The sequence below is a fragment of the Mitsuaria sp. PDC51 genome (genome assembly GCF_900113225.1).
Lineage (GTDB): Bacteria > Pseudomonadota > Gammaproteobacteria > Burkholderiales > Burkholderiaceae_C > Roseateles.
In genome coordinates, this window is sequence record NZ_FOZE01000002.1 from 393,145 (window position 1) to 449,062 (window position 55,918).

Consider the following 55,918-nt stretch of genomic DNA (forward strand, 5'->3'; position numbering starts at 1 on the left):
GCGGATCTTCGCGGCCCGCATCTTGGTGCAGAGCTTGTCGCGCGCGCCGTTCGTGTTCTTGCGGTACTTGGACGCGTACTCGGCGTTGAACACGGGCTTGTTCTTGCTGGTGAAGACCGTGTAGCCGCCGCACTCGTCGTACTGGTTGCACTGCTCGTTGACCGCCATGTCGAAGTAGGGCTCGAGCTGCGCCAGCTGGTCGACGTCGTTCTTCAGCGCGATCGCCAGGCCGCGGCCGTGCGCCGCGTTGGCGAGGTACTTGTTGTAGTCGAGCTGCGTGGCCGCCGTCAGCGGGAAGCCGGTGCCGTTGGTGTAGCCGTCCACGTTGTCCGGCTCGACGCCGTCGCAGCCCTTGGACACGGCCAGGTCCAGCCGGCTCAGCATCACCGCGCGCACGGTGGCCGAGCGCGTGTCCAGCCACTTCTCGCCTTCCCAGCCGTCCAGCGCGTTGCCCATGTCGGCGGCGTTGAAGCGGTTGAAGTCGGAGCGCCAGTTCTCCGAGCTGCCGGCCGAGAAGTAGCACAACACCTTGCGGCCCTGCGCCTTCAACTGCGCGATCGTCTGCGCGGAGGTGTCGAACAGGTCGATGTCGTAGACGGCCACGTTGTAGCCGGTGTTGAGCGTGCCGCTCAGCTGCCACTGCCAGGTCGTCGCGACGCCGGGCTTCCACCACGACTGCGCCTGGGCACCAGTGGTGGCGGCGAGCGCGGCGGCGGCGGCGACGAGGCCGGTGGCCATCGAACGGATCAGCGATCGTTTCATGAGTTCTCCTGTGGGTCGGGCCGTGTGCCGGCCCGGGTGTTGTGGAACCCCCAACGTCCTCTCCGGGAAGCCGGCGTCAGAACTTGATGCTCGCGCCGATCGTGAACGCCCGGCCCCAGCGGTTGTAGCCCTGAGGCAGCGTGATGGAGCCGTTGCCCAGCGTGTACTCCTGCTTGGCGTCGGTCAGGTTGCGGCCCTCGATCGAGAGCTTCAGCCACTTGTTGAACTCGTAGGACGCCTGCGCGGTCACCCAGGTGATCGCCTTGGCGCGCTCGTTGAAGCCGGGGCCGATCACGTTGATCGCCGAGACGAAGTCGTCGGTGTGGTCGGCCGTCGCGCTCAGGCTCCACGGGCCCTTCTCGTACAGCAGGCTCAGCGAGGAGGTCGCCGGCGCGATGCCTTCGAGCGGCCGCTTCTCGCCGCCGACCCAGCTGTCCGAGCGGTTGCGCGTGTACTGCGCCCGCACGCCCAGGCCGTTGTCCCACAGGTGCTGGAAGCCGATCTCCATGCCGCGCACCTTGGCCTTGTCGCCGTTGATCGGCTTCATCACATTGAAGAGATGGCCCGGCACGCCGATGTCCACGCCGGTCTGCCAGCTGGTGGTGATCTGGTTCTTGATGTCCTTCTGGAACACCGCGAAGGTCAGCGCCGAGTTGCGGGCGTAGTACCACTCCAGCGAGGCGTCGTACTGCTTGGCGCTGTAGGGCTTGAGGTCGGCGTTGCCGCCGAAGACCTGGGTGAAGTCGCCCCAGGCCACGCTGGCCGTGGTGCTGGTGGGTGCGAGCTGCTCGACCGAGGGCCGCGCCATCGTCTTGGCCGCGCCCAGGCGCAGCTGCAGCTGGTCGGTGAAGTGCCAGACGAAGTTGGCCGACGGCAGGCCGAAGGTGTACGAGGCGTCCTGCCCGATCTGTGTCGGCGCGGCATAGACCGCGGTGTAGTTGAAGGGGCCGTTCTCGGTCAGGCTCTCGATCTTGGCGTCCCAGGCCCTGGCCGAGGTCTTGGTCTTGACCAGGCGCACGCCGATGTCCGCGTTCCAGCGCTCGCCGGAGAGGTCGGCCTCGATGAAGAAGGAAGTGGTCTTCTCGCGCACGCGGTAGCTCTGCAGCGGGTTCCACACCGGCGCGGCCAGGCTGAAGTCGTAGCTGCCGCCGTCGGGGCGCGGCTTGCCGTTGTAGGCCTGCAGCGCCGCGAGGTAGTTGGGCACGTCGAAGCCCAGGAAGCTGCGCGGGAAGCTGCCGCTGACGCCGTTCATGAAGTTTGGCGGGCTCAGGTGCTGGTCCAGCACGTTGCCGCCGAGCTGGCCGACGTTGATCGCGTTGGCGCCGGAGTAGTAGTTCTCGCCGCCGTTGATCGCGTTGTCGACCAGGTCGCGGTGCTTGTCGCGCCGGGTGCTCTGCACGCCGAACTGGATCTGGTCGACGTTGAAGCGGTCCACCGACCACGCGCCGTTCAGCGTCAGGCCGCGGATCTTGTCGTCGATGTTGTCGCCGCTCAGGCCCAGGTAGTGGGTGTTGAAGTCGCTGGCGCCGAACTGGCCGCCGGCCAGGCCGTTGATCAGGTCGCGGCCGTCGGCGAAGGTCGTGCTGATGCTGGGCACCTGCGAGCCGGTCAACTGCACCGTCGTCACATTGGGCTGGTTCATGCGCAGCACCGTGTAGGTGTCCTGCCCGCCCGAATGGCGCTTGGAGGTCGACTGGTACAGATCGCCGCTGAACTTCAGCGTCTCGGTCGCCTTCCACTCGGCGTTGACGCCGTACAGGGCGCTGTCGACGACGCGATGGGTGGTCAGGTTCAGCAGCTCCGGATTGAGCCGCTGCTCCGGGTCCGGGTTGTCCATCGTGAAGCCGGTGACAACCCCGTTGCGGATCTGCATGTTGGACCAGCGACCCGGCGCGAACAGCGTGTAGAAGGACTGCTGGTAGCCGACCTGCGGCGAGTCCAGCCGCGTCCTGATGCCGTCGATGGTGACCTTCAACTGCTCGCTGGGCCGCCACTCGACCTTGCCCGACAGCGCGGTGCGCTTCTTCTGCTCCTGGATGGTGCCGACGCGGAACTGGCCGGGGCCGATCAGGCCTTCCTCGTCGGGGTCGAGCACGCCGTTGCCGTTCGGGTCGATGTTGCCGCCCCAGGCATTGCCGGTCCAGTTGGCGGCCGGGTCGGCGATCGGGTTGCGGGTCCAGCCGCCGTCGTTGCCGGCGGTGTCGGTGCGGACCTTGCGGTCGGCGTAGACCAGACCGACCAGCACGCCCAGTTCCTTGCCGAAGGTGTTGCTGTAGGTGGCCGAGAGCTTGCCGCCGTTGAGCCTGGACATCAGGTTGCGGTCGCCCTCCACGCGCAGCAGGCCGTGCTGGCCGGGCTGGTCGAAGGGACTGGCGGAGCGCAGGTTGACCAGGCCGCCGATCGCGCCTTCCATCACCGAGGCCTGCGCCGACTTCACCACGTCGGCGCCGCTGATGATGTCCGACGGCAGCACGTCGAAGGCGAAATCGCGGCCCTCGCCATCGGTGGCCAGGATGCGGTTGTTGAAGGTCGTCAGCGTGTATTCCGGCCCCAGGCCGCGCACGCTGACCTTCTGGCCCTCGCCGCCGGCGGTCCGCGAGATCGACACGCCGGTGATGTGGCTCAGCGAGTCGGCCACGTTGTCGTCCGGGAAGCGGCCCAGCTCGGTCGCGCTGATGCTGTCCTGCACGCCCGAGGCACTGCGCTTGAGGTTGAGCGAGCGCTGCAGGCTGGCGCGGGTGCCGGTGACCTCGACGCGCTCGAGCGTCTGGTCGGCGTCCCTGGCCTTGGCGTCGGCCTTGGCTTCCGACGCCGCCGGCGCCGGTGGCTGCACCTGCGCCTGGGCCGCGCCCATGGCGGCCAGCGCGGCGATCGCCGCGGCGGCGGCGACGGGCCGCGGCGCGAATCGGGCGGTCAGGAGGGAGGACTGGGGAGCTCGCATCTCAGGGTTCCTTGTGTTGGCTGGCGGCTTGCGGCAAGTCTACGCAGTCTTTCGAATGATTTCGCATATCGTTTTTACCGACGTTTTGTCTTTCGCTTATCACTTTGACGAAAGAATTAGGACGGTCGAATCACCTTCAATCGTGCCACCACACCCCTCGCATCCACGGGTTTTCCCTCGAAATCAAGCCTTTCAGGCCTTGCTGACGCTTCTTCCGTTGTGTTTTCAATTTCGCTGCACTATTCTTTCGTTCGAAAGCTCAATCCTTCGAACGAGACGAAAGCGATTCATGCAACGACCCTGGCTGACCTACGCGCTGATCACCACCCTGTTCTGGGGCGCCTGGGGCGCGCTGACCGGCCTGTCCTCGGCGCGCGGCTTTCCGGACACGCTGGTCTACGTCGTGTGGGCGCTGACCATGGTCCCGCCGGCGCTGATCGTGCTGGCGCGCGCCGGCTGGCGGCTGCAGCGCGACCGGCGCGCGGTGGTGCAGGGTCTCACGGTGGGCTTGCTCGGCGCTGGCGGGCAGATGCTGCTGTTCCGCGCGGTGGAAAGCGGCCCGGCCTACCTGATCTTCCCGATCGTGTCGCTGTCGCCGGCGGTGACGATCGCGCTGTCCTTCGGGCTGCTGCGCGAGCGCACCGGCAAGCTCGGCGTGGCCGGCATCGTGCTGGCGCTGTGCGCGCTGCCGCTGTTCGACTTCCAGCCCGGCCAGCAAGGCCAGCCGCTGGGCGCCTGGTTCGCGCTGGCGCTGGTGGTGATGGCGGCCTGGGGCCTGCAGGCCTATTTCCTGAAGACCGCCAACAACGCCGCCAGCGCCGAGAGCGTCTTCTTCTACATGACCGTCAGCGCGCTGCTGTGCATCCCTGCCGCGCTGTGGATGACCGACTTCTCGCGTCCCATCCCCTGGGGCTGGGACGGCCCCGGCCTGGCGGCCGCCATCCAGGTGCTGAACGCGATCGGCGCGCTGACGCTGGTCTACGCCTTTCGCCACGGTCAGGCGCTGGTGGTCTCGCCGCTGGTCAACGCCGGCGCGCCGCTGCTGACGGCGCTGGCCTCGATGGCGATGAGCGGCAGCGCGCCCGGCGGCACCAAGCTCGCCGGCGTGGCGCTGGCGCTGCTCGCCGCGCTGCTGCTGGCGCTCCAACCCGAAGGCGAGGCCAAGGCCTGACCGCCGGGTCCCGGCCCCGCCACGCCCCAGCCACACCGCGTCCACACGCATTGCCCCCGGACAGGAAGGACCTCCCTTGAAGCTCATGCTCGATCTCGTGCGGCGCCACCGGCAGTCGGCGTCCGCCAGCGCGATCTCCGCCACGATCTCCACCTCGGCCGACGGCCCGGCCGTCGGCATCCCGTCGATGTGCTCGGCGCATCCGGTCGTGCTGGCGGCGACGCTGCGCGAGTGCGCCGCGCTCGGCCGGCCGGCGCTGATCGAGGCGACATCCAACCAGGTCAACCAGGACGGCGGCTACACCGGCATGACGCCGATCGACTTCCGCCGCTTCGTCGAATCGCTGGCCCGCATCGAGGGCCTGGCGCCGGAGCTGCTCGTGCTGGGCGGCGACCACCTCGGGCCCAACGCCTGGCGCCGATTGCCCGCGGCGCAGGCGATGGCCAAGGCCGAGGTGATGGTGGCGCAGTACGTCGCGGCGGGCTTCCGCAAGATCCACCTGGACTGCTCGATGTCCTGCGCCGACGACCCGGTGCCGCTGCCCGAGCCCGAGATCGCGGCCCGCGCGGTGCGGCTGTGCCTGGCGGCCGAGCAGGCCTGGCGCGAGGCGCCCGACCGCGGCGAGCCGCCGGTCTACGTCATCGGCACCGAGGTGCCGGTGCCGGGCGGCGCGCACGAGGACCTGGACGAACTGGCGGTGACCTCGCCCGAGGCGGCCGGCGCGACGCTGGCGCTGCACCGCGAGGCCTTCGCCGCGGCCGGCCTGGACGCGGCCTGGGCGCGGGTGATCGCGATGGTGGTGCAGCCGGGGGTCGAGTTCGACCACCACAAGGTCATCGACTACCGGCCGGAGAAGGCCCGCGCGCTGAGCGCCTTCATCGAATCGCAGCCGGGCCTGGTTTTCGAGGCGCACTCGACCGACTACCAGACGCCGCAGCGGCTGGCGCAACTGGCGCGCGACCACTTCGCGATCCTCAAGGTCGGGCCCGGCGCCACCTTCGCGCTGCGCGAGACGCTGTGGGCGCTGGCCGCCGTGGAGCACGAGTGGCTGGGCCGCGGCGGTCGCGACGCCAAAGAGGACGGCCTCATCGGCACGGTGCTCGGCGTGATGCGCGCCGAGCCCGAGCACTGGCGCCCCTACTACCAGGACCCCGCGCGCCTGCAGGTGGACCTGGCCTACAGCCTGAGCGACCGCATCCGCTACTACTGGGCGCATCCCAAGGTCCAGGCCGCCTGCGCGGCGCTGCTGGACCGGTTGGAGCACTCCCCGCCGCCGCTGACGCTGCTGAGCCAGTTCCTGCCACGCCAGTACGACGCGATCCGCGACGGCCGCCTGCGCAACCGTCCGGCGGAGCTGCTGCGCGATGGCGCGGCGCAGTCGCTGCGTCCCTACCTCGCCGCCTGCGCCGCCTGAGCGACGGGCGCCCTCCTCCAGAACCCGACCTGCCACGATGAGCCTGCTCCACTTCGCCCCCGCCGACCTCGATCGCCGCGGCGCGGCCCACACCGCCCGAGAGATCGCCCAGCAACCCGAGGTGTGGCGCGCCGTGCATGCGCTGGTGGCGTCCCGGCGCGAGGCGCTCGACGCCTTCCTGCAGCCGCTGCTGGCGCGGCCCGACCTGCGCATCGTGCTCACCGGCGCCGGCAGCTCGGCCTTCATCGGGCAATGCCTGGCCCCGGCGCTGCTGCAGCAGCTGGGCGCGCGGCCCGGCATCCGCGTCGAGGCGATCGCCACCACCGACATCGTCTCGAGCCCCGCCCAATGCCTGCAGCCCGGCGTGCCGACGCTGCTGGTGTCGTTCGCGCGCTCGGGCAACAGCCCCGAGAGCCTGGCCGCGGTCGACCTGACCGATGCCACGGTCGATGAATGCCACCACCTGGCCGTCACCTGCGCGGCCGAGGGCACGCTGGCGCGGCGGCTCGGCGCGCACCCGCGCGCCCAGGTGCTGCTGCTGCCGGACGAGACCCACGACCGCGCCTTCGCGATGACGTCCAGCTTCACCGGCATGCTGCTCGCCGCCGCCTGGGCCTTCGGGCTGCCGCTGCCCACGCCGCAGGCGCTGGGCGACGCGGCCACGCGGCTGCTGGCCAGCGAGGCGGATCGCCTGGTGGCGCTCAGCGAGCAGCCCTTCGAGCGCGTCGTCGTGCTGGGCAGCAACGGCCTCAAGGGCCTGGCCCACGAGGCGGCGCTGAAGATCCTGGAGCTGACCGACGGCCGGCTGGTGGCGCTGGCGGATTCGCCGCTGGGCTTCCGGCATGGGCCCAAGACGGTGCTGAACGAGCGCACGCTGGTGCTGATCCTGATGTCCAACGACAGCTACACCTGCCGCTACGACCAGGACCTGCTGCGCGAGCTGCGCCGCCAGGGCCGCGGCCGCGTCGTCGCGCTGAGCACGGCGGCGCTCAACGGCACCGACGCGCTGTCCGAGGACGACGTGCTGCTGGACCTGCCGGCCAACGTGCCCGACCTGGCGCTGGCGCCGGTGGCGCTGGTCTTCGGGCAGTGCCTGGCGCTGCTGGCCTCGCTCAAGCTGGGCATCACGCCGGACAATCCGAGCGCATCCGGCACCGTGACCCGCGTGGTCAGCGGCGTCACCATCCACCCGCATCCGCAGGGCTGACTCCCGATGAGCGCGATGACATCGACGATCGCCGACGACCACCAGCGCGCGGCTGACCGCGACGCGGTCTACCTCGGCATCGACGGCGGCGGCACGAAGACCAGCTTCCTGCTGCTGGCCGGCGACGGCCGTCTGCTGGCGCGGCATGTGTCGACGACCAGCTACTACCTGGAGATCGGTTTCGACGCGCTGCGCGCGCTGCTGCACGAGGGCATCGCCCAGACGCTGCGGCAGGCGGGACTGAGCCACGCATCGGTGCGCTCGGCCTTCGCCGGGCTGCCGGCGCATGGCGAGGACAGCGCGCTGCTGCCGGCCTTCGACGCGCTGCTCGCGGACCTGCCGCTCGCGCGGGTCGGCAACGACATGGTGTGCAGCTGGGCGGGCTCGCTCGGCGGACGCGACGGCATCAGCCTGGTCGCGGGCACCGGCTCCATTGCCTATGGCGAGTGGCGGGGCCGGGGCGCACGCAGCGGCGGCTGGGGCGAGGTCTTCGGCGACGAGGGCTCGGCCTACTGGCTGGCGCGCGAGGGCCTGGCGCTGTTCTCGCGCATGGCCGATGGGCGCGCGGCGCCCGGGCCCTTGCTCGCGCTGGTGCGACGGCATTTCGGACTGGCGCACGACCTCGATGTCTGCGCGGCGGTCAACGGCGCCGCGGCGCGCAGCCGTCTCGCACAGCTGGCGCGGCTGGTCTCGGCCGCGGCGGCCGAGGGCGATGCGCAGGCCGCGGCCCTGCTGGCACGCGCCGGGGAGGAACTGGCGCTGCTCGCGGCCGGCGTGGCGCGGCAGCTGGATCTCCCGGCTGATGCAGCGGTCGAGGTGTCGTACACCGGCGGCGTCTTCGAGGCCGGCGATGCGGTCACCGGCGCGCTGCGGGCGGCGATGGCGAAGTCGCTGCCGAATGCGGTGCTCGTGGCACCGAGGTTCGGGCCGGAGCTGGGCGCGGCGATGTATGCGGCGCGGTTGGCCGGGGCGCGGCTGGAGCCGGACACGCACGCCGTTGCCGCGCTGGCGCGCTGAGCGAGCGCCATCCGGCCGCCGCTTCGGCGCCCTCTCACTCACTGGCTTCCGAACGCAGCGACCTCGATATCATTCGAAAGTTCACGTCTTCCGGATCCTCATGTCCACCACCCGCGCCCCGAGTCCCACGTCCGCCGACAAGCGTGACGCCTCGCTGCTGATCGACGAGCGGCGCCAGCTGATCCGCGACCAGGTGCAGGCGCAGGGGCGGGTCACGGTGGAGGAACTGGCCGAGCGTTTCGGCATCTCGGTGGTCACCATCCGCAGCGACCTCAACGCGCTTGCCGCCGGCGGCGCGCTGCTGCGGACGCACGGCGGCGCGCTGGCGCATCGCGACACCGAGGAGGTGCCGATCAGCGTCAAGCAGAAGCTGCATCACGAGCAGAAGGTGCGCATCGCCATCGAGGCGGCGAAGCTGATCCGCGACGGCGAGACGGTGATGCTGGACTCGGGCTCGACCACCGAGGAGATCGCCAAGCAGATCCGCGGCCTGCGGCTGCAGTCGCTGAACGTGATCACGAATGCGCTGAACATCGCGATGCTGCTGGCGACGGTGCCTGGCGTGAACGTGATCATGCCGGGCGGGCTGCTGCGGCCGAACTCGTACTCGCTGTCGGGCCCGCAGGCGGTGACCGCGCTGCAGAGCCTGTACGCGGATCGCCTCTTCCTCGGCGTGGACAGCCTGGATCCGGAGATCGGCGTCATGACGCCGCACCTGCTGGAGGCGCAGCTGAACGCGCAGATGATGAAGATCGCGCGCCAGGTGGTCGCGGTCGCGGATGCGTCCAAGCTGATGAAGCGCAACCTGTCGGTGATCGCGCCCGTCGAGCAGCTCGACCTGCTGATCACCGACAAGGACGCCGACGAGGCCATCGTCAGCGAGCTGCGGCGCCGCGGCGTCGAGGTCGTGCTGGCCTGAACGGCCCGGCGTCGCGCGGCCCGCGGGCCCGATCAGCGCTTGAACTGCGCGCAGGGATCCTCGCGCGACGGCGCGGGCGCGCGCTCGACGCGGTCGTAGCCGCCGGCGGGCGCGGCGCTGCCGGGCTCGAGGTAGGCGACGGCGTCGATGTCCATCGACGGCACGCCGGCCGCCTGCAGGTAGACCGGCACCGCGAGGTCGCGTCGCACGTGGCCGTTGCCGGCGATCAGCACGACCCGCTTCGCGCCCGCCTCGCGGGCGTCGAGCATCGCCCGCGCCATCGCCGCATCGCGGGCCCGCTGGGCTTGCACCATGCCGGGCAGCATCGCCTCGGGCATCGCGCCGCAGTGGCCGTCCTGGATGTCCTGGCGCAGCGCGTCCTGCTGTGCGCTGTTCCATGCGGTGCGCTCGCGCAGCGCGAGCAGGTCGGCGGGCCAAGCCGCGTCGCCTTCACGGACGATGCGGCGGACCTGGTCGCGATCGATGTTGCCGCCGCGGACTTCGGCGCCGGACTGCAAGACGGCCTCGAACAGCGGCTGGTGCAGCGGCCAGCGCCAACTCTTGCGGTCGAGCTTCGCGGCATCGATGACGGCATTCACGTCGCCGGGCGCCGCCTGGCGCGCGCGCGCGACCGCCGCATCCTCGCTGCGCGAGAACTGCTCGAAGACGACGACCGTGCGCGGCTCCTGCGCGATCAGGCGGCGCAGCTGCTCGGCGCGGGCGCGGTGGTGCTCGGGGTTGTCGTGGAGCTCGCCGAGCAGGACGAACGGCGGTTCGGACCGGGCGGCCGGCACCGAGACGGTCGGCGCCGAGCGCAAGTCCACCGAGGCGACGGAGGCGGAGGCGGAGGCCGCCGAGCGTGCCGTGGCCGTGGCTGTCGTCGAAGACGCGCAGGCTGCGAGCAGCAGCGGGGCCAGCGCCAGCGCGGCGCTACGGAAGGCGATGTTCATGGTCGATCCTGGAAGACAGGGAAACGGGAACAGGCCTGCCGAGCGATAGCTGGGTCGGGCGGAGGGTCTGCGGCGGATTGTCGCCGCCGCGCGGGGCCGGACCGGCTCCCGCGTTCAGCGCATGGGTGCGTCGGTGCGCCGGCCCTTCAACGGATCGTCGTCACCGACCGCATCGCCTTCACCGCGCCCTCGCCCATCGCGGCGCCGAAGCGCTTGGCGATGCGTTCGGCGACGTTGTCGCGCGGCGTGTAGTCGACGACCTCCTCGGCCTTCACCACCTCGCGGGCGACGTAATCCAGGTTGCCGGTGCCGTCGGCCAGACCCAGCTTGATCGCCTGCTCGCCGTTCCAGAACAGGCCCGAGAACATCTCCGGCGTTTCCTTCAGGCGCGCGCCGCGGCCCTCGCGCACGACGGCGATGAACTGCTGGTGGATCTGGTCCAGCATCGCCTGCGCATAGGCCTGCTGCTTGGGCGTGACCGGCGAGAACGGATCCAGCATCCCCTTGTTCTCGCCCGCGGTCATCAGGCGGCGCTCGACGCCGACCTTCTTCATCACCTCGGTGAAGCCGAAGCCGTCCATCAGCACGCCGATCGAGCCCACCACCGAGGCCTTGTCGACATAGATCTCATCGGCGCCCGCCGCGATGTAGTACGCGCCCGAGGCGCAGATCTCCTCGACCACCGCGTAGACCTTCTTGTTGTGCAGCGCCTTCAGGCGCTTGAGCTCGTCGTTGACGATGCCCGCCTGCACCGGGCTGCCGCCGGGCGAGTTGATGCGCAGCACCACCGCCTCCGAGCCCTGGTCCTCGAACGCGGCCTTCAGCGCGGCGTTGATCAGCTCGGCGCTGGCCTCGGTGTCCGGCGCGATCTCTCCGCGCACCTCCACCAGCGCGGTGTGCGGGCCGGTGGTCGCGCCGCCGTGGTGCCGGGTCGAGAACATGGACCAGACCAGCAGCAGGAACAGCGTCACCCAGATCAGGCGGAAGAAGGTCTTCCAGCGCCGGTCGCTGCGGCGGTCGCGCAGGTAGTCATGGGCGAACTGCTCGATCACGTGTTCATAACGCCCGGGCAGGCCGGTCGCGGGCGTCGCCGGGGCCGGCGCGGCCGATGCGTTCGCGGGGGCAGGAGCGGATGCCGGGCTGGGCGCCGGCTTCAGCATGTCCTCGGGCCGCGGCGTCGCGTCGGGGATGGGACGCGGCAGGTCGGAGTCGTTGTCTTGGCTCATTCAATCCTCGAAGGCTGGCCGCGTGTCGCGGGAGGGATACCAGAAGACCTGGCCGTCGCGCTCGCGCACGTCGAGCTTGGTCAGGCCGATGCGGCCGCACATGCCGGTGACGCAGCGCCCGTCTCGCGGGTGGTACACGGCGCCATGGATGCTGCAGATGATGTATTCCTTCCGGCTGTCCAGGAACTCGCCTTCCTGCCAGTCCATCTCGGTGGGCACGTGGGCACAGCGGTTGAGGTAGCCGACGACCTCGCCGTCGAAGCGCAGCGTGAAGGCCGATGCCGGCTGGCGGAAGTGCAGCACGTCGAAGGTGTGCGCGCGGCCGCGCTCCTCCAGCTCGGCGGAGGCGCACAGCGGCACGGGGGACGGGTCTTGCTCGGGGGGCATGGGGAGGGAACGGTCGGGGGAATCGGGCATGGGCCCTCAGGCGTGGGCCAGCAGCCAGTCGCGCAGCGTCGGCACGTCGTGCGCGACCAGCAGCGGCTCGAAGTCCCGCAGCGACTCGTGCGCATGGGCGCCGTAGGTCACCGCGATCGCCGGGCAGCCCGCGTTGCGCGCCAGCTGCAGGTCGTGGGTCGTGTCGCCGATCATCAGCGTGCGCTCGGGATCGGCGCCGAACTCGCGCATCAGCTCCAGCAGCATCTGCGGGTTGGGTTTGCCGGCGGTCTCGTCGGCGGTGCGGGTGCCGTCGAACAGCGTCGTCATCTCGACCGCGGCCAGCGCCTCGTCCAGGCCCCGGCGGCTCTTGCCGGTCGCCACCGCCAGCCAGTGGTGGCGCGCCTTGAGGTCCCGCAGCAGCCCGGGCACGCCGTCGAACAGCGTCACCTCGTGGGCGGACGCGAAGTAGTGATGGCGATAACGCTGACCGAGCTCCGGATAACGCGTCCGGTCCAGCCCCGGCAGCGCATATTCCAGCGCCTCGATCAGACCCATGCCGATGACGTAGGCGGCGCGCTCGCGCGAGGGCGGCTCCAGGCCCAGGTCGGCGGCGGCCGCCTGCATGCAGCGCACGATCAGCGCGGTGGAATCGAACAGGGTGCCGTCCCAGTCGAAGACGATCAGGTCGAAGCGTTGAGGCATGGCGTCAAGGGGCGGGTCGTCAGGGGCGGGTCGTCAGGGCGCCGGGCGGCGCAGCGCGGCCAGGAGTGTCTCGCACTCGGGCGGCAGCGGCGCGCTCAAGGCCAAGGTCTCGCCGGTGGCGGGATGCGTGACGCGCAGCTGGCGCGCGTGCAGGAACATCCGGTCGAAGCGCAGCGCGCCGCGCGCGAGCGCGCGGTTGGCCTCGAAGTCGCCGTATTTCGGATCGCCGACGATCGGATGGCCCTCGTGGGCCAGGTGCACCCGGATCTGGTGCGTGCGCCCGGTCTTGATGGTCACGTCCAGCAGGCTGTAGCCGGCGTCGTCCGGCGTCCGACCCGGGAGGGCCTCCATCACCTTCACCAGGCTGATCGAGCGCTTGGCCTGGTCCGCCTGCGGATCGCCCGGGTTGGGGACCGCCCGCACCCAGCGCTCGCCGTCGCTGCCGACGAACTTGAGCAGCGGGACGTCCACCACCTTCCTGGACTTCGCCCACGCGCCGCTCACCAGCGCCGCGTAGGTCTTGCCGGTTTCGCGGTCGCGCAACTGGTCCTGCAGGTGCGTCAGCGCGCTGCGCTTCTTGGCGATCATCAGCAGGCCGGAGGTCTCCTTGTCCAGCCGGTGCACCAGCTCCAGGAACTTCGCCTGCGGCCGCGCGCGACGCAGCTGCTCGATCACGCCGAAGCTGACGCCCGAGCCACCATGCACCGCGACGCCGGCGGGCTTGTCGACGACGATCAGGTGCTCGTCCTCGAAGACGATGGGGAATTCGCGGGCGGGGATGGCGGGCTCGGCGGGTTTCTCCGCCAGCCGCACCGGCGGCACGCGGACGACGTCGCCCACTTCCAGGCGCGAATCGGCCGAGCAGCGGCCCTTGTTGATGCGCACCTCGCCGGACCGGATGATCCGGTAGACCAGCGTCTTGGGCGCGCCCTTGAGCTCGCGGATCAGGAAGTTGTCCAGCCGCTGACCGGCGGAACCGTCGTCCACCGTCAGCAGCCGCACCTGCGCCGGGGCCGAAGCCGACTCCGACACGGCCGGCGCCGGCGGCACCGGGGCCGTGGTGGCCCGCGCCGCGGGACGGGTCACCGGGGGTGGAGCGCCCTTGGCGCGTCCCGGTTTGACGGGGCTCGCCCCCCTCGTGGCACTGCGGGCAGTCCCTGGGGCGGCCTTGCGGGCTTTAGCCCCTATAATGCTGCTTGCCACGTTTGCGTTGTAAGTATTTGATTTTTCTCATTTTACTCGGACGTGAGCGTTCGAGTCCGACGAGAACGTGGCATTGAGCGGCCATTGTGAGTAGGCTGCTCATTACTTTTGGTGATGCAACATCAGGTCATCGCGTCGAGTCCGCTTCCCAAAGCGAGCGGGCAGTCACGAGGGCCGGATGGCAGAGCAACGTCGTCAGAACCATTGCTCACGCGGTCGACCGCATCCTCGGATGTCGGCAGGCGGCGCGGGCAGCACAACAAGGTTTCACGACGTCAGCGAGGGGGCGCAAGTCCCGGCGCTGACGTCAGCACCCAGGCCCCGTTTCCGGATGTTTTCCTCGGTCTTTCCCACCCCCCGCCGCCTGCGAGCGCGTGTTGGCTTCGTCCACACGCCGGGCTCCGGCCGTGGTCGGGTCGCGCCTGAAGCGGCGCGCAGGCGGACCGGAACAGACGACCCGGGGCCCGCGGTGCACGCGCCAACGCTGCAGCGCTGAACGGTCAACGCGCCGTTCAATTGCAGTCCAGGGCGATCCTTTCATTGGTTCTTTCGCGTTTCTCGTGCATCGGTCGAATCGCCCGCCGGTGAATAGCCGGCAGCGGTTCACTTGAAGATGCGCGCCAGCGGCTTGGCCCTGGCGTGGAGGAGAACTGATGAAACGCATGCTGATCAACGCGACGCAGCAGGAAGAGCGTCGCCTGGCCATCGTCGATGGCCAGAAGCTGCTGGACTTCGAGACTGAAATCGAAGGCCGCGAGCAGCGCAAGGGCAACATCTACAAGGCGGTGGTGACGCGCGTCGAGCCGTCGCTGGAAGCCTGCTTCGTGGACTACGGCGAGGACCGCCACGGCTTCCTGCCCTTCAAGGAGATCTCGCGCCAGTACTTCCGGGACGGCGCCGACGTGCGCTCGGCCAAGATCCAGGACGTGATCAAGGAAGGCCAGGAACTGCTGGTCCAGGTCGAGAAGGAAGAGCGCGGCAACAAGGGCGCGGCGCTGACGACCTTCGTGTCGCTGGCCGGTCGCTACCTGGTGCTGATGCCCAACAACCCGCGCGGTGGCGGCGTCTCGCGCCGCATCGAGGGCGAGGACCGTGAGGAACTCAAGGAAGCGCTGGACCAGCTCGAATATCCCAAGGGCATGTCGCTGATCGCGCGCACCGCGGGCATCGGCCGTTCCGCCGCCGAGCTGCAGTGGGACCTGAACTACATGCTCAAGCTGTGGACCGCCATCGACGAGGCGGCCCAGGGCGGCAAGGGCGCGTTCCTGATCTATCAGGAGTCGTCGCTGGTGATCCGCGCGATCCGCGACTACTTCACCGCCGACATCGGCGAGATCCTGATCGACACCGACGACATCTTCGAGCAGGCCCATCAGTTCATGACCCACGTGATGCCGGAGACGGCACACAAGGTCAAGCGCTACCGTGACGACGCGCCGCTGTTCAGCCGCTTCCAGATCGAGCACCAGATCGAGACGGCCTTCAGCCGCACGGTGAACCTGCCGTCGGGCGGCGCCATCGTGATCGACCACACCGAGGCGCTGGTCTCGGTGGACGTGAACTCGGCGCGCGCCACCCGCGGCGGCGACATCGAGGAAACCGCCACCCGCACCAACCTGGAAGCCGCCGACGAGATCGCGCGCCAGATGCGTCTGCGGGACCTGGGCGGCCTGATCGTCGTGGACTTCATCGACATGGAGGAGTCCAAGAACCGCCGCGAGGTCGAACAGCGCCTGCGCGACGCGCTGCGCCAGGACCGCGCCCGCGTGCAGTTCAGCTCGATCAGCAAGTTCGGCCTGCTGGAGCTGAGCCGCCAGCGCCTGCGTCCGGCGCTGAGCGAAGGCAGCCACATCACCTGCCCGCGCTGCAACGGCACCGGCCACATCCGCGACACCGAATCGTCGGCGCTGCAGATCCTGCGCATGGTCCAGGAAGAGTCCATGAAGGACAACACCGCGGCCGTGCACGTGCAGGTCCCGGTGGAAGTGACCAGCTTCCTGCTCAACGAGAAGCGCACCGAGATCACCAAGATCGAGCTCAAGCAGCGCGTGACCGTGCTGCTGGTGCCCAACAAGCATCTGGAGACGCCGAACTACAAGCTCGAGCGCCTGCGCCACGACGATCCGCGCCTGGAGAACCTGCAGGCGAGCTACACGATGATCGAGGAGCCGCAGGAAGAGGTGGGCATCACCCGCCGCGGCGCCGAGAAGAAGAACAAGCAGGAGCCGGTGATCAAGGGCCTGATGCCGGAGCAGCCGGCACCGATGCCCGCGCCGGCACCCGCGCCCAAGGCGGCGGAACCGGTGGTCGCGGCGCCCGCGCCGACGGCTCCCGCGGCGCCGGTCGCGGCGGGCGGTGGTTTCTTCGGCTGGATCAAGAACCTGTTCGGCGGCGCGCCCGCGCCGGCCCCGGCGCCCGCTGCCGAAGCGAAGGCCGCCGAGCCGGCCAAGAAGGAACGCGGCGAGCGCGGCGATCGTGACCGCAACGCCCGTGGCGAGCGCGGTGACCGCAACCGCCGTGGCGAGCGTGGTGAACGCGGCGACCGTGCCGAGCGTGGTGACCGTGGTGACCGCAACGAGCAGAAGGCCCGTGACGGCAAGCCGCGCGGCGAAGGCAAGCCGCAGCAGGAAGGCCGCGGCGAGCGTCCGGAGCGTGGCGAGCGCGGCGACCGTGCCGAACGCGGTGAGCGCGGTGAGCGCGGTGAGCGCAACCGTCGCAACGAGCGCGCCGACAAGCCGGAGCAGGCCGTCGAAGGCGCACCGCGCCAGGAACGCGCGGAGCGTGGCGATCGTCCGGAACGGGGCGAGCGCGGTGATCGTGGCGAGCGTGGCGAAGGCCGCCGCCGCCGCGAGGAGCGCGCCGCCGAGGTGACGCAGGAGCAACTCGCGCCGCTGGCCGGCACCGAGACCGCCAACACCGAGTCGCCGATCGCTTTCGCCGACACCCAGCCGCTGGAGACGCCGCTGGAAACGCCGCTGGGCGAGGCCGGCGAAGAGCGTCAAGGCCGTCGCCGTCGCCGTCGCGGCAACCGCGGTGAGCGTGGCGCCGAAGGCATCGAGGGCGCGGAGCAGGTCGAAGGCACGCTGGTCGAAGGCCAGGCGCCGGAAGCGGGCGAGGCCTCGTTCGCCGAGGGCGCCGAGTCCGCCGCCGCACCGGTCGTCGAGGGCGAAGCCCCCGCCGAAGCCGTTGAAGGCGCCGAAGGCGAAGGCCGTGGTGAAGGCCGCCGCCGTGGCCGGGGTCGCGACCGCTATCGTCGCGACCGCCGCGAAGGCGAAGGCGCTCCCGCCGAAGGCGGCGAGGGTGCGAACGGCCTGATCGCTGAAGGCGAGGTCGCTTCGCCGGCCGTGGCCGCGCTGGATGGCATCGTCCTGGACGCGGGTGCCGCGCCGAAGCAGCTGGAACTGGGCGAATCGCCGAAGCAGGCGCCGGCGCAAGCCGTCGCGCCCGCACCGGTGGCTGCCGCGCCGGCTCCGGCCGCCGCCCCGGTCGTGCCGCGCTTCGAGCTGCCGATGACCGAGCTCAGCGCCGTCGCCGATGGCGCCGGCCTGGTCTGGGTCAACAGCGATGCCGACAAGATCGCCGCCGCCCAGGCCGCGATCGCCGCCGAGCCTGCCCCGGCACCGCTGGGCCGCGAGCCGGCACCGGTCGTGGTGGTCGACGACGGCCCGCTGGTGCTGGTCGAGACCCGCAAGGACCTCAGCCAGTTCAAGCTGCCCTTCGAGGCCTGATCGCCCGCATGAACTCCCTCTCCCGCTTGCGGGAGAGGGATGGGGTGAGGGCCGGCCTCCGCAGGTGCGCCTGATGGAGACCCCTCACCCCTCCCTCTCCCTGTCCGCGGGGAGAGGGTGTCATCGAGGCACGAGTTGATTTCGCAAGAGCCGCCGAGTTACCCCCGGCGGCTTTCCTTTTGGGGCGTCACAAGCGCCCGACGACACGACGGAGACTTCCCTTGAACACCTCCACCATCGCTGCCCCGGGCGGCGCCGCCGGCAGCGCCGCGCAGGCCGCGCCCAAGATGCCGCCGCAGATCCCCTTCATCATCGCCAACGAGGGCTGCGAGCGTTTCAGCTTCTACGGGATGCGCAACATCCTGACGGTATTCCTGATGACCAGCCTGCTGCTGGCCATTCCTGAACCGCTGCGCAAGGGCGAGGCCAAGGAGGTGTTCCACACCTTCGTGATCGGCGTCTATTTCTTCCCGCTGCTGGGCGGCTGGCTGTCCGACCGCTTCTTCGGCAAGTACAACACCATCTTCTGGCTGAGCCTGGTGTACTGCGCCGGCCACGCCTGCCTGGCGATCTTCGAGGACAACCTGCGTGGCTTCTACTTCGGCCTGTTCCTGATCGCGCTGGGCTCGGGCGGCATCAAGCCGCTGGTCAGCTCCTTCATCGGCGACCAGTTCGACAAGAGCAACCGCACGCTGGCGCAGAAGGTCTTCGACGCCTTCTACTGGATCATCAACTTCGGCTCCTTCTTCGCCTCGCTGCTGATGCCGATCTTCCTGGACAGGTTCGGCGCCAGCGTCGCGTTCGGCATCCCGGGCGCGCTGATGTTCCTGGCCACCCTGATCTTCTGGAGCGGCCGCCGCAAGTACACCCATGTGCCGGCGGGCCAGTCGCACCGCGATCCGCATGGCTTCCTGAAGGTGGTGCGCACGGCGCTGCTGACGCAGGCGCCGGGCCAGGGTCGCGGCGGCCTGATCGTGGCCGGCCTGGGCGTGGTGCTGGCGATCGGGGCGCTGGCCCTGACGCCCAACCTGGGCTTCGTGATCGCCTTCTGCTCGGCGCTGGTGCTGGTCATGGGCTTCGGCGGCATCGGCGCCTGGATGCAGCTGGAACGCGCCCGGGCGGTGCATCCGGCCGAGGCCGTCGAGGGCGTGCGCCAGGTGCTGCGCCTGCTGGTGCTGTTCGCGCTGGTCACGCCGTTCTGGTCCCTGTTCGACCAGAAGGCCTCGACCTGGGTGCTGCAGGCCGACCAGATGGCCAAACCGGAGTGGTTCAAGTCCTCGATGATGCAGGCGCTCAATCCGGCCCTGGTCATGATCCTGATCCCGTTCAACAACCTGGTGCTGTACCCGCTGCTGGCCCGCCTGGGCCTGAAGGTGACGGCGCTGCGCCGCATGGGCGCGGGCATCGCGTTCGCCGGCTTGGCCTGGATCGTGGTGGGCGGGCTGCAGCTGTGGATCGACGGCGGCCACGCGGTCGACATCACCTGGCAGGTGCTGCCCTACGCGCTGCTGACGCTGGGCGAGGTGCTGGTGTCGGCGACCGGCCTGGAGTTCGCCTACAGCCAGGCGCCGCTGGCGATGAAGGGCGTCATCACCAGCTTCTGGAACCTGTCGGTGACCATCGGCAACTTGTGGGTGCTGCTGGCGAATTCGAGTGTCAAGGGTTCGGCGGTGACGGCCTACATCCAGTCGACCGGCACCAGCGTGACGGCCTTCCAGATGTTCTTCTTCGCCGGCTTCGCGCTGCTGGCGGCACTGCTGTTCGCGCTCTACGCGCGTGGCTACCGCATGCAGGACAACTACCGGGGCTGAAGCTCCATCTCCTCAAGGAAGCGACAACGATGAATCGACTCCTCTCGCTGGCCACCGCGCTGGCCCTCCATGCCGCGATCGCGACGCCGGCGGCGCTGGCACAGACCAGCGTCAAGCTCAACCTGGTGCCGCTGCCGTCGACGCGGCAACAGGTCGACCTGACCATGGACACCCGCATGAACATGTCCATGCGGCTGCCGGCGGACGCGCCCGAGCAGGCGCGCGCCGAGGCCGAGCAGCTGAAGGCCGCCATGCCGTTGACGATGACCATGGCGATGCGCCAGACGCTGTCGACCTCGGCCAAGGCGGCCGATGGCGGCTACACCCTGGATGCGGAGATGGCAACGCTCAAGACCGAGATGCGCAATGCGTCCGGTCAGCTTCAGCCGCTGCCGCCGCCGATGACCTTCCGCTTCAACGCGCGGCTGAAGGACGACCAGTTCGAGCAGATCGACATGCAGCTGCCTGCCACGGCCGCGTCCCAGGCGCTGAGCAAGGAGCTGCAGGAGCAGCTCTTCAACCAGAGCTTCGACTGGATGCGCAAGTTCAACGGCGTGACGCTGAAGGTCGGCGAATCGATCGAGGTGCCGGTCGAGATGAACCTGCCGATGGGCGCGTCCAAGCAGCTGGGCAAGGTGGTGGGCCGCTACACCCTGACCGGCGTGCGCCAGGGCGTGGCGTCGTTCGATGTCGCGGTGACGATGGCCATGGACGTCGCGCTGCCGGTGTCCGCGCCGGCGTCGGCGGCCGCCACCTCTGCCGCCGCCTCCAGCGCGACGGAGGCCACTCCCCCGGCGCCGGCCGCATCCGCGCCGGCCGAGGTGAAGGGCTCGATGACCGCGACCGGCAGCGGCAAGATGGACGTGCGCCTGGCCGACCGTCTGATGCTGCGCAGCACGATGTCGATGACGATGGGCATGGACATGGCGGGACCGCAGGGCAAGCTGCTGCGCATGGACACGCAGATGAACATGGCCAGCACCGGCAAGGCCTTGCCCGCTGTGAAGAAAAAGGCCGAGAAGGCCACGCCGGCCAAGCCCGCCAGCAAAGGCTGAGCGCCTGATGCGCGCCGGGGACCCGGCGGCGCCGTGACCAGGACCGCCCGAGGGCGGTCCTTTTTCTTGAGCGCGTCAGCGATCGAGAGCGGCAGCCCAGAACAGCGACAACAGGAAGGTCGCCATCAGCGCCAAGCAAAGCCATCGCTCGCTCTCGAAGAGCTTCACCGACATGTCGGCTTTCGCGTTCGCAACCTCCAAATGGATCGCCTGAGAAATCGCGAGCGCTTCTTGCGCGCTCACGCCGGCGTTGATCAAGGTCCTCGTCGTCTCAACGTTCATTGCATGGCTCCTGGCAAGGGGAACGGAAGGGATCCCACGAGCGAGGCAATCTAGGCGGAAGTGGATCCGGTTTCACTGGCCCATCCATGCGTCGTTGAACGCGCGCGCCTGGAGGGACGCTGCTGCCTCACCGCCGGCGCAGTTCGCGCATGCCGGGCAAGGTCGGGATGACCTCGCGCATCACTTGCTGGAACGCGCGCAGCCGGGCCGGCTGCAGGCGGCGCGACGGATACACGAGCGAGATCGGCAGCGGCGTCGCGCACCAGTCCGGCAGCAGCCGCACCAGGCGCCCTTGCGCGAGGTCGTCGATGACCGCCCATTGCGAGACCAGCGCCAGGCCCAGGCCGCGCCGCGCGGACTCGATCAAGGCAAACAGGCTGTCCGTGCCCAGCCGGGGCCGGAAGCCGATGTGCAGGCTCGCGTCGCCCGTCGCCGCGCGCAGGTCGATGCCGTCCCGGTAGAAGGCCAGCAGCGCCAGCCAGGGCTGCGCGCCGAGCAGCGCCGCGATCTCCTCCGGTGTCTTCCGGTCCAGGCCCTTGGGCAGCTTCTTCGCGAGCGACGGCGCGGCCACCAGCACCCGCGGGACCTCCGCCAGCTGCGTGGCGATCAGATTAGGCTGGCTGATCTCGCCCACGAGCAGGGAGCAGTCGACGTTCTCCCGGCTGAAGTCCGGCAACTGGTCCTGCAGCATCCATTCGACGGACACCCGCGGATGGCGCTTCAGGAAGGCGGCCAGCGGCTCGATCAGCTGGCTCTGCCCGAAGGCATGCGGCACCCGCAGCCGCAGCGTGCCGGAGAGCTCCTCGCCGCCGTCGAGCTCCTCGGCCAGCGTCTGCCAGCCATCGATCAGTTCCTGCGCCTGCGCGGCGCAGCGCTCGCCCTCCTCGGTCAGGCGCAGGCCGCGCGTCGAGCGCTCCACCAGCCGCGCGCCGAGCAGCGATTCGAGCATCTGCACCCGGCGGCTGACCGTCGGCTGGGTGGTCGCGAGCTGCAGCGCCGCCGCGGAGAAACTGCCCGCCTCCGCGACACGGAGGAAGGTCTGCAGCAGTGCGAGGCGGTCCTGGCCGCCGTCCCGGACAAGGTCTTTCATGGGGCGCTTTATACGCCGGGCGTATGGCCGCTGTGCATGCGGGGCCGGTTCCGCGGGCGGGCGCCGATCCGAAGAATGCGAGGCATCGCGGGGCCGGCGCGCCGCCGCCCACCGATTCCCGCTTCCTCGTTACCCTTCCGGAGTTGCCATGTCTGCCCTGCCGCTGACTTCGCCCTCGACACCCACCGTGACAACGACCTCGACCGCCTCGCCGCCGGATGCCGGCGCAACGCCCTCGGCGCCGCTGATCGTCCTGCTGGCCGCATCGGCCGGCCTGGGCGCCGCGTCGCTCTACTACAGCCAGCCGATCCTGGCCCCGCTGGCCGAGGATCTGCACGCCTCCACCGGCGGCATCGGCGCGGTGCCGATGCTCACTCAGCTCGGCTACGCCGCCGGCATCCTGCTGCTGACGCCGCTGGGCGACCGCTTCGACCGCCGCCGCGTGATCCTCACCAAGTTCGTGCTGCTGATCGCGACCCTGCTGATGAGCGGCTTCGCACCGGGCTTCGCGCCCTTCCTGGTCGCCAGCGCGCTGCTCGGACTGACGGCGACGCTGGCGCAGGACGTCGTGCCGATGGCCGCGGCGCTGAGCCCGGCCGAGCACCGGGGGCGCATCGTCGGCCAGGTGATGACCGGGCTGCTGCTGGGCATCCTGCTGTCGCGCGTGATGAGCGGCGTCATCGCGGACCTGCTGGGCTGGCGCTGGGTCTATGGCTTGGCGGCGCTGGCCCTGACCGTCGCGGGCCTGGCGAGCTGGCGCTGGCTGCCGTCCTCGCCGCCGGCGATGCGCACGACGTATGGCGGCCTGCTGCGCTCGCTGGGCGGCTTGTGGCGCACCTGGCCGACGCTGCGCCGCGCCGCGATCGCGCAGGGCTTGCTGGCCGTCGCCTTCAGCGCGTTCTGGTCGACGCTGGCGGTGATGCTGCATGCGCGCTTCGGGCTGGGCAGCGCGGTCTCGGGCGCTTTCGGCCTGGCCGGCGCGGCGGGCGCGCTGGCCGCGCCGCTGGCCGGCCGCATCGCCGACCGGCGCGGTCCCGGCGTGGTGACGCGGCTCGGCGCCCTGCTGGTGGTGCTGTCGTTCGCGGCGATGTCGGTCACCGCCTGGCTGGACCGTAGCGCGGCGATCGCCGTGCTGGTGGTGCTGGCCATCGTCTTCGACTTCGGCGTGCAGGCCGCGCTGGTCGCGCACCAGACCATCGTCTACAGCCTGGACCCGGCCGCGCGCAGCCGCCTGAATGCGCTGCTGTTCACCGGCATGTTCATCGGCATGGCGACCGGCGCCGCGCTCGGCAGCCTGCTGCTGGCGCACTGGGGCTGGCTGGGCGTGACCGGCCTGGCGACGGTCGCGAGCGCCGCGGCGCTGGTCGTGCGGCTCACGGCTGACGAGTGAGGCGCCTGGCGGGGCAAGCACCCCGCGTCTCTCGTCAGAGGAAGGCGGCGCGGATCTCGTCGAGGGCCAGCGGCACGATGCCTTCATCGACGCTGAAGATCGTGCGGGCCTGTTCGCGCTGCTGCACCCGTTCTCCGCGAGCCCGGACGTGCAGATCGAACAGCGTGTACAGATCCGGCCGGATGGTCTCGTGCATCGCGCGCAGCATCTGCGAGATGCGGCCGTGGTTGCCCGGCACCGCGTTGTGCCAATGGGGATGCTCGGTCAGCGCCAGATCCGCCCAGAGCATCTGGTGGCGTTCGAGATCCAGGATCAGTGGCAGACAGATCTTCGTGTTGGCGCTGATGTCGATCTTGTCGACCACCGTCCGGGCATCGAAGGCCTCGCCCGAGCCGGGATGACGCCGCGACATCCAACCGGCGAAGCATTCCGGCAGGTCGCAATAGGCCTGGGCCGTGTAGCTGTTGATGCACATCACGACGAAACGCGCGCCCCGCTGATGCACCTTCGGGAGATCCAGGTCGATGAACTCCGCCGCGCCCTGTGGCGCGTCGACGATGTCGCCGCTGTGCACGCCGTAGCCCCCCGTCCCGCGCAAGTTGTAGAAGCCGAGGGCCTCGACGAGCCGGTATTCGCTGTCGAACATGGCCGCGGACAGGTCGATGTCGGTGCGGCCGCGGCCGTTCTTCCACCACAGGAAGAAGCGCAAGGTTTCTCCCGTGGGCAAGGGCACGCGGCTCCCGCGCGCGAGCGTGCGCAGCGACTTGGAGGCGCTGCGCTGCGCCAACGGGATCATGTAGTTGCGCAGCGCCGGATCGATGTAGCTCGGGCCGAGCGGCGCCAGCTCGGCGAACCGTGCCAGCAGGGCCTGCTCACAGGCGTCGACGATGGTGGCGGCCAGCGCCTGCGGCACGGCAGGCCTCCGGTCCGCGATCGAGAAGATCTTCGACATCTCGCCTTTGGGCGTGAACGCGCGGATCGCCGGCGGCGCCGCGCGATGCCGGAAATGCGTCATGACCTGAAGCAGCACGGGCGTCGACACGCGCGGCGCGAGCGTCGCGAAGCGGACCGCCAGTTCCGGCGTGGCGGCAGGCGAGCGCAGCAGGACGTCGAGCTTGCGCGCGTACTCGCCGGGGCGCTCCGCCAACCGGGCCGCGGCGGTGGCGACATCGCCCGTCGCGAGCGCGCGCTCGACGCCGCTGGCCCAATTCGGAGGCGCCGTGTCGTTGCGCAATTGCTGGAAGGCCTCGTGCGCCTGCGGGAAGCGCTCGGCGAACTCGCCAGGATGCAGCCGCTCGCCCAATCGCTTCCAGGGCTCACGCCAGCGCATCATGTCCTCGACCGGACGGTGCATGCCCTCCAGGGCCTGGAGGATCAGCTTGCGCCAGGCGCGCCCCATGCGGCCAAAGCGCGTTGGCGCCGCCAGCGACGCATCGCCTTCGAAGAGCGAGACCGCGACGCGCAGCAGGTCGGTGGCAGTCCCGCACTGCGTCAGCAGGAAGGCGTTGGCGCGCTCACCCGGCACTTCCCGCAGCAGCATGGCGGCCACCAGCGCGAGGTTTTCCTTGAAGGGGAACTTCGCGGGCAAGAGGCGGAAGATGCCCTCGCGATACTGGCGGATGAACCAGGTCACATCCTCGCGATCCTGCTGCGACAGCGAAGTGGGTGCGCCCGCCAGCTGGGTGAAGATCCGTTCGAACTCCTCCGGACTGCCCAGATCGAGCACGCGCGGCCGCTGGCCTTCGAGCGCCGCTTCACGGCGCGGCTCGTCATCCGGCAAGCGGCTGTGCGTGAGGTAGTGATGGATCGCGTTGAGGAACAGCTCCGCGTCCGACGCCGCCATCACCTGGTCAGGAAAGCCGGGATAGAACGGCCGGTGCGCCTGATGCGCGCCTGTGAGCTGGTGAAGCTCGCGAAGAAGATCGCGCGACACCGACGCAAGCCGCGACGCGTCGAGCGTGGCGAGGCGCGCGGACAGCGCTTCAGACATGACGTAGCCCAGCCCCGTCAACTCCTTCTGAAGCGTGGCGAGCTGCGTGGACGTCGCCGCCCCTTCGCCGGCGGCCACATGCAGCTTCGATCGACGGCGGACAAAGATGGCGTGCAAGGTCGTCCCCTCCCCGGGCGCTCCGGAAAAAACAACGCCTGCCGGGCGGCAGGCGAAGGGCGGAAAGCGGAGGCTCTAGATCAGTGGAAGAGAAGGAAGAACCCCCATAGCCGCGCCGCGACCTTATCACGGGTGCCCGCCCCTTCGCCAATACCGCCTCTCGCGGGCCCGATCAGTCTCCGCGACCGAGGTAGGCCCGGATCGCGCTGATGCGGCCTTCGTCGTCAAAGTCCAGTACGTCGACCACGAACAGCTCGATGTGCCCGTCGACGACGATGCGCAGCTCGCCAGCGACGGAGCGGTCGCCTTCGAGCACGCGAAGCACGTCAATGCGGATCGACGCCGCGGATTCGAAGTTCTTGCGCGTCTCGGCGATCGCGGCATCGCGGCCCTTCACCGAAAGGTTCCAGTCGCGCAGCGTCACCTCGGGCGCGAGCATCGCGGCGATGCCGTCCAGGTCCTTCGCTTCGTAGCGGCGCAGGTAGTCGATGAAGATGGCTTGCAGGCTCATGAGGGGGTGTCGGACGGAAGGCAAGGAAGGCTGGCGCCAGGGCCGGCCCGGATCGCGGCGCATTGTGGCGCGAAGCGGCTGGCTCACACGCGACGGAACAGTCCCGGGTAGTCCACCACCAGGCCGTGCCCGTCGACCTCCAGGTCCGCGGTGAAGCCGGACCCATCCAGCGACTCGAAGCGATAGCGCCGCTCATCGAGCCGCCTATAGGCCTGAGCCTGGGGTCGCACGGTCAACGCGGTGCCATCGACCCACGCCATGCGGAACTCGCGCCGCTCGCCAACCGCCAGGGACACGCGCCGGATCGGAAAGCTGTTGGTGAACGGCGTGGGCCAGATGTCGATGTCGAGGCAGCCCTCCAGCGCGGGGAGCGCCGCGCCGCGGTCATCGGTCCAGTGCCCCTGCCCATCGGTGGCGAGGCCCATCGTTCGTGCGGCGACACCCTCCCCGCCGATCAGCGACAGCGCCGCATCGCGCAGGCACCACTGCGCGTCCCAGCTCAAGCGGTAATGGAGGCGGAACGGTCCGCGCTCGTCGTCGATCGCAACGACCAGCCCGTCGGCCTGCCCCTCCGAGAGGCGCAGATGTTCGATGCCGACGTCAGGATGCGAAGCGCTCCAGCTCGGGATCCAGCAAACGGTGCGGGGGATGGGCAACATGTCGGCTCCTGTCCCTGGCTGGGCAATCGACGTGCGAGAGCCGCTCGGGTCAATCCCGCGAGGGCGCCGGCGGCGAATGGCAGGCCACGCACAGCTTGTTCCCGTCGGGATCGCGGAAGTAGGCGCCGTAGTAGTGCTCGTGATATTCCGGGCGCAGGCCTGGCGCACCTTCGCAGCGGCCGCCGTGCGCAAGCGCCGCCGCGTGGGCCGCATCGACCATCACGCGCGAGTCGGCCATGAAGGCGGTCATCTGCCCGTTGCCCGCGGCGTGCGCCATGCCGTCGAAAGGACGCCCGATGAGGAAGAGCGGCCGCGGCCCCGGAACCGACTGCCAGCCGGCCCAAGGCCGCGTGGGATCGCAGAAGCGCTGCGGTAGCCCGAGCGCCGCCATCAGCGGCGTGTAGAACGCGAGCGACCGGTCGAAATCGCCGACGCCGATGAACACGTGCGAGAACATGGCGGTGCCGCGCTTACTGCGTCCGCCCGCGCCAGCCGAGGAGGCTCACGCCCAGCGCCACGAAGCACGCGCCGAAGCTGCGGTTCATGACCTTCACGCGGCGCGGGGACGCCAGGCCGCGGCGCAGCGCGCGGGCCAGCACGACGTAGAAGCCATGCGCCAGCACGGCGCACAGCGAGAAGGTCACCGTCAGCACGACGAAGTCGCGCATCGCCGTCTCCGGGTGATTCATGAATTGCGGAAACAGCGCGGTGAAGAACAGGATCGCCTTGGGATTCGTGAGCGCGACCAGGATGCCGCGCAGGAACAGCGCCCGGCGCGAGAGCCCCGCCGTTTCGGCCGCGGCCGCGTCGCCGTCCGCGATCGAGGCCATGCGCTCGCCCTGGCGCCATTGCTTGATGCCGAGCCAGATCAGGTAGCAGGCGCCCAGCAGCTTGACGACGAGGAAGGCCTTGGCCGAGGTGCTGAGCAGCACGCCCAGCCCGGCCGTCGTCGCGGCGGACACCGCCAGCAGCCCGATCGCATTGCCCAGCGAGCCGACCATCGCGCGCCGCGGCCCGACGCTGAGCGAGTTCGAGATCGCCATCAGCACGGCCGGTCCCGGCGTGAAGGTGACGAACAGCGCCACGCTGACAAAGCCCAACCAAGCGGTCACATCCACGACGAACTCCCAGCGCACGACACAGCGGCTATGTTAACGGCGGCGTTCTCGCAGCTAGGATCGCCCGATCGATTGACCCTCGAGCGGGAGTGCTCCATGCGATCGCTGTTCCACCTGGCCTATCACGTGCGCGACCTCGCCGATGCCCGCGCCTTCTATGGCGACGTGCTCGGCTGCGAGGAAGGCCGCAGCACCGACACCTGGGTCGATTTCGACTTCTTCGGCCATCAGATCTCGCTGCACCTGGGCGAGCCGTTCAAGACCGGCAACACCGGCAAGGTCGGCGATCACCTGGTCCCGATGCCGCACCTGGGCGTGATCCTGCGCATGCCCGAGTGGCGCGCGCTCGCGGACCGGCTGGAGGCGCGCGGCATCGAGTTCGTGCTCAAGCCCAGCATCCGCTTCGCCGGCCAGCCGGGCGAGCAGGCGACGATGTTCTTCCTCGACCCCTCGGGCAATCCGATCGAGATCAAGGGCTTCGCGTCGACGGACGGCATCTTCGCCACCTGATCGATGAGCGGCCCGCAATGTCCCGGAGGGACGCGATGAGCGATGCCGTCGCGATCGGCCCCCTGGTCCTGCCGTGGACCTTCGTCCATCTGTGCATCGCGGTCGCGGTGTCGAGCGCCGTGGCCACGGTGCTTGCCCGCCGGCGGCAGCTGGATGCCGGGCCGCTGCTCTGGCGATGCCTGCTCGTCGCATTGCTGTTCGCGCGGCTGGGCTTCCTCTATCAATACAAGGAGCTCTATGTCGAGCATCCTCTGAGCGTCTTCAACCTCCGTGATGGCGGCTGGTCGCCCGAGATCGGGATCATCGCGATGTGGATGTACGCGACCTACCGGTTGAGGAACGCGCCGGGCTTGCGCGTGCCGGCGACGGTGCCGCTGGCGATCGGGACGGCGCTGATCGTCGCGGGGCAGATCCAGCTCGCGCTGCAGCCCGCTTCCGCGCCGCTGCCGGCGCTCCAGTTCACGCAGTTGAACGGCGAGCGCCTGGATCTCGCCGCGCGCGATGGCAAGCCCGTCCTCGTCAACCTGTGGGCGACCTGGTGCGGGCCCTGCGTGCGTGAGATGCCGATGCTCGCGCAGGCGCAGCGCGATCGCCCCGACGTGCGCTTCGTGTTCATCAACCAGGGCGAGGACGCGCCCCATGTCGCCAAGTGGCTGAGCGCTCAGCGCCTCACGATGGACAACGTCGCCATCGATGAACGGCGCCAGGCGAGCGCGACCTTCCAGCAGGCGGGTTATCCGACGACGCTGCTCTTCGATGCATCCGGCCGCCTGGTGGCCAAGCGCACCGGCGAGTTGTCGGAGCCTGCCCTTCAGGCGATGCTGACGCGGCTGCGCTGAGAGAGTCGGCATCGTGCATCCCTCTGCATCCCACACCATGCAACTCCGCACCATCATGCTCGACGACACCGCCGCCATCGACCTGATCGCGCAGCGCATGCGGGCGACGCTCGTCGAGGTCGAAGGCGAGGAGGCTGGCGGCGGCATGTACTCGATGGACTGGCTGCGCGACCGCGTGCGATGGCATCTGGACGGGCGCGCCGCCGAAGTGGTCATCGCCGAGGATTTAACCGGCGCGATCGTTGGCCACACGATCTACCGGATTGAAGCGGATGCGGACGACGCACCGTTCGGCCTCGTCTCCACGACCTACGTCGTGCCGCAGGCACGGCGGCTCGGCGTCGCGCAGCAGTTGCTCGCGCGCGCCGAGTCCTGGTTCCGCGGACATGGCCTGCCCCAGTGCTGCACCTGGACCTCGTCGACGAACGCGCCGCTGATCGCGCTCTACGCGCGCAACGGCTTCGTGCAAGTCGAGCGCGCCCTCAACGAGCTGTCGCGCACGCCCATGGTCCGCCTCGCCAAGCAACTCGCTGCACGGTGAAGAAACTCGCCGGCTGATCTCCCCTGAAGACAGGGCCGCGGGCACGCACCTTGCCGCCTCTGCGGCATGAACGCTCCATCCCGCACCGCCCATCTCTACCTCTTCGAGGGCTTCGCCGACTGGGAGGCCGCTTATGCGGTCGCCGGCATCAACACGCCGGAATTCCAGAAATCGCCAGGCACCTGGCAGGTGAAGACCGTCGCCGCCGCGGGCGCCAACCTGGCGCGATCGATGGGCGGGCTGTCGGTGATGCCGGACATCCGGCTCTCGACGCTGTTCCCCGACGACAGCGAGCTGCTGATCCTTCCCGGCGGCGCCGGCTGGGACAAGGGCGAGCACCTGGAAGCAGCGAAGAAGGCCAAGGAGTTCCTCGATGCCGGCAAGCGCGTGGCCGCGATCTGCGGCGCCACGGCGGGCCTGGCGCGGCTCGGCGTGCTCGACGACCGCCAGCACACCAGCAACGCGCTGGCCTACCTGAAGGGCGTGCCGGAATACGGCGGCAGCGACCGCTACGTCGACGAGCCCGTCGTCATCGACCGCGGGCTGATCACCGCCGGCGGCATGTCGGCGCTGGACTTCGCGCGCGCCATCTTCGAGACGCTCGACGTCTACGAGCACCAGACGCTCGAGGCCTGGTACCAGCTGAACAAGACCGGCCAGTCGGCCTGGTTCGCGAAGATGGCACAGGGCGAAGGACGCTGATCGGCGCTGAGCAGCGCGGGCCGCTCGCCCTCACCGCCCGTCAACCGCGTTTCAGCCGCGGTTCAGCCGCGTTTCAGCCGCCTTTCGCCGCCGTCACGATCCCCTGCCCGGCCGCCCAGGCGCCGATGTCGTCCCGGCGGATCGCCGCGGCCATCAGGCCCGGGAACGCATCCGGCGTGCAGGCGAACGACGGCACGCCCAGCGCGGCGAGCTTCGCCGCGAGCGCGCGGTCATAGGCCGGCGCGCCTTCGTCGCTGAGCGCCAGCAGCGCCACGCACTGCACGCCGCTCTCGACCAGCGACGCCGCGCGGCGCAGCAGCTGCGGCTCCACGCCGCCTTCATAGAGATCCGAAATCAGCACGAAGATCGTGTTGCGCGGCTCGCGGATCAGCGACTGGCAATAGGCCACCGCGCCGTTGATGTCCGTGCCGCCACCCAGCTGGACACCGAACAGCAGATCCACCGGATCGTCCAGCTGCTCGGTCATGTCGACGACCGCCGTGTCGAAGACCACCAGCTTCGTGCTCACCGCCGGCAGCGAGGCCAGCACCGCGCCGAAGATGCTCGAGTACACCACCGAGTTCGCCATCGACCCGCTCTGGTCGATGCACAGCACCACCTCGCGCTGCGGCCGCCGCGCCTTGCGGCCGAAGCCATGCAGCGTCTCCGGGATCACCGTGCGATGCGTCGGCTGCCAATGCCGCAGGTTGGCGCGGATGGTGCGGTGCCAGTCGATCTCCGCCAGCCGCGGCCGGCGGTTGCGCTGGCTGCGGTCCAAGGCGCCCGTCACCGCCGCGCGCATCGGCTCCTCGAGCCGCTTCATCAACTCGTCGACGACCTGGCGCACCACGCGGCGCGCCGTCTCCTTCGTGCCCGCCGGAATCACCCGCGACAGCGCCATCAAGTTGGCCACCAGGTGCACGTCCGGCTGCACGCCCTGCAGCATCTCCGGCTGCAGCAGCATGTCGCGCAGGTTCAGACGCTCCAGCGCGTCCTTCTGCATCACCTGCACCACCGTGCTCGGGAAGTACTTGCGGATGTCGCCCAGCCAGCGCGCCACGCGCGGCGCGGAGTTGCCTCCCCCCCCGCGCCGGTCGTCGCCCAGCCCGCCGTGATCGTCGTACAGCGCGCTCAGCGCCTGGTCCATCTCCGCCGCCTCGCCGCTCAACGCGCCGCAGCTGTCCTGCGCCTCGCCGCCAAGCACCAGCCGCCAGCGGCGCAGGCGATCCGCGTCGTTCCTTTCGTCCGAGCCGCTCATGCGTCCACTCCCAACATCGCGCGCAGCAGCGGCAGAGGCAATGCCGCGCGCGCCTCATCCCATTCCGCCCGGGCCGGCGCCATCTCCGTGCCGCCGCCCTTGCGCGCCGCGCGGTGACCCAGGTCACGGCGCTCAGCCGCGTCGAAATGCGCGAAAGTCCGCCGCACCAGCGGCAGCACGCGGATGAAATGTTCCTCGTCGAGCCCGCGCAGCCACGCATCCACCAAGGGCCAGACGCCATCGTGATGCAGCAGCACCACCGCATTGCGGTTCAGGAACCCATCCAGCCACGCCGCCGCCTTGCCCGGCTCGGCCGCGCGCGACAGATGCAGCGAGATCGCCGTGCCCGCGTCCTGCGCCGTGATCAGGCCGTCGTCGAGCAACAGCCGCGTGCAGAGCCCGCGCAGCAAGGCATGCGCGCCCTCACGCGCCGCGAGTTGCGCGATCGCGGCTCGCCATTGCGCGGAGGGCTCGGTCTGCCGCCCCGGATCGCGCAAGCGGATCGCCGATTGCGCGCCCAGCACGCGATCGCGGCACTGCGCGGCCGCCGCGTCGTCGAGCGAATCGCCCGCCAGCGGCAAGCTGATCGCCGCCCGCGTGACCAGGCCATCGAAGACATGACCCACCATCGCCGCGTCGGTCTGCCGCACGTTGCCGTAGCGGAAGACATTGGCGAGCGGCGGCAGCGCCGCCAGCAGCTGATCGGCATCCCCGGTCACCGCGGCGTGATCCTGCAGCGCGCGCGACGCGACGAACACCGCCTGCGGCAGATCGGCCAGCAGCACGCGGTCCACGAGCTCGGCCAGCGCGCCCAGCGTACGTTCGCCGCCGCAGCGCTCGGCCACCGCCGCCGTCGCCGCCTGCGCGACCGACTGGCCCCAGCGGCTGGCCTCGATCAGGCGCAGCGCGAATTCCGGCTGCCATTGCAGCGACCACAGCTCGTGGAAGGTGCCACGCGAGGACTTGCCCGTGCGCGCGATCTCGCCCCACGGCAGATCGATCAGCCGCAGCCGGTGCAGCAGATGGCTGCGCGCCAGGTCGTTGGGCTGACGCAGGTCCAGGTCCAGGGTCTTCTGCGTCGCCTCCGGCTTCATCCGCAGCGACTTCTGCATCTGTTCGAGATCGCGCTGCAGCGGCACCGTCGGCACGCCGGCCGGCACCTGGCCGAGCCGGTCGCCGATGACCAGCTCGTCGCGGATGAAACCGAGCACGGCCTCGTCGCCCAGCGTCATCACGGTGCGCGTGGCCTCGTGCAACTCGTCCAGGCCCGGCGCCGGCCGTTGACGCAGCGCGGCCAGCGTGTCGGCCAGGCGGCTGGCCTCGATCAGGTGGGCGGAGGAGCAGTCCAGGTCGCGCTCGCGCATCAGCCGCGCGACGCGCGCCAGCCAGCCGATCGCGCGCGGCCGCCGCTCGCCATCGAGGCCGCTCAGCCACAGGTGCTCGTACCAGCCCGGCGAATGGATGCCGGCGCCGTAGCCGCTCTCACGCGCCAGGTGGCGATAGGTCCACGGCACCCAGGTGCTGCTGACCTTCAGCTTGGGCAGGCCCTTGAGCAGCGCCTGGTCCGCCTTCATCGTGATGTCCGCCTGCAGGCCGCCGAGGTGCCACGCGCCGCAGACCACCGCGATGCGCTCGAAGCCCTCCTTGCGCGCGGCGCGGATGCACTGCCGCATGTGCGCCTCGCGCAGCACCTCGCGGCGTGCGCGCGGCGTCTTCGGATCGAGCGTCTCGTCATCGCCGGATTCGGCGCGTAGCGTGGTCATCGCCTCGCCGATCGCGGCGAAGAGATCCTCGCCGTCGCCGCGCTCTTCGACCATGTGGTTCCACCACGCCTCGCCATCGGCGTAGCCCGCCGCGCGCGCGAACCAGTCCAGCGGATCGCCACGGCGCGACGGCGCGGGATCAGGCGTCTCGGCGGAGACGGGCTGCGCCTGCTGATCCCCCGCTTGTTGTGCCCCGACTTGCTGTGCCCCCGCTTGCTCGTCGTCCGGCTCGTTCCCGTCCGGCTTGTCGTCTTCCGAATTCAGCTGACCCGCCTGCTCGAGCGCCAGTGACACGCCCACCGGCAGGTCGATGAACCGCGCCGGCACGCCGGCCCCGGCCGCCCAGCGCAGGGCCTGCCATTCGGGCGAGAAGCTCGCGAACGGGTGGTACACCGCGCGGCTCGCGTCCTCGACGCCATGCGTCAGCAGCGCCACCGGCGGCGTCATGTCGGCCTCGAGCGCCGCCGCGACGAGGCCATCCGCCTCGGGCGGCCCCTCGATCAGCACGCAGTCCGGCTTCAATGCCTCGAACGCGGCCAGCAGGCTGCGCGCGCAGCCTGGCCCGTGGTGCCGGACACCGAAGTAATGGACCGGATCGCTCATGGCCTCTCGCGGTTCCGCGCTCAGGACTGCTCGCGGCAGGCGCGATACAGGTCCTTCCAGTCGGCGCGTTCCTTGACGACGGTCTCGAGGTACTCGGTCCACACGACCTGGTCCTGCACCGGGTCCTTGACGATCGCGCCGAGCAGGCCCGAGGCCACATCGCGCGGGCGCATCACGCCGTCGCCGAAGTGGCCCGCCAGCGCCATGCCGCTGTTGATCACCGAGATCGCCTCCGCCGTCGACAGCGTGCCGCTGGGCGACTTCAGCTGCGTCTTGCCGTCCTCGGTGCGGCCGTTGCGCAGCTCGCGGAAGATCTGCACGATGCGCCTGACCTCCTTCAGCGCCGGCGGCTCGGCCGGCAGCTGCAGTGCGGCGCCCAGCTCCGCGACCCGCTTGACCACGATGGACACTTCCGCGTCCTCGCTCGCCGGCACCGGCAGCACCACCGTGTTGAAGCGCCGCTTGAGCGCGGCCGACAGCTCGTTCACGCCCTTGTCGCGGTTGTTGGCCGTGGCGATCACGCTGAAGCCGCGCGTGGCCTGCACCTCGCCGCCGAGCTCCGGAATCGGCAGCGTCTTCTCCGACAGCACCGTGATCAGGCTGTCCTGCACGTCGGCCGGGATGCGCGTCAGCTCCTCGATACGCGCGATCTTGCCGGCCCGCATCGCCTTCATCAGCGGACTCGGTACCAGCGCCGCCTCGCTCGGGCCGTTGGCCAGCAGCTGCGCGTAGTTCCAGCCGTAGCGCAGCTGTTCCTCGCCGGTGCCGGCGGTGCCCTGGATCAGCAGCGTCGAGTCGCCGCTGACCGCCGCCGACAGATGCTCCGAGACCCACGACTTCGCCGTGCCCGGCACCCCGTAGAGCAGCAGCGCGCGATCAGTGGCGAGCGTCGCGACGGCGATCTCCATCAGGCGCTCGTCGCCGATGTACTTGGCGCTGACTTCGAAGCCGTTCTCCAGCGTGCCGCCCATCAGGTAACGCAGCACCGCCCAGGGCGACATCGCCCAGTTCTCGGGACGCGGGCGCGTGTCCTGGCGCTTCAGCTCGGCGAGCTCCTCGGCGTACTGGTGCTCCGCGTGGCGGCGCAGGACCTGCGAGGCGGCGGAAGTGTCGGGCGTGGTCGTCATGGGGTCCTCGGGGTCGGATCCGGTTGAAGAGCGATCAGGGCGCGGCGCAGCGCGGCCGTCTGCACGACGGCCTGCAGCATGTCCGCGTAGGCGGCGGTCTCGCCGGCCGCGCGCTGGTCGGCGATCGAGCCGTAGGCGGACAGGCAGTCGGGATGCACGACGGCGCCAAAGTCGGCCAGCATCGCGCGCACGGTGTAGTCGTCCTTGAGCGTGCCGGCGCGGGCGCGCGTGAGCAGCTGCTCGGTCAGCGCCTGCGACAGCAGCGGACCGAGCGTCTCGCCGCCGCTCGCCGCCGCGATCAGCGCGGACAAGGGAAGCGTGCCTTGCTGCAAGTGGCGTAGCCAGTAGCGCTCGCGGCGCGCCTGCGGCAGCCAGCCCAGCACCTGCGCCGCGCGGTGCGACTCGATGCCCGCGCCAAGGTCGCCGAACGCGTGGTCGAGGAAGGCCTCGCACCAGTCGATCTCGCGCGTGGCGCCGAGCACGCCGAACCAGCCGCGCTGCAACGCCTCGGCCCAGTCGGTCTTGCGCGCCCAACCGAGCAGCTCGGCGGGCGTCATGCCGGTGGTTTCGGTCCACCAGGTCAGCGGCACCTGACGCACCAGCTGGAACAGCCACCAGCCGCGCTCGCCGAGCTTCTCCGTCTGGGGGCGCTCGGCGATGAGTTGATCGGCGGCCCAATCGCTGTCGGCGGCGGCCGGCGCGTCGATGACCCAGTGCTGGCGCAGCAGCACACGCTCGCTGCGCAGCAGCGGCGCGAGGCGATCGATGGCGCGACGCGGATGCACCGCGCCGGGCAGCCGCAGCAGCAGGCCGAGCGCGACGTCGCGCACCTCGCGGCTGCGATCGACACGCAGGCGGTCGAGCAGCGCTTCGTCGTCGAGGGAAAGCCCGACGGCGAGCTGGGACGCGAGATCGGCGCGCTCCTTCGCGGGCAGTTCGGCCAAGGCGGCTTCAAGCCGGGCGCGGCCGGCGGCGGCATCGGCCGCGCGCTCGCGGGCGAGGAAGGCGCGGCGCTGCTCGAGCGTGCCCTCGGTCCACTGCGAGTCGTCAAGGGCCTCGCCGCCGACACCGGCCGCATAGCGCCACTCCTCGCGCTGGCGGGCAAGCCACAGGCCGCGTTCGCCGAGCACCGGCAGCAGCGGCGCCCGCAGCGCCACCGAGCGCCGGCCGAGTTCGAGCGCCTGCGGCAGGAGCGTCTCGGGCAGGCGCAGCCCGGCGGCGGCCAGGTCCGCGAAGAGCTGCTGTTGGAGCCGGGTCGGCGCTTCGTTCAGCGCCCAGCGCAGCAACGATCGCAGGTGTCCGCCCTGCCCGTCCGGGACCACCGGCCGGCGGTCCGCCGCGGCCGGTTCCGGCGGCGCGGCGGCCCAGGCGCGGTCCTGCAGGCCGGCGGCCTCGCAGGCCGCGATGACGGCCATCGTGCGCAGGACCTGGCCAGAAGGGCTGTCCGCGGCCAGCGCGGCCTGCGCCGCGAGCTGGCCGATTGCGCCGGACCATTCAGGCAGCGGTCCGGGCTGGCGTTCGGTGCCGACCATCGCGATCGGTAGCAGCGGCGTCCAGGCGCTCATGCGGCGCTCCGCGTCCAGAGGGGCCGCGCCGATCCGGCGGCCCATGCGGTCAAGGGACTCAGGCGCACGCCGTCCCATTCGCCCATGACGTCGAGCGGATGCGCGCCGGAGACCGCCATCAGCGACCACCAGTCCTCATCGCCCAGACGCAGCGGCACGGCGCGGCCCTCGGCGGTCAGATGCGGCCCTGCGTCGGAGGCGACGGGCGTCGCGTTGGCGAGCACCACGGGATGCAGGGACGCGAACGGATGCGCGGCGATGCGCTGCGCGACGCGCTCCCATTCGGCGCTCCAGGCCTGCGGGGTCACGCCCGCGGCGGCTTCGGTGGAGGCCGGCTCCGTCGATGGCGCCTCGTCCGCGACCAGCGCGCGCAGCGGCGCGCCGCCGGGATAGAAGACCAGCGTGAGGTCCTTGCCGGAACCCGGCAGCCACAGCCCCTCGAAGCCGCGTCCGCCATGCGTGTGATCGAGCAGCCAGGCGCGGCGGCCGGAGCGCGCGCCGTGCAGCCAGACGCGGCGTTCGTTGAGGCGCGCATCGCGTTCCTCGACGATGACGCCGATGACGGTCCAGCGATCGGTCAGGCGCTCGCCCGTGGCGAGCACCTCCGCCTGGTCGAGCGGCCAGCCGCAGACGGTGCGCAGATCCGCCTGGACGGCGGCCGGCAGCGCCTCGCGCCGGCCGATCGCCTCGCAAGCCAGCTGCAGCAGGCCCAGGCGCGCGAGCATGCGCTCGGGCCAGTCCGCGCCGGCGCGCCAGCCATCGGCGGCCGCGGTGAGCCGCTGCCCGAGCCCGGGCGCCTGCGCATCGACCATGCGGGCGGCCATCGTGCGCCAGCCGCGGATCGCGGCGTCGTCGAGCGCGCCGAGGCCGCGGCCGATCTGATCGCCGAGCCAGCGTTGCAGTTCGCCGGCGGCCTCTTCAATGCGACGCCAGCGCTGCGCTTCGCGCTTGGTCGCGCCCTCCGGATCGGCAAGCGCCGAGGCGGCCTGCGCGGGATCGACGCCGTCGGCGAGCTGGACCGCGCGCTCGGCGGCGCGGTCGGCGGCCTTCTGGTCGCGCTCTTCCTTCTTCTGCGCCCGCTCGCCACGCGAGGCCAGCCATTCGGCGACCCAGGCGGGCGGCTCGCCGCCGCTGAACTTCGACGCGTCCTGCGCGCGCAGCATCAACAGCGCGAGGCCATGCTTGCAGGGGAACTTGCGGCTGGGGCAGGAGCAGCGGAAGGCGGGACCGCTCAGGTCGACCTGCGTCTGGTACGGCTTGGAGCCGCTGCCCTGGCACTCGCCCCAGACGGCGGCGTCATCGGCGCCGAGCAAGGGCCACTTGGCCAGCGAAGTGAGCCCGCGCGCGGCCTTCGCCGATGCCTCGTCCGGCGCCAGCGCCAGCACTCCCTCCATGGTCAGCGTCATGCTGGCCCGCTCCCTGATTGATCGTTGTCCGGTCAGTTGGGGCGGAGTCTAGCTGCCCGTCGCGGCCCCAAGGCCGCAAGGTCTCACGGCAGCCGCGCCAGCGCCTCCAGATACCTCGGCGCGAGCATCAGCTCATCCCAGGTCAGCGGCGCGGACTGCGGCACCAGCGCCGCGCGGCGCGCCTCGCTGTCGATCGCCGGCATCCAGGCCCCGGTCGACTGCGCCACGGTCAGGCCGTCCAGCAGTTCATCGATCGCGCGGCCGCCCTGCTCCAGGCTCTGATTGCACAGCAGCACCAGGTCGCAGCCCGCATCCAGCGCCGCCAGCGCGGCCTCGGTGTACCCGACCGGCCGGCCTTCGATGACGCGCGCCGCCGCCATGCCCAGGTCGTCGCTGAACACCGCGCCGGCGAAGCCCAGCCGGTCGCGCAGGATGTCCTGCAGCCAGCGGCGGCTGAAGCCCGCCGGCCGGCTGTCCACCTTGCGGTAGATCACGTGCGCCGGCATCACCGCCGACAGGCTCAGGCTCAGCCACTCGAAGGGCCGCACGTCCTCCGCCAGGATGGCCTTCAGCGAGCGCGTGTCCACCGGCACGCCCACATGCGAATCGACGCTCACCGCGCCATGCCCCGGGAAGTGCTTGCCGCAGCTGCCCATGCCGGCCAGCGCCAGGCCCTGCATCAGGCTCTGCGCCAGCAGGCTCACCACCCGCGGATCGCCGTGGAAGCTGCGCGAGCCGATCACCGGACTCACCGATTGCCGCGAGGCGTCCTGGTGGTCCAGGTCGAGCACCGGCGTGAAGCTCATGTCGACGCCGCAGGCCCGCAGCTCCAGCGCCAGCACCAGGCCGGTGGCCGTCGCGGCCTGCACCGCGCGCATCGCATCGTCCATCCACAGCTCGCCGAGCGTGCGCATCGCCGGCAACGCGGTGAAGCCATCGGTGCGGAAGCGCTGCACGCGGCCGCCTTCCTGGTCGACCGCGATCAGCAGGTCCGGCCGCAGCGACTTGGCCTCGGCACACAGCGCCGTCAGCTGGGCGCGGCTCTCGAAGTGGCGCGCGAACAGGATCATCCCGCCGGTCAGCGGATGCGCCAGTCGGCGACGGTCGTCAGCGGTCAGCGTGGTGCCCGCGATGTCGAGGATCACCGGCGAATGCAGGGAATCGGTCATTGGTCTGTCTCTCTCGTTGAACAGGCGTCGTCGCGCCCGCATGGTTTCTGATCGTCGCGGCCGCGGCGAGGGCGGCGTCGCCGGCGCGGCTCAGTCCCGCGTCTCGACGACGACGAACGCGGTGGCGTAGTCCGTCTCGTCGCTGACGCTGACGTGGGCTCTCAGGCCCTTGGCCTCGAACCACTCGGCCAGGCCGTCGTGCAGCCGGATCTCCGGCTTGCCGCTGCGCGCCTTGACGATCTCGCAGGCGCGCCAGGTCATCGGCATGCGCATGCCCAGCCCGATCGCCTTCGAGAACGCCTCCTTCGCCGAGAACCGCGTCGCCAGGTAGGCGATGCCCCGCGCCGGGACCTTGGCATACCGCTCGCGGAACACCTCGATCTCGTGCGGGCCCAGCACCTTCCCGGCGAAGCGCTCCCCGCGCCGTTCGAACGTGCTGCGGATGCGCCGGATGTCGCAGACGTCCGTGCCGATGCCGTAGATCATCGCGACCCTTTCATGCGCGCCCGGTGCGCGTCTCGTGCCCGCTGCGTGGTGCTTGCGTGCGCAAATGCAATCAGACGTAGGCGCGCTGGATGCAGCGCTGGTAGTCCCGCACCGTCTCGGCATAACCGAGCTCGAGCGCATCCGCGATCAGCGCGTGGCCGATCGACACCTCCGCCACGCCCCGCACCTCGCGCAGGAAGCGCGTCAGGTTCTCGCGGTTCAGGTCGTGGCCCGCGTTGATGCCCAGGCCCTGCGCCAGCGCCGCGCGCGCCGCGGCGGCGAAACCGGCCGCCACCTCCGCCTCGCGCGGCGTGCCGAAGGCGCTCGCCCAGGTCTCGGTGTAGAGCTCGATGCGCTCCGCGCCCAGCGCCGCCACATGGACCATCGCTTCGGGCAGCGGGTCCATGAACAGGCTCACCCGCACGCCCAGCGACCGGCATTCGGCGATCATCGGACGCAGCCGCTCGGCATCGGCCGGCAGGTTCCAGCCGTGGTCGGAGGTGAACTGGTCCTCGCTGTCCGGAACGAAGGTCGCCTGGTGCGGACGGACTTCGCGGATGAAGTCCATCAGGTTCTGCGTCGGGTTGCCCTCGATGTTGTATTCGGCCTGCGGCCAGGCCTTCATCAGCGCGGCGAGCTCGCGCACGTCGTGCGCGCGGATGTGGCGCTCGTCGGGCCGCGGATGCACCGTGATGCCCTGCGCGCCGGCCTCCAGGCACCGCTGCGCCGCGCGCGTCACGCTGGGGATGCCCAGGTGCCGCGTGTTGCGCAGCAGCGCGACCTTGTTGACGTTGACCGAGAGCGCGCAGCGCGCGTCATGGCGACCGGATTCGGGAGCGATCAGCGGATTCATGTGAGCAGCTTCTGGACGTCGAGCAGCACCTGCCGCGTCCGCAGAGGACGATGGCCCAGATGATAGTGAAGCAGGCCGCGCAGCAGCGGCTTCAGGGTCGGCCCGGCGAGTTCGCAGGCCTGCTGCAGCGCCGCCTGGCTGCCATGCAGCAGCGCCGCCTGGATCTGGATGAAGGCCATGCCGGTGAGCTGCGGCGCGTCATGCGTGGGCACGATCACGCCGGACTCCGGCGCCAGCATGTAGGGCCGCTCCGGATCGAGCGGCGCCTGCGTCGTGGCCAGCACGCTCAGGTCAGGCAGCAGGCCGCAGGTCGCCAGCAGCGTCAGCTCGAAGGCGCGCAGCGCCGCCTGCGCATCGTCCACCGAGGCCAGGCGGGGCAGCAGCGCCGCATAGGCGTCGAACAGCCCCGGCTGCGGATCCTGCCGCGGCAGGAATTTCAGCAGCAGCTCGTTGACGTAATAGCCGCTGAACAGCGCCGCGCCGCTGGGCAGCGTCTGTCCGCCGACCCACTCGGCACCGCGCAGCGACTGCACCTCGGCCGCGCCGTCCTCGTTCATCTTCGAGGGCTTGGACAGCGTCACCTGCAGGCGCAGGAAGGGCAGCAGCACCGATCTCAGCTGCGAATAGGGTCGCTTGGCGCCCTTGGCGACGACCGCCAGCCGGCCGTGCTCGCGGCTGAACAGGTCCAGCACCAGGCTGGTCTCGCTCCAGTCGTAGTGGTGCAGGACAAAAGCCGCCTGCGTGGCGGGCGGCTTCGGGGCGCGGGTGGCCATGGGCGCGGATCGTCAGCGAGCGCGCGGCGCGCTCACTCGTAGCCGTAGCTTCTGAGGTGCTCTTCGCTGTCGGCCCAGCCGGAGCGGACCTTCACCCACAGCTCCAGGAACACGCGCGCGTCCATCAGCGTCTCGAGCTCCTGGCGGGCCTCGGAGCCGATGCGCTTGAGGCGCTCGCCGCCCTGGCCGATGACCATGCCCTTCTGGGCGTCGCGCTCGACCACGATGGTCGCGGCGATGCGGCGCAGGTTGCCCTCTTCCTCCCAGCGGTCGATGATCACCGTCGCCTCGTAGGGCAGCTCGTCGCCGGTCAGGCGGAAGAGCTTCTCGCGAATCATCTCGGCGGCCAGGAACTTCTCGCTGCGGTCGGTCAGCGCGTCCTCCTCGTAGAACCATTCCTGGTTCGGGAGGTAGGGCTTCAGGATCTGGAACAGGCGCTGGACGTCCGAGTCCTTCTTCGCCGACAGCGGCACGAACTCGCTGAAGTTGCGCCGCTCCTGCATGCTCTTGAGCCAGGGCATCAGTTCGGCGCGGCGGTGCACCGCGTCGAGCTTGTTGGCGATCAGCACCACCGGCTTGTCCTGCGGCAGCAGCGACAGCACCTTGGCATCGTCCAGGCCAAAGCGTCCCGCCTCGACGACGAACAGCACCAGGTCCACGTCCGCCAGCACGCCCTGCACCGTGCGGTTCAGGTTGCGGTTCAGCGCGGTGCTGTGCTTGGTCTGGAAGCCGGGGGTGTCGACGAAGACGAACTGCGCCTCGTCGACGGTGCGCACGCCGGTGATGCGATGGCGCGTGGTCTGCGCCTTCTTCGAGGTGATCGACACCTTCTGCCCGACCAGCGCGTTCAGCAGCGTGGACTTGCCGACGTTGGGCCGGCCGACGATCGCGATCAGGCCGCAGCGCTGGTCGCCTTCGTACGGCGGCGCGCCGATGCCGCCCTGCACCTCGGGCAACCCGTCGTCGTCGAGGTCCTCATCGAGGTCCTCGTCCCGGTCATCGCCGCCTTCGGGAGCGGCGGCGGCGTTGGGGTCCAGCGGGGTGTCGGGGGCGTGCGGGGCGTTCAGAGCGGGGTCCTTGGGAAGGGGGGCGCCGGCCGAGGAGGCGGACGGCGATTCGGGCGTCGATTCGGGCGGCGAATCGGAAACGGATTCGGAAACAGAAAGGGAATCGGACGAGGACGCCGTCGGCGGCGTCCTCGGGGGTCTCGGTGCGTTCATCGCGGGCTCCGCGTCAGTCGCGCAGGCCGGTGCCGGGCCGGTCGCCGGCCAGCAGTTCATCGAGCACCTGCCGGGCCGCCTCCTGCTCGGCGATCCGGCGCGAGCGGCCCTCGCCGCGGCGCGACAGCGTCAGCGCGGCCACTTCGCACTCGACGGTGAAGGTCTGCGCATGCGCCTGGCCCCGCGTCTCGACGATGCGGTAGGCCGGCACCGCCAGCTTGCGGGCCTGCAGCCATTCCTGCAGCGCGGTTTTCGCGTCCTTGGCCCATTGGTCGATGCCGCTGGCGGCGATCGTCTCGCCCAGCAGGCGGCGGACGATCTCGCGGGCGGCCTCGTAGCCGCCGTCCTGGAAGGCGGCGCCGATGACCGCTTCCAGCGCGTCGGCCAGGATGGACGGCCGCTGGCCGCCACCTCCGCGGGCCTCGCCCTCGCTCATCCGCAGCGCTTCCGGCATCTGCAGCTGCAGCGCCAGGCGATGCAGGCTGTCCTCGCGCACCAGGTGCGCGCGGATGCGCGTCAGGTCGCCTTCATCCGATCCGGCGAAACGCTCGTACAACAGCGCCGACACCGCCAGGTTCAGCACCGCGTCGCCCAGGAATTCCAGGCGCTCGTTGTGCTGCTGGCCGAAGCTGCGGTGCGTCAACGCGCGCTGCAGCAGTCCCGCTTGCGTGAAGCGGTAGCCAAGGCGTTGCTGGAGGGCGTCGAGCGCTTGCGGAGTCATGGGCGGGGATGTGCCGTGGGGGCGGGTCAGTGCGACTCGCCTTTGTACTTGATCAGCAGGAAGGCCGGGCCGAACAGGGGCACTTCCTTGTCGTACGCGAAGCTGATCTTCACCTTGTCGTCGACCTTGGTGATGTTCAGGTCCTTGGGCTCGATGCTGACGATCGAGTATTCGATCTGCTTGGTGCGCTCGAACGAGTCACGCGCCGCCGCCACGGTGGACGGGCCGTCCTTGGCGATCTTGTCGATCGCACGCTGGATCGTGTAGTACTCCATCACGGTCGGCACCACCCGCAGCACGATCACCGATCCGCCGCCAATGATCACCGCCCAGAACAGCAGTCCCAGCAGGCTGATGCCCCGTTGAATCTTCCGTGCCCTCATCACGCGTCGCTCCGCAAATAGTCGTTGGAACAGAGTAGTCGATCGTCGCCGGCGCCGCCTCAGTGGATGCTGCCGATGCGCTTCAGGTTGCCGAAATTCATCCACACCACGAAGGCCCGGCCGACGATGTTCTCATCCGGCACGAATCCCCAGAAGCGGGAATCCTGGGAGTTGTCGCGGTTGTCGCCCATCATGAAGTAATGACCGGCCGGCACCTTGCAGGTCACGCCCTCGGCCGTGTAGGTGCAGTTCTCGCTGTACGGGAAGTCCCACTGCTTGCGGATGACGCCCGGCGACTCCGGAGCGACCAGGATCTGGTGCTCGACCGCGCCCAGCTTCTCGGTGAAGCGCGGACGGAAACGCATCGAGCCGGGATCCTCGTCGAAGTACTCGCCCTGCGAGACGGTCTCCACCAGCTTGCCGTTGAGGTACAGCTTCTGGTTGAGGTAGGCGACCTCGTCGCCGGGCAGGCCCACGGCACGCTTGATGTAGTCGACGCTGGGGTTCTGCGGGAAGCGGAACACCACCACGTCGCCACGCTGGACATCGTTGTTGCTGATGATCTTCTTGTTGATCACCGGCAGACGGATGCCGTAGTGGTACTTGTTCACCAGGATCAGGTCGCCGATCAGCAGCGTCGGCACCATCGAGCCCGAGGGAATCTTGAACGGCTCGAACATGAACGAGCGCAGCAGGAACACGATCAGGATCACCGGGAACAGGCCGGCGGTCCAGTCCAGCCACCAGGGCTGGCGTAGCAGTTCCTCGCGGGCGCCTTCCACGTCGCCGTCGACGCGCTGGATGCCCTGCGCGGCCAGCGAGGCGCGACGCGCCGCGTCGCTCTCGCCCAGGCGGACCGCGGCGCGACGGCGCGCGGGCTCGAAGTGGAAGCGCTCGGCCAGCCAGTAGGCCAGCGTCACCGTGGTGAGGATCAGCAGCAGCAGCGAGAAGTTGCCGTTCCAGTAGCCCGTGTACCAGCCGCCCAGGTAGGCGATCAGGGCGGCGTACAGCAGCCCGGTCAATGCGCTCATGGCTTTCATTCTTCGACTTGGAGGATGGCCAGGAAGGCTTCTTGCGGCACCTCCACCGAACCGATTTGCTTCATGCGCTTCTTGCCGGCCTTCTGCTTCTCCAGCAGCTTGCGCTTGCGGGTGATGTCACCGCCGTAGCATTTTGCCAGCACGTTCTTGCGCAGCGCCTTGATGTTCTCGCGCGAGATGATGTTGGCGCCGATCGCCGCCTGGATGGCCACGTCGTACATCTGGCGCGGGATGATCTCTCGCATCTTCGCGGCCACCTGGCGGCCGCGGAACTGGGACTGCGAGCGGTGCACGATCAGCGACAGCGCGTCGATCCGGTCGCCGTTGATCAGCATGTCGACCTTGACGACGTCGGAGGCGCGGTATTCCTTGAACTCGTAGTCCATCGACGCGTAGCCGCGCGAGACCGACTTCAGCTTGTCGAAGAAGTCCAGCACGATCTCGGCCAGCGGGATCTCGTAGGTCAGCATGACCTGGCGGCCGTGGTACGCCATGTTCAGCTGCACGCCGCGCTTCTGGTTGGCCAGCGTCATCACCGGGCCGACGTATTCCTGCGGCATGTACAGGTGGACCGTCACGATCGGCTCGCGGATCTCGCCGATCTTGCTCTGCTCGGGCATCTTGGACGGGTTCTCGACTTCGATCACCTCGCCGTCGCCCAATTGGACTTCGTACACCACGCTCGGCGCGGTGGTGATCAGGTCCTGGTCGAATTCGCGCTCCAGGCGCTCCTGCACGATCTCCATGTGCAGCAGGCCCAGGAAGCCGCAGCGGAAGCCGAAGCCCAGCGCCTGCGAGACTTCCGGCTCGAAGCGCAGCGAGGCGTCGTTCAGCTTGAGCTTCTCCAGCGCGTCGCGCAGCTGGTCGTACTCGCTCGCCTCGGTCGGGTACAGGCCGGCGAAGACTTGCGGCTGGATCTCCTTGAAGCCGGGCAGCGCCTCGGCGGCGGGGCCGAGGTTGTTGGGCAGCTTCTTTTCCAGCGTGATGGTGTCGCCCACCTTCGCCGCGGCCAGTTCCTTGATGCCGGCGATGATGAAGCCCACCTGGCCGGCGCTGAGCTGGTCGCGGTTCTCCGACTTCGGCGTGAACACGCCCAGGTGCTCGGCCGGGTAGACGGCGTTGGTGGCCATCATCCGGATGCGCTCGCCCTTCTTCAGCGTGCCGTCGACGACGCGCACCAGCATCACGACGCCGACGTAGTTGTCGAACCACGAGTCGATGATCATCGCGCGCAGCGGCGCCTCGACCACGCCCTTGGGCGGCGGCATGCGGGCGATGACGGCCTCGAGGATGTCGTCGATGCCCATGCCGGTCTTGGCCGAGCACGGGATCGCGTCGGTCGCGTCGATGCCGATGACGTCCTCGATCTCCGCCTTGGCGCCGTCCGGATTGGCCTGCGGCAGGTCCATCTTGTTCAGGACCGGGATCACCTCCACGCCCAGCTCCAGCGCGGTGTAGCAGTTCGCCACCGTCTGGGCCTCGACGCCCTGGCTCGCGTCCACCACCAGCAGCGCGCCCTCGCAGGCGGACAGCGAGCGGCTCACCTCATAGGAGAAGTCCACGTGGCCGGGGGTGTCGATCAGGTTCAGGTTGTAGACCTGCCCGTCGCGCGCCTTGTACTGCAGCGCGGCGGTCTGGGCCTTGATCGTGATGCCGCGCTCGCGCTCGATGTCCATCGAGTCCAGCACCTGCGCTTCCATCTCCCGGTCGGACAGCCCTCCGCAGCGCTGGATGATCCGGTCGGCCAGCGTGCTCTTGCCGTGGTCGATGTGGGCAATGATCGAGAAATTGCGGATGTGGTTCATGGACTCGGACGGAGACCGCGAACTCGCCCGCCACGCCAGCGACCCTCGAGCGGGGCACGCTGAGACGACGCTGCGGACGGTCGGTCGGGCGGTGTTGCACGGTCCTTCTCAGGACCTGAACGGGACATAAAAAAAAGGCACGTCGAAACGGTGACGCGCCTTCCAACAAAACGTATGGCAACTGCTTGTTGGGCTTTCATTGTAGCCAAAAGCCCCGCCCTGGAAACCGCATGGATGCGAGCTTCTCGCGCGTTGCCCTTCGCCAACAGCGATTTCATGCACAGGTTATCCACAAAACTTGGGGGCATCCTGTGGATCGCTGAGCCCATCAAAATGGAGCCTTCCGATTCACCGTCGGAACAGCGACAAAGCTGCCCGAACGCGCCCGGATTGTAGCGGAGCGAGGCACCAATGCCTCGCCTTGGTCACAGCCGTTAGCAAGCACCAACCGACGGCCGGACGTGCCGCGCGTCACGAATCACCGGCCTGGGATTCCGCATTGCGGAAAGCCCCAGGCCGGCGCTGGGTTGACGCTGACGGCGCTCAACCCTTGCCCGGCTTGATCACGACGTAGGTGGCGACCTCGCCGCGGCGGACGAGCATCTGCAGCGATTTCCCCTTCTCGACCTTCGCCAGCGCCGCCTGGAATTGCTTGATGGTCTTCACCTCGGCATTGTTGGCCGAGAGGATCACGTCGCCGGCCTTCAAGCCTGCGCGCGCCGCCGGCCCCTCGGCCGTGTCGATGCGCAGGCCGCCGTCCACCTTCAGTTCCTTGCGCTGCGCTTCGCTGAGCTCGCTGACGGTCAGGCCCCAGGCCTGCGCGCCGGTGGCGGCCGGCGTTTCAGCCTCCGGCGCGGCGGGCGTGCGGTCATCCGGCAGCGCATCGAGCGTCGCGACCAGGTCCTTGTAGGCGCCGCGGCGGAACACCTGCAGCGGCACCTTCGTGCCCGGCTTGGTCGCGGCGGCAAGCCGACGCAGGTCGACCGCCTTCTCCACGGTCTTCCCGTCGAACTTGGTGATCACGTCGCCCAGTTGGAGACCCGCCTTCTCGCCGGGACCCGCCGGCGTGATGCGACTGATCAGCGCGCCCTGCGGCTTGCCCAGGCCGATGGCCTCGGCGACCTCCTTGCTGACGTCATCCGGATACACGCCCAGCATGCCGCGCGTCACCCGTCCGCTGGCGCGGAGCTGATCGGCCACGCGCATCGCCTCGTCGATCGGGATCGCGAACGAGATCCCCATGAACCCGCCCGACTGGCTGTAGATCTGCGAGTTGATGCCCACCACCTCGCCACGCAGGTTCAGCAGCGGCCCCCCGGAGTTGCCGGGGTTGATGGCGACGTCGGTCTGGATCAGCGGCAGCAGGTCACCGGTGTCGCGCGCCTTGGCGCTGACGATGCCGGCCGTCACCGTGTTGTCGAAGCCGAAAGGCGAGCCGATGGCCATGACCCATTCGCCGACCTTGAGCTTGCCGACATCCCCCATCCGCAGCAGCGGCAGGTTGCTCGCCTCGATCTTCAGCACGGCGACGTCGGTGCGGCGATCCAGGCCCACGACCTTGGCCTTGAACTCCCGCTTGTCGGTCAGCGTGACCATGACCTCGTCGGCGTCGTCGACGACATGCGCATTGGTCATCACGAAGCCGTCGGCCCCGATCACGAAGCCCGAACCGAGGCCGCGACGCTGCGGCGCGTCGTCATCCTCGTCGTCGTCCGGGGCCGGCGCGGGCGTGGCGCCGGGCGGCGTGCGGCGCTGCGGCGGCACCGGGATGCCGAAACGGCGCAGCAGTTCGCGCATCTGTTCATCGACCTGCGGATTCGCGGCCTTGACCTTCTCCGAGGTCCGGATGTTGACGACGGCCGGCCCGGCCTGTTCCACCAGGGCGCTGAAGTCGGGCAGCGCGCGCGCCAGGTCGGGCGTGGCGACTGGCACGGCGGCGGGGGGCGCGGGTTTCGTCGTGGTCTGGGCGCTGACGCCCAGCGACCCGCTCATCAGGGCGGCGCTGGCGATCGCCAGGGCAAGACGTGAAGGGGTGCGGGAACGATCGGAGTTGGGCATGAACACTCGCAGGTGGCGATGCAGGGTCGAAAGGCTCACATCATGCCCGCATTTCGAAACGGGCATGAGTCAGCCTCGAGCGAGGAACAGGTGAAGCCGCAGCAGCGTCCATTGGGCGCCGAGCGCGCCGCGCGAAGCGGCGACCCAGCGCACCGGCTGCCGGCCCCGGCGGGTGGCGCCATCGGCCGCCACAGCGGGGTTCAGCCGCAGCAGCATCCACCGTTCGATGTCGATGAAGACGTCCGGCGTGACGGCAAGCGGCTCGCCCGCCCGCAGCCACCACCATTGCGCGCCGTCCCACCGCAGGACGTCGGGCGCATGCGCGCGCACCGGCAGCGCCGCGGCCACGAGCGCGATGCCCAGGGGGCCAAGCAGCATCACGAGGTCGGACGCCTGCGCGAAGAAACCCGCCTGCCGCAGCACGGCGGCCACGACCGCGGCGGCACCTGCAGCGAGCACGGCGCGCTGCAGGCGCTCCCAGCGCGCATCGCGCGGCAATGAAAAACGCCGGGCAGCAGCCCGGCGTGGTGTCGATCGGTCCGGCGTCATCGGTCGCCGCCCGTGTCGAGGGTCCTGGATCAGACCCGCTTGAAGATCAGCGTGCCGTTCGTGCCGCCGAAGCCGAAGTTGTTCTTCGCGGCGTACTCGATCGGCATCTTCCGCGCCTCATTGGCGCAATAGTCCAGGTCGCACTCGGGATCCTGGTTGAAGATGTTGATCGTCGGCGGAGCGACCTGGTCGTGGATCGCCTTGACGGTGAAGACGGACTCGATGCCGCCCGCGCCGCCCAGCAGATGGCCGGTCATCGACTTCGTCGACGACACCACCAGGCCGTTCTTCGCATACGCGCCGAAGGCCTGCTTGATCGCGTTGGTCTCGTTGGCGTCGCCCAGCGGCGTGGACGTGCCATGCGCGTTCATGTACTGGATCTGGTCCGCGTTCAGGCCCGCGTTGCGCAGCGCGTTGCGCATCGAGCGCGTCGGGCCGTCCACGTCGGGCGCGGTCATGTGGTACGCGTCGGCGCTCATGCCGAAGCCCACCAGTTCCGCGTAGATCTTCGCGCCGCGCTTCTTGGCGTGCTCGTACTCCTCGAGCACCAGCACACCGGCGCCCTCGCCCAGCACGAAGCCGTCGCGATCCTTGTCCCAGGGACGGGACGCGGTCTTCGGGTCGTCGTTGCGGGTGGACAGCGCGCGGGCCGCGGCGAAACCGCCGACGCCCAGCGGCGACACCGTCGACTCCGAGCCGCCGGCGACCATGACGTCGGCGTCACCCGCCTCGATCATGCGGCCGGCCTGGCCGATGCTGTGCAGCCCCGTCGTGCACGCCGTCACGATCGCCAGGTTCGGGCCCTTGAACCCGCACTGGATCGAGACGTGGCCCGAGATCATGTTGATGATCGACGCCGGCACGAAGAACGGACTGATGCGGCGCGGGCCGCGATTGGTCAGTTCCGCGTGGGTCTCCTCGATCATCGGCAGGCCGCCGATGCCCGAGCCGACCAGCACGCCGATGCGTTCCGCCAGTTCGGGGCTGAGCGCGTCGCCGGTGGGCAGACCCGAGTCGCGGATCGCCTGCAGCGAGGCCGCCAGCCCGTAATGGATGAACGTGTCCATGTGCCGGGCTTCCTTCGCGGGGATGTAGTCATCCACCTTGAAGTCCTTGACCTCGCCAGCGAAATGGCAGGCCAGGGGGCTGGCATCGAAACGGGTGATGGTGTCGATGCCGGACTTGCCAGCCACGATGTTGGCCCAGCCCTGCTCGACCGTGTTGCCCACGGGCGAGATCAGGCCGAGACCGGTGACGACGACGCGACGACGGCTCATGCTGCTTGCTTACGCCTTCTGGTGCTTGACCGCGTAGTCGATCGCCAGTTGAACGGTGGTGATCTTCTCGGCCTCTTCGTCCGGGATCTCGATGCCGAACTCGTCTTCGAGGGCCATCACCAGTTCCACGGTGTCCAGAGAATCAGCGCCCAGATCGGCGACGAAGGCCTTTTCATTGGTCACATCGGCTTCGGGCACGCCGAGTTGCTCGGCGATGATTTTCTTGACACGTGCTTCGATATCGCTCATGACTCCTCCAGGAGGGGTTTGCTAGAACAACCCGGGATTCTAAGGCCTTAGAGTGGCGCCCCTAGTTCGGACCTCCCGAGGCGCGCCTTCCTCGATGGATACGGCGCGCGCTCGCACTCTATCAGCCCCACACCGGCCGGGTGAATCCGGTGGGTGGCCCGCCCGCGAGGGGCGGCTTCCACCTCAATTCATGTACATGCCGCCGTTGACATGCAGCTCGACGCCGGTGATGTAGCCCGCCTCGGGCGACGCCAGGAAGGCGACGGCATGCGCGATCTCGGCCGGATCGCCCAGGCGGCCCGCCGGAATCTGCGCCAGCAGCGCGGTCTTCTGCGCCTCGGGCAGCACGTCCGTCATGTCGGTGGCGATGAAGCCGGGGGCGACGCAGTTCACCGTGATCGAGCGGCTGCCCAGTTCCCGTGCGAGGGCACGCGTCATGCCCGCCACGCCGGCCTTGGCGGCCGCGTAGTTGGCCTGGCCGGCATTGCCGGAGGCGCCCACCACCGAGGTGATGTTGACGATGCGGCCGTAGCGCTGCTTCATCATCGGCCGCATCACCGCGCGGCTGGCGCGGAAGACGGCCTTCAGGTTGGTGTCCAGGACGGCGTCCCAGTCCTCGTCCTTGAGGCGCATGGCGAGCATGTCCTTCGTGATGCCGGCGTTGTTGACCAGCACCTGGATGCCGCCGTCCTGCTTGACGATGGCGTCGATCAGCGCATCGACGGCCGCGCCGTCATTGACGTTGAGCACCGCGCCGCGACCGCCGTGCGGCGCCAGCGCCTCGGTGATGGCCTGCGCGCCGGACTCGCTGGTCGCGGTGCCGATCACGACGAAGCCCTTCTGGGCCAGCGTCAGCGCGATCGCGCGGCCGATGCCGCGGCTGGCGCCGGTCACCAGCGCCACTTGCTTGTTGTCGGACATGGGGAACCTCGGAAGGAATTCGGGGAAAAGGAATTCAGGCCTCAGGCCAGCAGGGCCTTGGCCTCGACCAGCGAGGCCGGGTCGAGCACGGTGGCGCTGGCCAGTTCGGCGTCGATGCGTTTGGCCATGCCGGCCAGCACCTTGCCCGGGCCGCATTCGATGACGGTGCTCAGGCCGCGCGCCTTGAGCGCCTGCACCACCTCGACCCAGCGCACCGGGCCGAAGGCCTGGCGGAAGAGCGCGTCGCGCAGCGCCTGGGCGTCGTCGGTCACGGCGACGTCGATGTTGTTGATCACCGGGAAGGCAGCCGGCTGGAAGCTCACCGCGGCGAGCTTCTCGCGCAGGCGGTCGGCGGCCGGCTTCATCAGGCTGGAGTGGAACGGCGCGGACACCGGCAGCGGCAGCGCACGCTTGGCGCCCGCGGCCTTGAGCGCCTCATTGGCCTTCTCCACGCCCGCCTTGGAGCCGGCGATCACCGTCTGCTTCGGGTCGTTGAAGTTGACCGCCTCGACGACCTCGCCCGACGCGGCGGCGACCTGCTGGCAGACCTCGCGCACCACGGCGGCGTCCAGGCCCAGGATCGCGGACATCGCGCCGGTGCCGACCGGCACGGCGTCCTGCATCGCCTGCGCGCGGAAACGCACCAGCAGCAGCGCGTCGGACAGGCTCAGCGCGCCGGCGGCCACCAGCGCCGTGTACTCGCCCAGCGAGTGGCCGGCGGCGGCCGACGGCACCAGGCCGGTCTCGGCGATCCAGGCGCGGTAGTTGGCGACGCCGGCGGTCAGCATCACCGGCTGCGTGTTGGTCGTCAGGTCCAGCTGTTCCTTGGGACCGTTCTTGATCAGCGCGCCGATGTCCTCGCCCAGCGCGGCGGAGGCCTCGGCCAGCGTGCGGACGACTTCCGGGTGATCGCCCCAGGCGTCCAGCATGCCCACCGATTGGGAGCCCTGGCCGGGGAAGACGAATGCGAAGTTCTTGCTCATGGCGGTTGGGTCCGAAGCTAAGGAATCAGAGGGAGCAGAGAGGGAGCACAAGGGAGCGGCGCGGGGACCGGCAACCGCGCGCGTCGCGCGTCGACGCGACCGTCGAGCGGCCGGTGTCGCGTCCAAGGCGACACGCCGGACGGCCGGACGAGCCGGCTTCAAGCAGGCATCAGTAATCCAGCAGCACCGCACCCCAGGTGAAACCACCGCCCACGCCTTCCAGCATCACCGTGTCGCCGCGCTTGATCTTGCCGGCGCGCACCGCGACGTCGAAAGCCAGCGGGATCGAAGCGGCGGAGGTGTTGCCGTGTTCATCGACGGTCGCGATCAGCTTGTCCAGGGACATCTTCAGCTTCTTGGCCGTGCCCTGCATGATCCGGATGTTGGCCTGATGGGGGATCAGCCAGTCGATGTCCGCGTCGGTGCGGCCGGCCTTGTCCAGGACCGAGCGGGCCACCTTCTCGAGCACGCCCACGGCCAGCTTGAACACCGCCTGGCCGTCCATCTTCAGCAGCGGATGGCCCAGCACCGCGCCGCCGGACACGGTGCCCGGGGTGCAGAGGATGTCGGCATGGCGGCCGTCAGCATGGAGCTCGCTGGCGAGGATGCCGGGCTCGTCGCTGGCGCCGACGACCACGGCGCCGGCGCCGTCGCCGAACAGCACGCAGGTGGTGCGGTCCTTGAAGTCGAGGATGCGCGAGAACACTTCCGCGCCGACCACCAGCGCCTTGGTCGCGGCGCCGCTCTTGATCATCGCGTCGGCGACGGTCAGCGCGTACACGAAGCCGGAGCACACGGCCTGCACGTCGAAGGCGGCGCAGCCGTGGATGCCGAGCTTCTGCTGCAGCAGGCAGGCGGTGGACGGGAACACCATGTCCGGCGTGGACGTGGCGACGATGATCAGGTCGATCTCATCGGCGCGGACGCCGGCCGCTTCGAGCGCCGCGAGCGCCGCAGGCAGCGCGAGGTCGCTGGCGGTGACCTGCGGGTCGGCGAAGTGACGGGCGTGGATGCCGGTGCGCTCGACGATCCATTCATGGGAAGTCTCGATCCCGTCGCGGGCGAGGCGTTCCGCGAGGGCCGCGTTGGTGACGCGGTTGGCGGGCAGGTAGCTGCCCGTGCCGAGGATGCGGGTATGGCGCTTGGAAGCAGTGGTCATGCAGCGTGGGCGGCGGCGGCCGCCTGGTCTCCAGCATCGACGCCCTCCTCATTGGCCGGCGCGGGGAGCGCCTGCAGCGTCGCGACGATGCGATCGTGAACCCGGTCTAGGAGCCGGTTGCGGGCCGCATCATACGCCCGGTTCAGCGCCTGCTCGAAAGCGAAGGCATCGGCCGAGCCGTGGCTCTTGAAGACCAGTCCGCGCAGGCCCAGCAGCGCCGCGCCGTTGAAGCGGCGGTGGTCGACGCGATTCTTGAAGCGCTGCAGCACCGGCATCGCCAGCAGCGCGATGAGCTTGGTCCAGGGGGTCCGGGTGAACTCCGCCTTGATGAAGCTGGAGATCATGCTGGCCAGCCCTTCGGCCGTCTTCAGCGCGACGTTGCCGACGAAGCCGTCGCAGACGACGACGTCGGTCGTGCCCTTGAAGATGTCGTTGCCCTCGACGTTGCCGTGGAAGTTGAGCTGGTCATGGGCGGCGACCTCGCGCAGCAGTTCGCCGGCGCGCTTGATGGTCTCGTTGCCCTTGATCATTTCCTCGCCGATGTTCAGCAGGCCGACGCTCGGGTTCTCCTTGCCGTCCACCGCCGACACCAGCGCGCTGCCCATGACGGCGAACTGCAGCAGGTGCTCAGGACCGCAGTCGACGTTGGCCCCGAGGTCCAGCACGGTGGTGAAGCCGCCCACCTGGTTGGGCATGACGGTGGCGATGGCCGGCCGGTCGATGCCTTCGAGCGTCTTGAGCAGGTACTTGGCGACCGCCATCAGCGCGCCGGTATTGCCGGCCGAGACGCAGGCCTGCGCGAGCGCGGGCGAGCCATCCTTGCCCGGCTTGAGCTGGGAGAGCGCCACCCGCATCGACGAATCCTTCTTGCGGCGCAGCGCGACCTCGATCGGGTCGTCCATGCTGACGACCTCGCTGGCGGGGACGATGCGCACGCGCGGCCAGGCGGCCGCTTCCTGGAGCGCCTCGGGCAGGCCGACCAGCAGCAACTCCGCTTGCGGATGCGCGGCGAGGAAGGCCCGGCAGGCCGGGAGCGTCACGGCGGGGCCGTGATCGCCGCCCATGCAATCCACCGCCAGACGGAGCGGCTCGGCGGAGGGCGATGAGCGGGTGGCGGGAAGTGCGGTCATCGAAACCTGAGGAGAAGAATCACCGGTCGAAGCTGCGACTGTAGCGACCTCGCAAGAAGCGTGCGCGACAGCCGACCCCAGCCGGCGCACGCATCCCGGGCATTCCGGGCGCGCGCGAAGAAGGTGAGAAGACGACGGAAATGCGAAAGCCCGGCAACGCGAGGCGCTGAACCGGGCTTTCTTTTTGTCGTGAGGACCAGGCGGAAGGCGCCTTGCGGCGGCTTCCTGACCGGCTGATCGCGTCGATCAGGCGGCGTCGGCCTTGGTCTTCAGCACCTTGCGGCCACGATAGAAGCCGTTGGGGCTGATGTGGTGGCGCAGATGCACTTCACCGGTGGTCGGCTCGATCGCGGTGCCCGGGGTGCCCAGGGCGTTGTGCGAGCGGTGCATGCCACGCTTCGACGGGGACTTCTTGTTTTGCTGAACGGCCATGATTGATTCTCCTAAAGGCTTCGGCTGGCTTCGGTGGTTCGAGGCTTGCTCGGGCTCTCGAGAGAACTCGAGCTGTGCCGCGGATCCCACGAGGATGCTCCGCTACCGACGCCTCGGTCCCGGCGGGCCGCCCACATGGACGGCCATTTCGAACCGGGAAAGCCGGAAACTATAGCACAGCGGGCATCCGGGCGGCAATCCGGGCGGTGAACCCGTCGCATGATCGGCGGCCGCTTCGCGAGCACAAGGTCGCGCGGAGCCGCCCCATCCCCTGCCTCAAGCCTTGCCGCCGCCCTTCTTGAGGGCGGCCAGCGCGGCGAACGGGTTCGGGCGCTCCTCTTCCGGCGCCTCGTCCTCCTCGACATTGGCATGCGGCAGCGGCTCCGGGCACTCGTCGTGACGCGGGACCACCGGCAGCTCCAGCAGCAGCTCGTCCTCGACCAGCTCGCGCAGGTTGAGGTGGCGCGCCAGCGCGAGCACGTCATCGTCCGAGTCCATGTCCAGTTCCGCGGCCATGTCCTCGTCCTTGACGAAGCGGAACCAGCGCGACACCGCCAGGTCCTCGCGCACCGGCTTCAGGCAACGCTGGCAGGTCAGCGCGACCTGCGCCTCGGCGCCGAGCTCCAGCCAGATCTGCGGCTCGCCACCCTTGGGCGTGCGGGTCTCCCCCCGGGTGGTCCACCGAACGGGGGGCCAGTGGGCGGGATCGGATTCGGGCGCGGCCGATTCAGCCAGGCGCGGCAGGCTGGTGGCGG

At 69.9% G+C, this 55,918-nt stretch carries 51 protein-coding genes (2 of these 51 running past the window's edge); 13 read left to right on the forward strand and 38 right to left on the reverse strand.

Translation table 11 applies throughout. The features are described from left to right. Together BM393_RS13150 and BM393_RS13155 are read right to left on the reverse strand one after the other, a co-directional pair. Positions 1-762 carry the 5' portion of an endo alpha-1,4 polygalactosaminidase gene (locus tag BM393_RS13150; RefSeq protein ID WP_091726510.1) on the reverse strand. The gene continues 54 nt to the left of window position 1, outside the view, so only the first 762 of its 816 coding nucleotides appear in the window; it begins with the start codon at positions 760-762; its stop codon lies beyond the left edge, outside the window. Positions 763-838: 76 nt separating this feature from the next. Further along, entirely contained in the window at positions 839-3,703 is a 2,865-nt protein-coding gene (locus BM393_RS13155; RefSeq protein ID WP_217648441.1) for a TonB-dependent receptor, read from the reverse strand. Between the two features lie 289 nt (positions 3,704-3,992). Here BM393_RS13155 and BM393_RS13160 point away from each other — a divergent pair, with 289 nt between their 5' ends. The 5 genes from BM393_RS13160 (at position 3,993) to BM393_RS13180 (ending at position 9,431) form a co-directional block, all read left to right on the forward strand. Beyond that, a complete protein-coding gene (locus tag BM393_RS13160) occupies positions 3,993-4,874 on the forward strand; it encodes a DMT family transporter (protein ID WP_091726514.1) in 882 nt (293 codons plus the stop codon). A gap of 76 nt (positions 4,875-4,950) precedes the next feature. After that, positions 4,951-6,288, forward strand: a complete 1,338-nt coding sequence (locus tag BM393_RS13165) for a D-tagatose-bisphosphate aldolase, class II, non-catalytic subunit (RefSeq protein ID WP_404932643.1) — start codon at positions 4,951-4,953, stop codon at positions 6,286-6,288. Between the two features lie 37 nt (positions 6,289-6,325). Next, entirely contained in the window at positions 6,326-7,495 is a 1,170-nt protein-coding gene (locus tag BM393_RS13170) for an SIS domain-containing protein (protein ID WP_091726517.1), read from the forward strand. A gap of 6 nt (positions 7,496-7,501) precedes the next feature. Beyond that, positions 7,502-8,512, forward strand: a complete 1,011-nt coding sequence (locus BM393_RS13175; RefSeq protein WP_254783439.1) for a BadF/BadG/BcrA/BcrD ATPase family protein — start codon at positions 7,502-7,504, stop codon at positions 8,510-8,512. 100 nt (positions 8,513-8,612) lie between these two features. Continuing rightward, a complete protein-coding gene (locus tag BM393_RS13180) occupies positions 8,613-9,431 on the forward strand; it encodes a DeoR/GlpR family DNA-binding transcription regulator (RefSeq protein ID WP_091726523.1) in 819 nt (272 codons plus the stop codon). Between the two features lie 32 nt (positions 9,432-9,463). On the opposite strand, the gene BM393_RS13185 is transcribed toward BM393_RS13180, so the two are convergent. The 5 genes from BM393_RS13185 to BM393_RS13205 form a co-directional block, all read right to left on the reverse strand. Further along, entirely contained in the window at positions 9,464-10,381 is a 918-nt protein-coding gene (locus BM393_RS13185; RefSeq protein WP_091726526.1) for a ChaN family lipoprotein, read from the reverse strand. Positions 10,382-10,527: 146 nt separating this feature from the next. Continuing rightward, entirely contained in the window at positions 10,528-11,607 is a 1,080-nt protein-coding gene (locus BM393_RS13190; protein ID WP_404932644.1) for a S49 family peptidase, read from the reverse strand. Further along, on the reverse strand, positions 11,608-11,994 hold the full coding sequence (locus BM393_RS13195) for a Rieske 2Fe-2S domain-containing protein (RefSeq protein ID WP_091726528.1): 387 nt from the start codon (positions 11,992-11,994) through the stop codon (positions 11,608-11,610). A gap of 36 nt (positions 11,995-12,030) precedes the next feature. Then, positions 12,031-12,687: an HAD family hydrolase gene (locus BM393_RS13200; RefSeq protein ID WP_091726530.1), complete on the reverse strand. Its 657-nt coding sequence runs from the start codon at positions 12,685-12,687 to the stop codon at positions 12,031-12,033. 33 nt (positions 12,688-12,720) lie between these two features. Further along, a complete protein-coding gene (locus BM393_RS13205) occupies positions 12,721-13,773 on the reverse strand; it encodes an RluA family pseudouridine synthase (RefSeq protein WP_404932645.1) in 1,053 nt (350 codons plus the stop codon). Positions 13,774-14,543: 770 nt separating this feature from the next. Here BM393_RS13205 and BM393_RS13210 point away from each other — a divergent pair. From BM393_RS13210 to BM393_RS13220, 3 genes are all read left to right on the forward strand, one after another. After that, positions 14,544-17,618, forward strand: coding sequence for an Rne/Rng family ribonuclease (locus tag BM393_RS13210; protein WP_091726533.1), 3,075 nt, complete (start codon positions 14,544-14,546; stop codon positions 17,616-17,618). A 287-nt stretch (positions 17,619-17,905) separates the two neighbouring features. Further along, a complete protein-coding gene (locus BM393_RS13215; RefSeq protein WP_091731458.1) occupies positions 17,906-19,429 on the forward strand; it encodes an oligopeptide:H+ symporter in 1,524 nt (507 codons plus the stop codon). Between the two features lie 29 nt (positions 19,430-19,458). Then, positions 19,459-20,484, forward strand: coding sequence for a hypothetical protein (locus BM393_RS13220; RefSeq protein ID WP_091726535.1), 1,026 nt, complete (start codon positions 19,459-19,461; stop codon positions 20,482-20,484). Between the two features lie 75 nt (positions 20,485-20,559). On the opposite strand, the gene BM393_RS13225 is transcribed toward BM393_RS13220, so the two are convergent. Both BM393_RS13225 and BM393_RS13230 read right to left on the reverse strand, forming a co-directional pair. After that, on the reverse strand, positions 20,560-20,766 hold the full coding sequence (locus BM393_RS13225) for a hypothetical protein (RefSeq protein ID WP_091726538.1): 207 nt from the start codon (positions 20,764-20,766) through the stop codon (positions 20,560-20,562). Between the two features lie 127 nt (positions 20,767-20,893). Next, positions 20,894-21,856, reverse strand: coding sequence for a LysR family transcriptional regulator (locus BM393_RS13230; protein ID WP_091726541.1), 963 nt, complete (start codon positions 21,854-21,856; stop codon positions 20,894-20,896). Positions 21,857-22,004: 148 nt separating this feature from the next. Between BM393_RS13230 and BM393_RS13235 the strand changes: the two genes are divergently transcribed. Then, complete coding sequence (locus tag BM393_RS13235) at positions 22,005-23,246, forward strand: MFS transporter (RefSeq protein WP_091726546.1); 1,242 nt, start codon at positions 22,005-22,007, stop codon at positions 23,244-23,246. A 34-nt stretch (positions 23,247-23,280) separates the two neighbouring features. On the opposite strand, the gene BM393_RS13240 is transcribed toward BM393_RS13235, so the two are convergent. The 5 genes from BM393_RS13240 to BM393_RS13260 form a co-directional block, all read right to left on the reverse strand. Continuing rightward, positions 23,281-25,353: a TerD family protein gene (locus BM393_RS13240; protein ID WP_091726550.1), complete on the reverse strand. Its 2,073-nt coding sequence runs from the start codon at positions 25,351-25,353 to the stop codon at positions 23,281-23,283. A gap of 172 nt (positions 25,354-25,525) precedes the next feature. Continuing rightward, positions 25,526-25,864, reverse strand: a complete 339-nt coding sequence (locus tag BM393_RS13245; protein WP_091726555.1) for a nuclear transport factor 2 family protein — start codon at positions 25,862-25,864, stop codon at positions 25,526-25,528. 83 nt (positions 25,865-25,947) lie between these two features. After that, a complete protein-coding gene (locus BM393_RS13250) occupies positions 25,948-26,523 on the reverse strand; it encodes a putative glycolipid-binding domain-containing protein (RefSeq protein WP_091726559.1) in 576 nt (191 codons plus the stop codon). Positions 26,524-26,572: 49 nt separating this feature from the next. Beyond that, positions 26,573-26,980, reverse strand: coding sequence for a VOC family protein (locus BM393_RS13255; protein ID WP_091726564.1), 408 nt, complete (start codon positions 26,978-26,980; stop codon positions 26,573-26,575). Between the two features lie 13 nt (positions 26,981-26,993). After that, a complete protein-coding gene (locus tag BM393_RS13260) occupies positions 26,994-27,641 on the reverse strand; it encodes a LysE family translocator (protein ID WP_091731463.1) in 648 nt (215 codons plus the stop codon). A gap of 96 nt (positions 27,642-27,737) precedes the next feature. Here BM393_RS13260 and BM393_RS13265 point away from each other — a divergent pair, with 96 nt between their 5' ends. The 4 genes from BM393_RS13265 to BM393_RS13280 all read left to right on the forward strand — a co-directional run bounded on the left by BM393_RS13265 (position 27,738) and on the right by BM393_RS13280 (position 30,233). Beyond that, positions 27,738-28,151 (forward strand): VOC family protein, encoded by a 414-nt coding sequence (locus BM393_RS13265; RefSeq protein ID WP_091726567.1) that lies wholly within the window; start codon positions 27,738-27,740, stop codon positions 28,149-28,151. A gap of 35 nt (positions 28,152-28,186) precedes the next feature. After that, complete coding sequence (locus tag BM393_RS13270; protein WP_175538333.1) at positions 28,187-28,990, forward strand: TlpA disulfide reductase family protein; 804 nt, start codon at positions 28,187-28,189, stop codon at positions 28,988-28,990. Positions 28,991-29,027: 37 nt separating this feature from the next. Then, entirely contained in the window at positions 29,028-29,531 is a 504-nt protein-coding gene (locus tag BM393_RS13275) for a GNAT family N-acetyltransferase (RefSeq protein WP_091726573.1), read from the forward strand. Between the two features lie 66 nt (positions 29,532-29,597). After that, a complete protein-coding gene (locus BM393_RS13280; RefSeq protein ID WP_091726577.1) occupies positions 29,598-30,233 on the forward strand; it encodes a DJ-1/PfpI family protein in 636 nt (211 codons plus the stop codon). A gap of 73 nt (positions 30,234-30,306) precedes the next feature. Here BM393_RS13280 and BM393_RS13285 read toward each other — a convergent pair whose 3' ends face one another. The 24 genes from BM393_RS13285 to BM393_RS13400 form a co-directional block, all read right to left on the reverse strand. After that, on the reverse strand, positions 30,307-31,491 hold the full coding sequence (locus tag BM393_RS13285; protein ID WP_091726582.1) for a VWA domain-containing protein: 1,185 nt from the start codon (positions 31,489-31,491) through the stop codon (positions 30,307-30,309). Beyond that, a complete protein-coding gene (locus tag BM393_RS13290) occupies positions 31,488-33,857 on the reverse strand; it encodes a DUF5682 family protein (RefSeq protein ID WP_091726588.1) in 2,370 nt (789 codons plus the stop codon). Before BM393_RS13290 ends, BM393_RS13285 begins: the two co-directional genes overlap by 4 nt. A gap of 20 nt (positions 33,858-33,877) precedes the next feature. Continuing rightward, on the reverse strand, positions 33,878-34,984 hold the full coding sequence (locus BM393_RS13295; protein ID WP_091726592.1) for an AAA family ATPase: 1,107 nt from the start codon (positions 34,982-34,984) through the stop codon (positions 33,878-33,880). Beyond that, positions 34,981-36,549 carry a DUF5691 domain-containing protein gene (locus tag BM393_RS13300; RefSeq protein ID WP_141225333.1) on the reverse strand — a complete coding sequence of 523 codons (1,569 nt, stop codon included), beginning with the start codon at positions 36,547-36,549 and terminating at the stop codon, positions 34,981-34,983. Before BM393_RS13300 ends, BM393_RS13295 begins: the two co-directional genes overlap by 4 nt. Continuing rightward, the gene (locus BM393_RS13305) at positions 36,546-37,955 is read right to left on the reverse strand and encodes an SWIM zinc finger family protein (protein WP_091726598.1); all 1,410 of its coding nucleotides are present in this window, start codon (positions 37,953-37,955) and stop codon (positions 36,546-36,548) included. Before BM393_RS13305 ends, BM393_RS13300 begins: the two co-directional genes overlap by 4 nt. 83 nt (positions 37,956-38,038) lie before the next feature. Beyond that, a complete protein-coding gene (gene nagZ / locus BM393_RS13310; protein ID WP_091726601.1) occupies positions 38,039-39,124 on the reverse strand; it encodes a beta-N-acetylhexosaminidase in 1,086 nt (361 codons plus the stop codon). A gap of 90 nt (positions 39,125-39,214) precedes the next feature. Beyond that, positions 39,215-39,610 (reverse strand): holo-ACP synthase, encoded by a 396-nt coding sequence (gene acpS, locus BM393_RS13315; RefSeq protein ID WP_091726604.1) that lies wholly within the window; start codon positions 39,608-39,610, stop codon positions 39,215-39,217. Between the two features lie 70 nt (positions 39,611-39,680). Continuing rightward, on the reverse strand, positions 39,681-40,463 hold the full coding sequence (locus BM393_RS13320) for a pyridoxine 5'-phosphate synthase (RefSeq protein WP_091726607.1): 783 nt from the start codon (positions 40,461-40,463) through the stop codon (positions 39,681-39,683). Then, positions 40,460-41,236: a DNA repair protein RecO gene (recO, locus tag BM393_RS13325; RefSeq protein ID WP_091726612.1), complete on the reverse strand. Its 777-nt coding sequence runs from the start codon at positions 41,234-41,236 to the stop codon at positions 40,460-40,462. Before recO ends, BM393_RS13320 begins: the two co-directional genes overlap by 4 nt. A gap of 32 nt (positions 41,237-41,268) precedes the next feature. Continuing rightward, a complete protein-coding gene (gene era, locus BM393_RS13330) occupies positions 41,269-42,192 on the reverse strand; it encodes a GTPase Era (RefSeq protein ID WP_091726617.1) in 924 nt (307 codons plus the stop codon). A 277-nt stretch (positions 42,193-42,469) separates the two neighbouring features. Continuing rightward, positions 42,470-43,177: a ribonuclease III gene (gene rnc / locus BM393_RS13335; protein ID WP_091726622.1), complete on the reverse strand. Its 708-nt coding sequence runs from the start codon at positions 43,175-43,177 to the stop codon at positions 42,470-42,472. A gap of 26 nt (positions 43,178-43,203) precedes the next feature. Beyond that, positions 43,204-43,560: a DUF4845 domain-containing protein gene (locus BM393_RS13340; RefSeq protein ID WP_091726626.1), complete on the reverse strand. Its 357-nt coding sequence runs from the start codon at positions 43,558-43,560 to the stop codon at positions 43,204-43,206. 59 nt (positions 43,561-43,619) lie between these two features. Beyond that, entirely contained in the window at positions 43,620-44,600 is a 981-nt protein-coding gene (gene lepB, locus BM393_RS13345) for a signal peptidase I (protein ID WP_091726629.1), read from the reverse strand. Next, entirely contained in the window at positions 44,597-46,405 is a 1,809-nt protein-coding gene (lepA, locus tag BM393_RS13350) for a translation elongation factor 4 (protein ID WP_091726633.1), read from the reverse strand. Before lepA ends, lepB begins: the two co-directional genes overlap by 4 nt. Positions 46,406-46,948: 543 nt before the next feature. Then, the gene (locus tag BM393_RS13355) at positions 46,949-48,463 is read right to left on the reverse strand and encodes a DegQ family serine endoprotease (protein ID WP_254783440.1); all 1,515 of its coding nucleotides are present in this window, start codon (positions 48,461-48,463) and stop codon (positions 46,949-46,951) included. 69 nt (positions 48,464-48,532) lie between these two features. After that, positions 48,533-49,012, reverse strand: a complete 480-nt coding sequence (locus BM393_RS13360; RefSeq protein ID WP_141225334.1) for a hypothetical protein — start codon at positions 49,010-49,012, stop codon at positions 48,533-48,535. A 29-nt stretch (positions 49,013-49,041) separates the two neighbouring features. After that, positions 49,042-50,289 carry a beta-ketoacyl-ACP synthase II gene (fabF, locus tag BM393_RS13365; RefSeq protein ID WP_091726647.1) on the reverse strand — a complete coding sequence of 416 codons (1,248 nt, stop codon included), beginning with the start codon at positions 50,287-50,289 and terminating at the stop codon, positions 49,042-49,044. A gap of 9 nt (positions 50,290-50,298) precedes the next feature. Next, positions 50,299-50,538 (reverse strand): acyl carrier protein, encoded by a 240-nt coding sequence (gene acpP / locus BM393_RS13370; protein ID WP_058936430.1) that lies wholly within the window; start codon positions 50,536-50,538, stop codon positions 50,299-50,301. A gap of 183 nt (positions 50,539-50,721) precedes the next feature. Then, positions 50,722-51,459 (reverse strand): 3-oxoacyl-ACP reductase FabG, encoded by a 738-nt coding sequence (gene fabG / locus BM393_RS13375; RefSeq protein ID WP_091726651.1) that lies wholly within the window; start codon positions 51,457-51,459, stop codon positions 50,722-50,724. Between the two features lie 41 nt (positions 51,460-51,500). Continuing rightward, the gene (fabD, locus tag BM393_RS13380) at positions 51,501-52,442 is read right to left on the reverse strand and encodes an ACP S-malonyltransferase (protein WP_091726656.1); all 942 of its coding nucleotides are present in this window, start codon (positions 52,440-52,442) and stop codon (positions 51,501-51,503) included. A gap of 169 nt (positions 52,443-52,611) precedes the next feature. Beyond that, the gene (locus BM393_RS13385; RefSeq protein ID WP_091726661.1) at positions 52,612-53,601 is read right to left on the reverse strand and encodes a beta-ketoacyl-ACP synthase III; all 990 of its coding nucleotides are present in this window, start codon (positions 53,599-53,601) and stop codon (positions 52,612-52,614) included. After that, positions 53,598-54,731 (reverse strand): phosphate acyltransferase PlsX, encoded by a 1,134-nt coding sequence (gene plsX, locus BM393_RS13390; protein ID WP_091726665.1) that lies wholly within the window; start codon positions 54,729-54,731, stop codon positions 53,598-53,600. Before plsX ends, BM393_RS13385 begins: the two co-directional genes overlap by 4 nt. A 246-nt stretch (positions 54,732-54,977) precedes the next feature. After that, positions 54,978-55,163, reverse strand: coding sequence for a 50S ribosomal protein L32 (gene rpmF / locus BM393_RS13395; RefSeq protein WP_091726670.1), 186 nt, complete (start codon positions 55,161-55,163; stop codon positions 54,978-54,980). A gap of 276 nt (positions 55,164-55,439) precedes the next feature. After that, a protein-coding gene (locus BM393_RS13400) for a DUF177 domain-containing protein (protein WP_091726673.1) crosses the window boundary here: on the reverse strand, positions 55,440-55,918 show its 3' portion. It continues 82 nt past the right edge of the window; 479 of the gene's 561 nt are visible here — the last part of the coding sequence; its start codon lies off the right edge, out of view; its stop codon occupies positions 55,440-55,442.

What these genes read in the sequence shown, in the direction of transcription:
- BM393_RS13230 (WP_091726541.1), bottom strand. Translation starts at nt 21,856, where the DNA reads ATGAAAGACCTTGTCCGGGACGGCGGCCAGGACCGCCTCGCACTGCTG.
- BM393_RS13270 (WP_175538333.1), top strand. Translation starts at nt 28,187, where the DNA reads ATGAGCGATGCCGTCGCGATCGGCCCCCTGGTCCTGCCGTGGACCTTC.
- BM393_RS13190 (WP_404932644.1), bottom strand. Translation starts at nt 11,607, where the DNA reads ATGAGCCAAGACAACGACTCCGACCTGCCGCGTCCCATCCCCGACGCG.
- BM393_RS13245 (WP_091726555.1), bottom strand. Translation starts at nt 25,864, where the DNA reads ATGAGCCTGCAAGCCATCTTCATCGACTACCTGCGCCGCTACGAAGCG.
- rpmF (WP_091726670.1), bottom strand. Translation starts at nt 55,163, where the DNA reads ATGGCCGTTCAGCAAAACAAGAAGTCCCCGTCGAAGCGTGGCATGCAC.
- BM393_RS13215 (WP_091731458.1), top strand. Translation starts at nt 17,906, where the DNA reads ATGCCGCCGCAGATCCCCTTCATCATCGCCAACGAGGGCTGCGAGCGT.
- fabD (WP_091726656.1), bottom strand. Translation starts at nt 52,442, where the DNA reads ATGAGCAAGAACTTCGCATTCGTCTTCCCCGGCCAGGGCTCCCAATCG.
- BM393_RS13185 (WP_091726526.1), bottom strand. Translation starts at nt 10,381, where the DNA reads ATGAACATCGCCTTCCGTAGCGCCGCGCTGGCGCTGGCCCCGCTGCTG.
- lepA (WP_091726633.1), bottom strand. Translation starts at nt 46,405, where the DNA reads ATGAACCACATCCGCAATTTCTCGATCATTGCCCACATCGACCACGGC.
- BM393_RS13220 (WP_091726535.1), top strand. Translation starts at nt 19,459, where the DNA reads ATGAATCGACTCCTCTCGCTGGCCACCGCGCTGGCCCTCCATGCCGCG.
- lepB (WP_091726629.1), bottom strand. Translation starts at nt 44,600, where the DNA reads ATGAAAGCCATGAGCGCATTGACCGGGCTGCTGTACGCCGCCCTGATC.
- fabF (WP_091726647.1), bottom strand. Translation starts at nt 50,289, where the DNA reads ATGAGCCGTCGTCGCGTCGTCGTCACCGGTCTCGGCCTGATCTCGCCC.
- BM393_RS13200 (WP_091726530.1), bottom strand. Translation starts at nt 12,687, where the DNA reads ATGCCTCAACGCTTCGACCTGATCGTCTTCGACTGGGACGGCACCCTG.
- plsX (WP_091726665.1), bottom strand. Translation starts at nt 54,731, where the DNA reads ATGACCGCACTTCCCGCCACCCGCTCATCGCCCTCCGCCGAGCCGCTC.
- BM393_RS13275 (WP_091726573.1), top strand. Translation starts at nt 29,028, where the DNA reads ATGCAACTCCGCACCATCATGCTCGACGACACCGCCGCCATCGACCTG.
- BM393_RS13195 (WP_091726528.1), bottom strand. Translation starts at nt 11,994, where the DNA reads ATGCCCCCCGAGCAAGACCCGTCCCCCGTGCCGCTGTGCGCCTCCGCC.
- BM393_RS13305 (WP_091726598.1), bottom strand. Translation starts at nt 37,955, where the DNA reads ATGACGCTGACCATGGAGGGAGTGCTGGCGCTGGCGCCGGACGAGGCA.
- BM393_RS13160 (WP_091726514.1), top strand. Translation starts at nt 3,993, where the DNA reads ATGCAACGACCCTGGCTGACCTACGCGCTGATCACCACCCTGTTCTGG.
- BM393_RS13255 (WP_091726564.1), bottom strand. Translation starts at nt 26,980, where the DNA reads ATGTTCTCGCACGTGTTCATCGGCGTCGGCGATTTCGACCGGTCGCTC.
- BM393_RS13235 (WP_091726546.1), top strand. Translation starts at nt 22,005, where the DNA reads ATGTCTGCCCTGCCGCTGACTTCGCCCTCGACACCCACCGTGACAACG.
- BM393_RS13290 (WP_091726588.1), bottom strand. Translation starts at nt 33,857, where the DNA reads ATGAGCGATCCGGTCCATTACTTCGGTGTCCGGCACCACGGGCCAGGC.
- BM393_RS13285 (WP_091726582.1), bottom strand. Translation starts at nt 31,491, where the DNA reads ATGAGCGGCTCGGACGAAAGGAACGACGCGGATCGCCTGCGCCGCTGG.
- BM393_RS13295 (WP_091726592.1), bottom strand. Translation starts at nt 34,984, where the DNA reads ATGACGACCACGCCCGACACTTCCGCCGCCTCGCAGGTCCTGCGCCGC.
- acpS (WP_091726604.1), bottom strand. Translation starts at nt 39,610, where the DNA reads ATGATCTACGGCATCGGCACGGACGTCTGCGACATCCGGCGCATCCGC.
- nagZ (WP_091726601.1), bottom strand. Translation starts at nt 39,124, where the DNA reads ATGACCGATTCCCTGCATTCGCCGGTGATCCTCGACATCGCGGGCACC.
- rnc (WP_091726622.1), bottom strand. Translation starts at nt 43,177, where the DNA reads ATGACTCCGCAAGCGCTCGACGCCCTCCAGCAACGCCTTGGCTACCGC.
- fabG (WP_091726651.1), bottom strand. Translation starts at nt 51,459, where the DNA reads ATGTCCGACAACAAGCAAGTGGCGCTGGTGACCGGCGCCAGCCGCGGC.
- BM393_RS13170 (WP_091726517.1), top strand. Translation starts at nt 6,326, where the DNA reads ATGAGCCTGCTCCACTTCGCCCCCGCCGACCTCGATCGCCGCGGCGCG.
- BM393_RS13155 (WP_217648441.1), bottom strand. Translation starts at nt 3,703, where the DNA reads ATGCGAGCTCCCCAGTCCTCCCTCCTGACCGCCCGATTCGCGCCGCGG.
- acpP (WP_058936430.1), bottom strand. Translation starts at nt 50,538, where the DNA reads ATGAGCGATATCGAAGCACGTGTCAAGAAAATCATCGCCGAGCAACTC.
- BM393_RS13320 (WP_091726607.1), bottom strand. Translation starts at nt 40,463, where the DNA reads ATGAATCCGCTGATCGCTCCCGAATCCGGTCGCCATGACGCGCGCTGC.
- BM393_RS13265 (WP_091726567.1), top strand. Translation starts at nt 27,738, where the DNA reads ATGCGATCGCTGTTCCACCTGGCCTATCACGTGCGCGACCTCGCCGAT.
- BM393_RS13225 (WP_091726538.1), bottom strand. Translation starts at nt 20,766, where the DNA reads ATGAACGTTGAGACGACGAGGACCTTGATCAACGCCGGCGTGAGCGCG.
- BM393_RS13180 (WP_091726523.1), top strand. Translation starts at nt 8,613, where the DNA reads ATGTCCACCACCCGCGCCCCGAGTCCCACGTCCGCCGACAAGCGTGAC.
- BM393_RS13360 (WP_141225334.1), bottom strand. Translation starts at nt 49,012, where the DNA reads ATGACGCCGGACCGATCGACACCACGCCGGGCTGCTGCCCGGCGTTTT.
- BM393_RS13355 (WP_254783440.1), bottom strand. Translation starts at nt 48,463, where the DNA reads ATGCCCAACTCCGATCGTTCCCGCACCCCTTCACGTCTTGCCCTGGCG.
- BM393_RS13340 (WP_091726626.1), bottom strand. Translation starts at nt 43,560, where the DNA reads ATGAGGGCACGGAAGATTCAACGGGGCATCAGCCTGCTGGGACTGCTG.
- BM393_RS13280 (WP_091726577.1), top strand. Translation starts at nt 29,598, where the DNA reads ATGAACGCTCCATCCCGCACCGCCCATCTCTACCTCTTCGAGGGCTTC.
- BM393_RS13385 (WP_091726661.1), bottom strand. Translation starts at nt 53,601, where the DNA reads ATGACCACTGCTTCCAAGCGCCATACCCGCATCCTCGGCACGGGCAGC.
- BM393_RS13175 (WP_254783439.1), top strand. Translation starts at nt 7,502, where the DNA reads ATGAGCGCGATGACATCGACGATCGCCGACGACCACCAGCGCGCGGCT.
- BM393_RS13300 (WP_141225333.1), bottom strand. Translation starts at nt 36,549, where the DNA reads ATGAGCGCCTGGACGCCGCTGCTACCGATCGCGATGGTCGGCACCGAA.
- BM393_RS13250 (WP_091726559.1), bottom strand. Translation starts at nt 26,523, where the DNA reads ATGTTGCCCATCCCCCGCACCGTTTGCTGGATCCCGAGCTGGAGCGCT.
- recO (WP_091726612.1), bottom strand. Translation starts at nt 41,236, where the DNA reads ATGGCCACCCGCGCCCCGAAGCCGCCCGCCACGCAGGCGGCTTTTGTC.
- BM393_RS13210 (WP_091726533.1), top strand. Translation starts at nt 14,544, where the DNA reads ATGAAACGCATGCTGATCAACGCGACGCAGCAGGAAGAGCGTCGCCTG.